This window comes from Methylomagnum ishizawai (assembly GCF_019670005.1).
In the GTDB taxonomy this organism is placed as follows: Bacteria; Pseudomonadota; Gammaproteobacteria; order Methylococcales; family Methylococcaceae; genus Methylomagnum; species Methylomagnum ishizawai.
Genome location: NZ_AP019783.1, coordinates 1,420,732 through 1,478,402, shown reverse-complemented (window position 1 = coordinate 1,478,402; position 57,671 = coordinate 1,420,732). Strand labels below are relative to the sequence as shown.

The following is a 57,671-nucleotide window of genomic DNA, read 5'->3' as shown; positions in this document are numbered from 1 at the left end:
ATCATTGCCTGTTTCTGGAGGATGTCGCCGACCGGATGAAGACAGCTTTGAAACCCGGCGGGCTGGTCTGGCTCAACGACTTCATCGGCGACTCGCAATTCCAGTATCCCGACAGGCTGATCGAACTGACCACCGCCCTGCTCAAAACCATCCCGCAGCAATATACCTATAACCGCCTGCAACAAAAGCAAATACAGCCCCCCAAACGCCCCAAACTGCCACTGAAATCGCCTTTCGAATCCATACGGTCACAAGAAATACCCAAGGTTTTCCTGGAGCGGTTCGAGGTCGTGGAAAAGAGCGAGACCCATAGCTTTATCCGTTATATCGCCCCGGTCGGCTGTTTGTGCAAATACCTAGAATCGAAAGCGGGGACGGCGCTGTACGACTTATTGATGACCCTGGATGAATTCTTCATAGAACAGGGTTCGATGGCACCGACCGCGGGGCATTACATCCTCAAGAAACCTTGAACCCCGCGAGTCCTTGGAATTTGAACGCCGCCCATGACCGCCAGCGGCGTGCCAGATAATTAATTTCTGGAGGCTGGCGGTGCCCACGAAAATCATGAACCGGCGCACCTAGCCACCCTGCCCGGCCATTTCATCGGCGAATAGGAACGCCGCCATTACCCAATGGCCGGAGCAGAACTTTAACGTTATTCCCGCAACCCATCATGGAGCCAACATGAGCAAAATCGTAGAAGTGAAAGCCCTCGAAGTCCTCGACTCCCGCGGCAACCCGACCGTGGCCGTGGATGTCGTCCTGGAATCCGGTGCCATCGGTACCTCCATGGTGCCGTCCGGCGCCTCCACCGGCTCCCGCGAAGCCATCGAACTGCGCGACGGCGACAAGGCCCGCTACCTGGGCAAGGGCGTCACCAAGGCGGTCGCCAACGTCAACGGCGAACTGCGTACAGCCGTGCTGGGCCTCGACGCCGCCGACCAGGCCGGCCTCGACGCCAAGATGATCGAAGCCGACGGCACCGACAACAAGGGCCGCTTGGGGGCCAACGCCCTGCTCGGCGTGTCCCTGGCCTCGGCCCGCGCCGCCGCCACCGAAGCCGGTAAGCCGCTGTACGCCCATTTGCACCAGGGCGGCGAGTTCGTCCTGCCGGTGCCGATGATGAACATCATCAACGGCGGTGCCCATGCCGATAACAGCGTGGACATGCAGGAATTCATGATCCTGCCCGTGGGCGCTCCCAACTTCCGCGAAGCCATCCGCTACGGCGCGGAAGTGTTCCACGCCCTCAAAAAGGTGCTGGGCCAGCGCGGCCTCGCCACCGGTGTGGGCGACGAGGGCGGTTTCGCCCCCGACCTGCCCTCCAACGAAGCCGCCATCGAAGTCATCCTGGAAGCCATCGGCAACGCGGGCTATACCGCGGGCAAGGATATCTTCCTAGGGCTAGACTGCGCCGCTTCCGAGTTCTACAAGGACGGCGTCTACGACCTCGAATCCGAAGGCAAGAAATACTCCTCCGGCGAATTCGCCGACTTCTTCGCCTCCTGGGTCGATAAGTACCCGATCATCAGCATCGAGGACGGCCTGGACGAAAGCGATTGGGCGGGCTGGAAAGTCCTCACCGAGAAACTGGGCTCGCGCATCCAGTTGGTGGGCGACGATTTGTTCGTGACCAACCCGAAAATCCTCAAGGAAGGCATCGACAAGGGCATCGCCAACTCCATCCTCATCAAGGTCAACCAGATCGGCACCTTGACCGAGACCCTGGAAGCCATCGCCATGGCGCAGGCGGCGGGCTACACCACCGTGATGTCGCACCGCTCCGGCGAAACCGAGGACAGCACCATCGCCGATTTGGCCGTCGCCGCCTCCACCGGCCAGATCAAGACCGGCTCCCTGAGCCGTTCCGACCGCATCGCCAAGTACAACCGCCTGCTGAAGATCGAGGCGGAACTGGGCGACAAGGCCGTCTACGCCGGCAAGAGCGCGTTCAAGCGGGCGTTCTAAGCTGAGCCAAGGCCGGCACCGGCATGAAAAAGCTCATCATTTTTCTGCTGGTGCTGGTCGCCTTGCTGCAATGGCGTTTGTGGTTCGGCGATGGCGGCATCTACGAATTGCATGAACTGCAAGCCCGTATCGAGCAGCTCAAGGAGGAAGGCGACAAGCTCCACGAGCGCAACGCCGCCCTCGAAGCCGATGTGAAGGATTTGAAGGAAGGCACCGACGCCATCGAGGAACGCGCCCGCCAGGAATTGGGCATGGTCAAGGAGGGCGAGACCTTCGTGCAGGTGTTCGAGAAGCCGCATCCCTTGCCGCCGCCGGAGAAAACCACCCCGGCCCATGGCCCGGCAAAACCGAAGCATTGACCGCCCCACCCACCGCCCCAATGATTTCAAATAACGCCCCCCGTTTCTGGGCCGTCGTCCCCGCCGCCGGTGTCGGCAAGCGCATGGGCGCGGATGTGCCCAAGCAATATCTCGAAGTCCTGGGCAAGCCCGTCCTGCAACACACCCTGGAACGGCTATTGAGCGTCGAGGCTTTTTCCGGCATCGCGGTCGCACTGGGCCACGACGACGGCTATTGGCCCGACCTCCCCTGCGCCACCCACCCCAAAATCCGCCGCGCCCCCGGCGGCAAGGAACGCGCCGACTCGGTGCTGTCGGGACTCCGTAGCTTGGAAAACGAGGCCGATCCCGATGATTGGGTCTTGGTCCACGACGCCGCCCGGCCCTGCCTCGCCCGAACCGATGTGGAAAAGCTGATGGCGACGCTCAAGGACGACCCCGTCGGCGGCATCCTAGGGCTGCCGGTCAGCGACACCCTGAAAAGCGTGGAGGCGGGCCATATCACCGGCACCGTGGACCGCGGCCGGGTCTGGCGGGCGCTGACCCCGCAGATGTTCCGCTACGGGCTGTTACGCGGGGCATTGGAAGCAGCGGCGCAAAACGGCTGGGTCGTCACCGACGAAGCCAGCGCCATCGAACTCAAGGGCTTGCGTCCCAAGCTGGTCGAGGGACGGCCCGACAACCTCAAAATCACCCGGCCCGAGGATTTGCCCCTGGCCGTTTTTTACATGGTTTCAATCCTCTCCCAGGAACCGGGAGACGCCCAGCTTATCAACCCATCCGAAAACCGGGAATAAAACAATGTTGCGCATAGGCCAGGGCTACGACGCCCACAAATTCAAGGCGGGCGACCATATCGTCATCGGCGGGGTCAAAATCCCCTTCATCCACGGCATGGCGGCGCATTCCGACGGCGACGTGGCCCTGCACGCGCTGTGCGACGCCCTGTTGGGCGCGGCGGCCCTGGGCGATATTGGCAAGCATTTCCCGGACACCGACGCCGCCTACAAGGGGATCGACAGCCGCATCCTGGTCCGCAACGTCATGGCCAAGCTCAAGGAATTGGGCTACGCGGTCGGCAATGTCGATGTCACCCTCGTGGCCCAAGCCCCCAAAATGGCCCCGCATATCCCCAAGATGCGCGAACACATCGCCGCCGACCTCGAAATCGGCGTGGACGCCGTGAACGTCAAGGCCACCACCACCGAAGGCATGGGTTTCGAGGGCCGGGGCGAAGGGATTTCGTCCTATGCCGTGGCCTTGCTGCACAAGGTGCCGGTTTGATGAACATGCCCGCCCCCCTGCCCTACGCCCACGGCGGTCCCGTCGGCACCGCCACCCTGAAAGCCGCGCCGGAAGATTTCATGGTCGAGGAAATCCTGGGCTTCGCGCCTTCCGGCGAAGGCGAACACGTGTTCCTCAAGGTCGAGAAGCGCGGCGAGAACACCGAATATGTCGCCCGCCAACTGGCGCGTTACGCCGGGGTCGGCTCCCGCGAGGTCGGCTACGCCGGGCTGAAGGACCGCCACGGCCTCACCGTGCAATGGTATAGCGTGCAACTGCCGGGCAAGGACGGACCCGATTGGAGCGCCCTAGCCTCGCCTTCGCTGCGCGTCCTCGAAGTCAACCGCAATAGCCGCAAGCTCAAGAAAGGCGCGGCCAGCGGCAACCGTTTCGTCATCACCCTGAAGCAGGTCGATGGCGACCCCGAAGCGCTTTCGGCCCGCTTGCGCCAAATCGCGGCGCTGGGCGTGCCCAATTATTTCGGGAAGCAACGCTTCGGCCACGAAGGCCAGAACCTCGCCCGCGCCGCCGAATTGTTCGCGGGCACCCTGGGCCGGGTCGATCCCCACAAACGCGGGATTTATCTGTCCGCCGCCCGCTCCGAAATCTTCAACCGGCTGCTGGCCCGGCGCGTCGCGGACGGCACATGGAACCAAGCCGTCGAGGGCGACGCCTTCATGTTCGGGGACTCGCGGAGCTTCTTCAAACCGGAAGCGCCGACGCCGGATATCCTGCAACGGCTGGCCGACCGGGACATCCACCCCAGCGGCGTGCTATGGGGCAAGGGCGCATCCGCCGCCACCGGCGCGGCGGCGGCGCTGGAACTCGCGGTGGCGGAGGAACTGGCGGATTTCTGCCATGGGCTGGAACGCTTCGACCTGGAAACGGCGCGGCGGCCCTTCCGGCTCTGCCCGCAAGACCTGCGCTGGGAATTCCCCGACCCGGCAAGCCTGCGCCTGGAATTCGCCCTGCCTTCCGGTGCCTATGCCACCACCCTGTTGCGCGAATTGGTCGGCACCGATTTCTCGGACGACTGAACCCGAGCGCGGACCCGCCCCCGGATGGAAGAGGCGGGCTCCCCGCGCCTTGTCCCGGATTCCGCCCCACCGCCACCGGGTTATCCCTCCCCCTAATCCCATACCCATACCTGGGTTTCCCCCAACCGCGCTAAACTATCCCCCGTTCAGCCATACATAGAATGGAGGCAGCCATGTCGATAGGACAGCTATGCAACCGCAATACCGTCATCGTCAGGAAGGAAGATTCCATCGCCGCGACGGCCAAGCTGATGCGGGAATCCCATGTCGGTAGCGTGGTCGTGGTCGAGGACACCGGAACCGGGGCGAAACCCATCGGCATCCTGACCGACCGCGACCTGGTCGTGGAAATCCTGGCCGCCGGGCTCGATCCCGCCGCGGTCGGCGTCGGCGATATCATGAGCTACGAACTGGCCGTGGCGCGGGAAGACGAAGGGCTGTGGGATATCATGCGGCGGATGCGGGCCAAGGGCGTGCGGCGCCTGCCGGTGGTCGATGGCCAAGGCCATCTGGTCGGCATCGTCGCCAGCGACGACCTGTTGGCGCTCCTGGCCGGGGAATTGGGCCAGCTGGCCAAGATCGCCCACCAGGAACGGGCGCGGGAACAGACCCAGCGGAGTGGCCCGCAACCATGAGCGTCACGATCTACCACAATCCGCGCTGCGGCAAATCGCGCGGCGCGTTGGAGTTGCTCCGGGCGCGGGGCCTCGAACCCCGCGTGGTGGACTATCTGAAAACCCCGCCCAGCGCCGCCGAACTGGAACACATCCTCTCGCTGCTGGGCCTGGAGCCCCGCGCCCTGATCCGCAAGGGCGAAGCCGCCTATAAAGAAGCCGGGTTGGACAACCCCGACCTGGACCGCGCCGCCCTGCTCGCCGCCATGGCGGCGCACCCGATCCTGATCGAACGGCCCATCGTCCTGGCGAACGGCAAGGCCGCCCTGGGCCGCCCCCCCGAAAACATCCTCGGGATACTTTGAGGCGGCGGCGACGGAACCGCCAGCCTCGGCCCGCCCCGCCCGGCGGGCCATTCATTTCCATAGCCTTAGCTTATAACTCCCATGATTGAAATCCTGATCCTCTACTACAGCCGTTGGGGCGCCACCTCGGAAATGGCCAACCTCATCGCCCGCGGCGTCGAAGAAGTCGAAGGCGCGGTCGCCAAGCTGCGCACCGTGCCGGAAGTTTCCCCGGTCTGCGCCGCGACCGCGGACGGCATCCCGGATTCCGGTGCCCCCTACGCCAGCCTCGAAGACCTCCGCGACTGCGACGGCCTCGCCCTCGGCAGCCCCACCCATTTCGGCAACATGGCCGCCCCGCTCAAACACTTCATCGACAGCACCAGCAGCCTGTGGTTTTCCGGGGCGCTGTCGGGCAAACCGGCCGGCGTGTTCACCTCGACCTCGTCCCTGCACGGCGGCCAGGAAGCCACCCTCATCACCATGCTCCTGCCCCTGCTGCACCATGGCATGATCCTGGTCGGCATCCCCAGCAGCGAAACCGCCCTCAGCAAGACCCAGAGCGGCGGCACCCCCTACGGCCCCAGCCGCCACAGCGGCAAGGACGGCGTCAGCGAGGAGGAACGCCAACTCTGCCGGGCCTTCGGCGCGCGGCTGGCCCGCACCGCCCGGGCGCTCAAGCAAGATAGGGCCGGATAAGCCCACGCGCCATGCCCGAGCAACTGCCCCTGCCGTTCACCTTCAATCCGGAACTCGGGTTCGAGCAATTCCATGCCGGGGTGAACGCCGAGCAGGTCCGGCATCTGCAACGCACCGCCACCGGGGCGGGCGAATCTTTGATCTTCCTGTGGGGCGAACCGGGCAGCGGCAAGACCCACCTCCTCAACGCCTGCTGCCGCACCGCCTGCCAACTCCAGCGCACGGTATCCTACCTGCCCCTGGGTGTGGTGCGGGATTATGGCCCGGAGATGCTGGAAGGCTTGGAACACATGGATTTGGTCTGCCTCGACGACCTGGAACAAGTCGCCGGCGACGCGGCCTGGGAAGAGGCGCTGTTCGAGTTGTTCAACCGGCTGCGCGACCTGGGCCGCGACCTCATCGCCACCGCCAGCGCCCCCCCGGCCCGTTCGCCGATCCGCCTGCCCGACCTCAAGACCCGCTTCGGCTGGGGCTTGACGCTGAGGCTGCAAGCCCTGCGCGACGAGGACAAGCTGGCGGTCCTGGCCCTCTACGCCCGCTCGCTGGGGCTGGACCTACCGCCCCAGGTCGGGCGCTTCCTGCTGACCCACCACCGCCGCGACCCCCAAACGCTGCGGGCCTTGCTGGAACGCCTGGACCAAGCCAGCCTGGCGGCGCAACATAAGCTCACCATCCCCTTCGTGAAGCGCTTCCTGGGGATCGACCCGCCACCGGCCTCCAGGGCTTCCTCGAATAGACCGTAATCCCGCGCCCGGTGGTCATAATCCAGCCAACAGGGGCTGCCCAGCCCGCCCGGATTCGGCTACGCTCATCCAAACCGCATCGCAAGCACCACGCTTTCCTTCCCAATCGACCAGGTGAGACGCAATGAAAATACTGATCATAGGCACCGGAGCCGTCGGCGGCTTCTATGGTTCGCTACTCGCCAAGCAAGGCGCGGAAGTTTCGGTGCTGGCCCGTTCCGATTATGCGCAAGTGCGGGCGCATGGACTCCGCATCCGCAGCGCCGTCCCGGCGGTCGGCGACCACCATTTCCGGCCAGCCCGCGTGGTCCGCAGCGCCCTGGAACTGGAGGAAAAACCCGACTACGTCCTGCTGTGCGTGAAGGTGGTGGCGGGCGCGGACCGCGCCGCCCTGCTCAAGGACGCGCTCGGCCCCGCGACCCGCATCGTGCTGGTCTCCAACGGCGTCGAGATCGAGGACGAGATCGCCGCGGCCTACCCGGACCATGCCCTCATCAGCGGCCTCGCCTTCATCTGCGTGACCCGCACCGCGCCCGGCGAGATTTGGCACCAGGCCTATGGCCGCTTGGCCCTCGGCGATTATCCACGGGGCACCTCCCCGGCCACCCTCGCCCTGTGCCAAGCCTTCGAAGGCTCGGGCATCCAATGCGTGGCCAGCGAGGACGTGGTCGGGGCGCGGTGGCAGAAATGCGTGTGGAACGCGGCGTTCAGCCCCTTGTCGGTCCTGTCGGGCGGGCTGGACACCCACGCCATCCTGGACACGGCGGAACCCCTGGCGCGGGCGATCATGGCGGAAACGATCCTGATCTCGAACGCCCTGGGCCATCCCCTGCCCGCCGACATGGTGGAGAAACAGGTCGCCAGCACCCGCAAGATGCCGCCCTACAAAACCAGCATGTTGCTGGACCACGAGGCCGGCCGCCCCATGGAAACCGAAGCCATCCTCGGCAACGCGGTGCGGGCCGGACAGCGCCTCGGGCTCGAAGTGCCGCGCCTCGCGACGCTGTACGGCCTGATGCGGCTGGTGGAGGCCCGCGCCGCCTCCCGTTGACCATCCCGCCCCCGTCCGTTCCAAAGCCATGGAAACGCCCACCATGAACGAAAACAGAGGATTCTTCCGCAAAAAAACCCGGTCCGGCGGCATCGTCCTGATGGAATTGGGCGAACTCCAGTTCGGACTCAAGGACTTGTCGGTCGAGGGCTTCAAGGCCCATTTCGAGCGCGTCCCGCCCTTCGGCGTCGGCGATGTGGTGAAGATACGCCTGCCCGATCTGTATCTGGAAGGCTGCGCCCGCGCCATGCGGATCGACAAGGAAGGACCGGGCAAGGGCTTCCTGGTGGGCTTCATGTTCACCGAGCGCCATGCCTGGGACCCCGGCTCGGTCTTCATCACCCGGCCACCGGAAGACTAAACCGGCGGATAACACCCGGTGTCCCCGCCCTGCGCGCCGGAGGGAGGGAGGTATCCGTGTCCGCCTGACGGCAAACAACCCACACCGCCACGAGGAAACCAACCGATGCGACCCACCCCGATCCCGCCCGCCCTCGATCCCGCCGCGCTACCGGCCCGGACCGGCTCCACCTATCCCACCGAAGCATTCCGCAGCGCCGCCCAAGGCCGCGCCAAACACGCCCTGGGCGACGCGCTGGGCCTACAGAACTTCGGCGTCAACCTGGTGCGGCTGGAGCCGGGCGCGATGTCGGCCCTACGCCATTGGCATACCCGCCAGGACGAATTCATCTACGTGCTGGAAGGCGAAGTGACCCTGATCACCGAGTCCGGCGAGCAATGCCTCCACCCCGGCCACTGCGCGGGCTTCCCGGCCGGCCAGCCCGACGGCCACCACCTCGTCAACCGGGGCGGAGCGGTCGCGGTCTATCTCGAAGTCGGCGACCGCCTGCCCGGAGACCGGGCGCACTATCCCGACGCCGACCTCGAAGCCCGCGCCGTGCGTGGCGGCTATGGTTTTTTCCACAAGGACGGCACGGCCTATTGAACCGGGACATCCGTAGAAACACGGAACCACACACACCCCCCCCCGGCCTATACTGCGCGCCGGGTCCGGTCGTCGCGGCGACCCCAAGGCTGTCCCCCGGTGGATAACTTTCCCCCGATGCGATCCAAGGATATATTTAACTTCCCTATATCACACGCTGTGCAGAGGTCGTCCGATGTTCAACAGTACCCGTATTTTTGAACGAACCAACGCGAACACCGGGATGCAAGAATGGTTCTTCACCGCCAGGGAAGGCATCAAAGGCCCGCACCACTCCAGGGAGCAAGCCCTCTACGAGCTGAATGTCTTCAAGATCGCCGCGCAGCGGCTGAACCTGACCGGGGGCCGGTCCGACGAACCCGCCGCCCCCGCCAAATTCAGCACCCACCGGGTTTTCATGCAAACCAACACGGTCACGGGGTTGCCGGAATGGTTCTTCAACGCCAGGGAAGGCATCAAAGGCCCATACGAATCCAAGGAACGGGCCTTGTACGAACTCAACCTGTTCAAGAACATCTCCAACAAGCTGAACCTCACCGGTGGCAGGGAATCCCCGCCCCCGGCCCAACCCGGCCCCAAGAATATCCAGCGCACCTGGCACCTCTATTCCCCGGACCGGCTGTTGCAGCAATGGAACCCCGGCAAGGGCAATATCGAATGGTTTTTCATCGCCCGCGAAGGGCTCAAGGGACCGCACGCCTCCAAGGCCGAGGCCCAGCACGAACTCGAAGCCTTCAAGGAAAACGCCCGCCGCCTGGGACTGGGTAGCCGTAGCCGTCCGCCCGCCCCGCCGCCGCCGTGATCCCCGCCCGACCGGCCCGGTGTTTTGCAACGGCGGGCCTTGAGATAGGCGCGGAAATGGTCTAGGATTGCGCCTCGTTTTCGGGGAAGTAGCTCAGCTGGGAGAGCGTCGCGTTCGCAATGCGAAGGTCGAGGGTTCGATCCCCTTCTTCTCCACCAATTCGGGGTTCCACGGAATCCCACAACACACCGAAACCCGCGTAGTTCAAGGACTTGCGGGTTTTTTGTTGTTCCAAGCCACTCCATCCCAGGTTCTGTTGACATCCCCCAGGAAACCGGATGGGTGCGGAGACGAAGCGGAGACAACCCATAGAGTCCCAGGCGAGTTTCTCGAAGCGGGAGCAAATCCGCCATCGGGCACCGCCGCGTAGAACCCATGGCACCGCCACCAGGAACGCCCGGCACTAGCGGGCACGGGGTTGGGCGTTCCCCGTCGCCGGGATTGCCCGCGCGGGCCAGGCACCGGGGAGGCGATCCCACGCGCCTCGCGGCATGCTTTGGATGCGGGCCCCGCGCGGCCCGCCGATACTGAACCCGTTTTAGAACACCAAGAAATAGGAGCGGAACGTGAAGTTGCTGAAAACCCTGAAACATGAATTCCTGGCGGTGATTCCACCCACGGTCTTCTTTTTCCTGACGTTCTGCCTGCTGGTCATCACCCAAAGGTTGATCGACCAGGAATACGGCATACCCCTCGTGAACTTCGGCGGCGCCCTGATCGGCGCCCTGATCGTCGGCAAGGTCGTGCTGTTGGTCGATAACCTCCCCTTCGTCAACCGCTTCCCCGACAAGCCCCTGATCTACAACGTGCTGTGGAAAACCGGCATCTACCTGACCGCCACCTTCTTGGTCCGGTACGCGGAACACCTGCTGCCCTTTTTCAAGCAATACGGTCACTTGGCGGAAGCCCACCGGCATTTGCTCGAGGAAGTCGTCTGGCCGCGTTTCTGGCTGATCCAGATGTGGCTGATCGTGCTGTTCTTCGTGTATTGCGCCCTCAGGGAACTCATCCGGGTCATCGGCAAACGGGAATTCGTCGCCTTGTTCCTGGGCCAGGGAAAACGGGCGCAGCCCTGAGGCAATCCAGCCGCGGCCTTCCCGCGCGATGCGTATACATGCGAATGGGTGCGTATAATCGCGCGGGGTTTCCGCCCGCCCGATGGGCGGTTTCAAGACCTTCGCCAAAGAGGATCGAATGAAGAAAAAGAACGTCAACGCACAGACCACCCTCATGCTGTTGGCCGCCATCGCCCCTACGGCGTGCGGCTGGAAGGCGGTCACGCCGACGGCCCCCCTGGCAAAGGCCGACGCGCAGGGCCAATCCGCCACGGACGCGGCCAAGGAACAGGAAGGCCTCCAAGCCGGCATCGAAGCGGTCGTCTATGGTTTTCCGCTGGTCATCATGGACGCCACCCGCAAGAAGATGTCGAACGTGGCGATGGCCGGGCCCACGGCGGCTCCCGTCAACCAGTTTTCGCACATGCCGCAATTCCCGGATGCTTCGTTCAAGGACGTGGTGCGCGCCAATGTCGATACCCTTTATTCGACGGCGTGGCTAGACCTGTCCAAGGAGCCCATCGTGCTATCGGTGCCCGACACCCATGGCCGCTACTACCTGATGCCGATGCTCGACGCCTGGACCAATATCTTCGCCTCCCCCGGCAAGCGCACCACCGGAACCCGGCCGGGACATTACGCGATCACCGGGCCGGGCTGGACCGGCAGCCTGCCTGCCGGCATGAAGCCACTGCGGTCGCCGACCAACCTGGTCTGGATCATCGGGCGCACGCAGACCAATGGCCCGAAAGACTACGCCGCCGTGCATGCGGTCCAGCGGCAATACCAACTCACGCCCCTGTCGGCGTTCGGGAAACCCTACACCCCGCCCCCGGCGGCGGTGGACCCGACGGTCGATATGCGGTTGGCACCGGCCGAAGCCGTCGCCAAGATGGGCAGCGCGGCCTTCTTCGATACGCTGGCCGCCCTGATGAAGGACAACCCCCCGCCCCCGGCGGATGCGCCGGTGCTGGCGAAGCTCGCCAAGATCGGCATCGTGCCGGGACAGCCCTTCGATCCGGCCAAGCTCGATCCGGCCTTGGCGAAGGGATTGGAGCAATCGCTGCCGGCCGCGCTGGAAAAGCTGACGGCCGCCTCCAAACAGGCCGGCGCCCCCATCAACGGTTGGCGGATCCCGTCGATGAAACTGGCCGACTTCGGCACGGACTACGGGACGCGGGCGGTGGTCGCGCTGATCGGGCTCGGGGCGAACCTGGCCGCGGACGCCGTGTATCCGTCCGCCTTCGTCGATGGCGAAGGCCAACCGCTCAACGGGGCCAACCGCTACGTCCTGCATTTCGCCAAGGGCGAGGAGCCGCCGGTCCGCGCCTTCTGGTCGGTGACGATGTACGACCCCGGCTCGTTCTTCGTCCCCAATCCGGCCAACCGCTACGCCGTAAGCAGTTGGATGCCGTTCAAGCGCAATGCCGACGGTTCGCTCGACCTCTTCATCCAGGCCGACCCGCCCGGCCAGGCGAAGACGGCGAACTGGCTACCCGCCCCCAAAGGCGAATTCAATCTGACGATGCGCATGTACTGGCCCAACGACCAGGCCCCCTCGGTGCTGGACGGGACCTGGAAGCCGCCCGCGCTCAAGCAAGTCCCATGAAGGATCGACCACACGCTTTCGGCGCGGCCCAGGGCGAAGCCGGCAACACCCGCCGAGGGACCACCGGGCCAACTCCATTCCAACCGCATTTAGCAACCCTAGGGAGAGACAAGACATGAGCTTTTTGGAGTTATCGCAGCCATCGGCCCAGCAAACGCCGCGAACCCGATTCCGCCCCGGTCCGCGCTGGGCAGGACTGGCGGCCCTGGCATTCACCTCCTGGGTCCAGGCCGGACCGGCGGCGGCTCCGGCCCTGCCCGCGCCGGAAGACCCCTGGGCCTTCAACCTCACCGCCTACATCTGGACGTCCGGGGTGAAGGGCAATTTCAGCGCGGGGCCGACCAGCCAGTCGGTGGATGCCAGTTTCATCGACATCAACAACAAGTCGCGGCAATTCCCGCTAGGCTTCATGGGCCGCTTCGGTGCCCATTACGGGCGCTTCGGTTTCTATCTCGATGGCAACTACATGAGCCTGCGGTTCAAGCCCAAGTTCGGCGATATCAGCAATGGTATCGACAGCGACCTGGGCGTGATGGATTACGGCTTGGCCTATCGCGTACTCGGTCCCTCGGCGGCGGAGTTGCCCGCCACCCTGGCGAACAAGGGCAACGCCAACTGGCTGGAAGCCTACGCCGGGGCGCGCACGCTCTGGCTCGACAACAGCGTCGATTTCAAGACCCCGTTCGGCAATCCATTGAACGGCCCGCGCAGTTTCTCGGCCAGCAAATCGTTCACCAGCCCGGTGCTGGGGGCGCGGTTCATGGTCGGCTTTTCCCCGGAATGGTTCGTCTTGGTGGATGGGAATTTCGGCGGCTTCGGCGCGGGCGGGGTGCAGTTCACCGGCTCCCTGTTGGGCACCGTGGGCTACCGCACCACGATCCTGGACATGCCCACCTCCATCGAACTGGGCTACAAGGCGTTGCGCTACAACATCGACAAGGGCGGCCCGATCCAGACCAACGCCACCCTCAACGGCCCCTTCGTGGGCTTGACGGGCTATTGGTGATCCCGGTCCGCGGCATCCCCCATCGCGCTGAAAAGCCCTTTCTTTCCAGGTCCAGGAGCCTATGCCACCTACCCCGGCGCTGGCCGTTGACTTCCTGGGACCGCGCCGGCGGGACGCGGCCCGCAAAGCTTCAAAAGCGGGCCGCCCCGTAGGACATGCCCTAGCCCACCACTTCCGTCCGATACCGCCAAACCTTCACCGTATCCGACCAATGATGCTCGGACAAACCGGCCTTGCGCTTCAAATGCATGAGGAATTGCCAAGGTTCGGGCAGGGATTCCCACACCGCGGGTAAAAAGGTCCCGCGCCGCCCCGCGTCCTCCAGGATCAAACCATCCACCCCCGGCACGATCTGTCCCAGCAAATCCTCTTCCGACCCGAAGTTCATCGGCTCGGCGGGCGTCAGCAGCGAAACATGGATGGCCAGCCGTTCCCGTTCGGCCTCCGTCACCGGCGGAAACCGCGGATCGCGGAACGCGGCGGCGAAGGCGTTCTCCACCACGTCTTCCGCCAAGGGACGGCCCGCGCTCAAGGAACCGATACACCCCCGCAAATGCCCATCCAATTCCAAGGTCACGAACGTGGCCCGTGGCTCCCGCAGTTCGGCCGGGAACGCCTGCACATCGACCGTGGGAGCCGCCCGGTTGGCCAGCCCGACCTTGATCGAGGTTTGGGCGAGATTCAGCACCACTTTTTGCAGATTCTCGGGCAGCGAACATTTATTCGAAGACATAGGCACCATACCCCACAACACGGTCTTTGCCACCGGCGGTATCGCCGGAATTGCGTAAATCGACGGTCCGCGCCCGCATACCCCGGCACCGGGCCGAGTATAACAAACCGCTGACCGGCACCCGGCCACAGGCCGATTCATGATCCAAAGCTGCCCAATCCAGGTTTTCGATGGCCTGGGAAGCGGCTTGGTCCAACCTTTGGGCGGTGGCGTAATCATGGTAATGGCTGAGGTCGGAACTGATGACCAATAAGGTTTCCGGCCCACCCCATAATAAATCCAATACCGCCGCCACCTGTTCGGGCGTGGCATTCCCCGCCACCAAGGGCACCAATTGGAATTCCCCCAGTATCTCTTGCAGGAACGGCAAATGCACTTCCAGGCTATGCTCCTGGGCATGGGCCTGGTCGAGATAACCCACGAAGGGCAAAGGCAGGATTTTCTCGATAGCCGCCCGGTCTATCGGAATATCCCCCAACGGCGTGGTGTAGGCATCGGCCTGGGTGGCGGCGATGCCCTTGAAACCCACCCGGTGCGACGGCCCCATCAAGACCACCCGCCGGATCGTGCCCCGGTTCGGCGCGACCAAGGCATAGGCGTTGGCGGCGATGGGACCGGAATAGACATAACCGGCATGAGGGGCGATGATGGCCTTGGGCGGATTCCCCGCCGCCGTGGCCCCCGACAGGAAGCCTTGGATCATGTCGTGGAGCGGGCGGGCATCGGCGGGATAGAAGGCTCCGGCGACGGCGGGTCTACGGAAAATAGTCATGGTGGCTGGCCTCGTGGTGGCACCGGACTCGGTGGACGCCCCTATTACAAACCTGTTCGCAAACCCATATCAATAGGTGTGCCATGGACCTGGATTTCGATTCATCCCCGGGATTCCCCACCCGTTACTGGCGGCCTTTGGAAGATGGCCGCGTCGAATGCACGTTATGCCCCAGGTTTTGCAAGCCGCACCCAGGCCAACGCGGCCTGTGTTTTGTGCGCGGCAACCTGGACGGGAAAATCGCCCTGCTCTCCTATGGCCGGTCCAGCGGATTCTGTATCGACCCCATCGAGAAAAAACCCCTCAACCATTTTTTGCCGGGCACGCCGGTGTTTTCCTTCGGCACGGCGGGCTGCAATCTGGCTTGTAAATTCTGCCAGAACTGGGATATCAGCAAATCCCGCGAACAGGACGCGCTGCTCGACCACGCCAGCCCGGCCTTGATCGCCGAAGCCGCCCGGCAATTGGGTTGCCGCAGCGTGGCCTATACCTATAACGACCCGGTGATTTTCCATGAATACGCCATCGACGTGGCCGAAGAATGCCGGAAACTGGGGATAAAATCGGTGGCGGTTTCGGCGGGGTATATGTGCGCCGAACCGCGGGCCGAGTTCTACAGGCATATGGACGCGGCCAATATCGATTTGAAAGCCTTCACCGACCGCTTTTACCACAGGATTTGCGGCGGGCATCTGGCCCCGGTGCTGGAAACCCTGGAATATATCCATCATGAAACCCCGGCGTGGTTGGAAATCACCACCTTGCTGATTTCAGGCGAGAACGATTCCGACCAGGAATTGGAAAACCTGAGCGCCTGGATAGCGGATAAGCTGGGGCCGGCCGTGCCCTTGCATTTCTCGGCCTTCCATCCCGACTGGAAGATGCGGGAAATTCCCCCAACCCCGCCGGAAACCTTGATCCGGGCGCGGGACATCGCATTGAAGAATGGACTGAGGTATGTCTATGTCGGCAATGTGCACCACAAAGCCGGGGCTAGCACCTATTGCCACCAGTGCGGGGATATATTGATCGGGCGCGATTGGTACCGGCTTTCGGATTGGAACTTGACGGCGGAAGGGAAATGCAAGCGCTGCGGCACGGCCTGCGCGGGGGTATTCGAGGCCAAGCCGGGGGAATGGGGGGCGAAGCGGGTGCCGGTGGGCTTGAATCGGCGGGCGACAGCTTAGATACGCTGAAAGAACCAAAATACCGAAAGCGAGCCGATTGAATAGGCCGGGATTAGCCGTATATATTCTGGCCAGCGATAGGGCATCCTCCTCAAGCCGCCCCATAATAGCAATACCACGGTGATAAACGCCACTTGCCCACATTCTATGCCGATATTGAACGCGAACAAGGCCAATGGGATTTCCCCATCCGGCAAACCCACCTGCGACAAGGCCCCGGCGAATCCAAGCCCATGCAATAACCCGAACACCCCGGCCATTCCCCAAGGATAGCGGCATAAGAAGCCGCGCCTATCGCGACCGGCAAGTTCCACCGCCAGCATATAAATACTCAAGGCGATCCCGGCTTCTATCGCCGTGGTCGATACATGGATCCAACCCAGCGCCGCCAAAGCCAAGGTAATGCTATGCCCCACGGTGAACGCCGTGACCGTTGCCAATAACCGTTTGCCGGGCACCAATAGGGTCAAACCCAATACAAACAGCAAATGGTCGGTTCCGGTCATAATATGCTCGATGCCTAGCTTGGCATAATTCCAGAATACCGCCCATCGATCCTCAATATCTGGAATAGTGATGCCCGGCTCCGCCGGACTTAATATTTGGCGCAAAACATGGCCATCCAAAAATCTGACCCTTAATAATACATTGGCACCGCTGCTGGCGATATTCGCCACCTCCAGTTTTTTGCCGACCAAGCCGCCGGGGCAATACAGGGTCCATTTCGATACCCGCCCGGTATTTTCCTCGCTGACCGCAGGCGTATCCAGCGCTTCGCAATCCACGGGCAATACCGGCTGCAATTGGCTACCCAATACCCGGATGAGCGGCTCTTTCCAGCGTACCCCCACCTGGTCGCCATTCGATTCTTGCAATTCCAATAGGGCCGGGGCGAATTGATGGGCGTATCCAGGAATGCTGAACAGATTCAGCAAGGCGAGCCATAATAATAAACGCATCATTGCACCCTCACCTGGAATTCCTGCTTCAATTGCTGTAATCGCAAAGCCAACCATTCATCCGCCAATTTTTGCAATAAGCGTTGTTTGACTTCCTTGCGTATCTCGTCCAAAGCGGGAACATAAGGGCTGGTACGCTCTTGGATCAAAACCAAATGTTGCCCATAACGCGATTTCACCGGGCCGGACCAGAGATTCAGCGGGATGGCCTTGATAGCCATGACAAAACCTTGGTCGAAATCCCGCATCAATTCCTGGTCCGTGGCCAAGGGTATGGAAGAATCGATCCAAAAATCATCGCCCAGTCGCACCGCCTGCTCGGGCGACAAAGCGTTTTTCCTAATCTTCGACAAAACCTCGTTGGCTTTGGCCTCGGCATCCTTACCATGCACGAAAGCGTTGAAAGTGAGTTGAATCAAGCGGGTTTTTCCAGGCCGCTGGAACTGGCCTGGATTCTCCTTCAAATACGCCTGTAATAACTCATCATCCGGCAACCGTGCCAAAATCCCGGCGCGGATGAGACGGCGGGCACCGTCGATCATCATCCTGCGGACCACCAAATCCCCTTCCTGCAAGCCGATCCGCTGCGCCTGCGAGGCCAAGGTCTCCATGGACTTGGCCTCGTCCGGGTTTTCCTCGACAAACGCCGCGATCTGGGCCAGCCGTCTTTGTACGACAGGCTGGCTATTCAACCCCAGATACAAGGCATATTGATAAAGCACCTCGTTATCCACCAAGGCGCTATTCATCGCCTCTTGTTCCCGCGCATCAGGCAGGCGGTTATTGACCGCGAAAAACTCTTGTCGCGCTTTTTCTATCTCATAATGGGGAATAACGACTTGTTTCGGCGATCCAGGGCTTGGATAAGCCCGTGTTTTATAATAAGCCTCCCCGCCATAAAGGAATGTACCTAGTATTAAAAAGTGCAGGGCGGGTTTACGCAGCGCCTCCACGATTATTGCGCGGGTTCGTACCATATCGGGGAAGTCCATGCTCGTTCCTGAATAACCGGCTGCACAATATTGAATTTGCTGGTTTCGTTATTACAGCAAGCCGCGCCATTGACTGCTTTCTGCCGATCTTCCGGGTTATCGGATGCGCGTAGTTGATTCAAGGTGTTTTTACATTGGGCCGGTTTCAACGGGTTCAAACCATAATTGGCTTGGCACATATCCGTACTCCAGCGGCAAACCGGGGTTTCCAAAACCCGCGCATAATAAAATGCGCGTTGCTTGGGGTTGAAATTCTTATCCGTCCAGACCTTGCAGAGTTGATCATACCCGGTCGCGAGCTTATGGCATTGGGTATCGACCCCACCGGGGGCATCGCCTGCGGCCGCGTCGTCGCCCGCGACATGGACGACTTCCTCGTAGGTTTGCTGGGTGGCGGGATCCACCCAACCCTTGATGATCTGGATTTGCTGCAAAGGGGTATTAATCATATCGTCCTTCCAGGCCGCGACGATAAACCTGGGCTTCTTGGCGTTGGTGGGTTTCGGCAAAGCGTCCAATTCCCCGCCCATGGGCACGCCATTTTGATAGGCGTATGGCACGAAATTCTTCGCGCACAGGTCGCTAGGCATATTGGCATCCCAGCCCGCGAAAAACCGCACGATGGGCCGCGTGCCACTGGTGCCATAGGTTTCCTTTCTTTTCATGGCGGCAAAAATAGCATCGCGGGAGTTTTCCTCTGCCCAGGCGACGGTATAGCCGCCGGTATTATTTTCCGTCGCCGAACCGGAGCGGGTCGGAATGGCATCGTCATAACCCGCGTGTCCCGGCCAAGTCCTATTTTCTGGGTGCCAACCCAATACGCCGGTATGGGCGTCCGAACCGGAAACCACCCCCATTTTGAACGGATTGATGCCTTTGGGATGGGCGGCATCCTTATAATTATCGGCGAGGCTCAAGCCATCCTTCCAGACATTGCGCACGAAGGCATTGGGGCTGAAATCGCTGGGCGATGGCGCGGTATTCCCGTTCACGCCGGCGCTGGGCGCCCCCAGCCCATCCAATAATTCAAAATTACAAAACTCATCGGTCGTCAGCACACCCGCTTGGGCGCGGGGATCGAAGCGGCATTCGCTGCTGCCCTTGACCTGGAATATTTCCACCAAGGGTTCCCAATTCGCGCGTTGCTCGGCCAGCGCCGCATTACCCGGCGGATAAAACGAGGGCGGAATCAGGAACGATCCATTCGGGGCTTTCACGCCACCCCCGATATTGGTGTTGTGGGGGATGGTCAATACATCGCAACGGGTCGCCGTACCGGGCGTGGTATCGTGGCCTTGCAGGCAAGACCAATCCAAACCATTCCAAAGGTTTTCCGGTTTGGGAGGTACGGAATTACCATTACTATCGAACGTCCAGAAAATGGCGGGCGCTTTTTGCACATCGGGGTTGGGTTCGACCGCCATATCGATGGCGGTGATGGGTTTCGCGACCACCCTATCATTGCGGAAAATCACATTGCGATGCCAAGTGGTACCCGAAGGGGTCGAGGTCACTTCGTAGGCATTGAAGGAAGTAAAGGTGCAATTGGGCGTGCGGTCATAGGCATCTTCGGCGGCTTGGCGTATTTCCCCCCACACCGCCGCCTCGGCGGCATCGCATTGTTCCCGGTTATCGGCGCTGCTGGTACAAACCGGCAAATGCTTGTTGAAGGAAGCCGGTCCCAAGCCTTGGGATACCAGCATCTGGAAACCCAAGCCGGAAAACTCATACTGGGTATCGTTGTTGGGTATCGCCGCGTAGGTCCAGTTATCGCCGTTGAGCAACTGGCATTCGAGCGAATATCTGGCCTCGGGTTTGCTATTGATATAGTCCTTGCAGACGCCCATTTCGCCGAAAAACTCGGAATGATCGGTGACCGCCCCCCAATCCAAAGCCCGGTCGATGACCACGTTCACGGTTTGGGCGCCGTTGGCATCGGGCAAGGTCAAGGACCCTTTGGCCTTGGCGAAATCATAGGCTTGGTTGGGCCGGGTATTGACGAAACGGGTGCTGGCATCGAAGGATAATCCGGTATGCAAATGGGTTTCGCCGAAATAGGGTTTCCGGTTGACATCGTAATTGGCGCACCGTGGGCGGGTGGCTTCGGGCTCGGTCACTTCGAATGGCGGCTTGGGTTTCGCCATGGCGTAGTCGGCGATCAGCAACCCCGTCAACAAGATATACGTTTTTTTCATGGTCGTGCCTCTATGTTTAAAAACCTCCCGCCGGGCCTACTTTTCCCTGTTTACCCGCGGCCCCCGGCCCGGTTATTTCCTGGGCGTTTATACCTAAGCATCGGCGATTACCGTACAACGTAAACTTATCAGAGGCAAGCGATATATCATCCGGGCCAGGGTTGTACATGGCGGCGCGGCTCGGCCCCAGGGGGGTATCGGCGGGATAGGATAGGGGCCGGAATCCGGCGGGACCCTCGGTTGGCAACGCGCCGAAGCTTGCCATAACGCCCCACGCGGGATGGCAGCGCGACTTTTTCGTAAGCCGCAGCAGGCTGGGTTCGGTGCCGCAAAAGATGCAAAAGCCCGCCGCAGCCCTGGCCGAGCATCACGCCGCCCTCGCCCTCATCGAACCCCTGGTCGCCAAAGCCCCGGATTACGCCGAATGGCGGCAAGATTTGGCCTGGGTCCGGCAACAAATCGCCGCCCTGGAATCCCCATCGCCGCAAGGCCGGGGTCGGCTGCGGCGGATCTGGCGCGGGCTGTGGGGACGGGGCTAGTGCAGCCGGTTCCGAACCCCGCTTGGGGACAGCCCAGCGCGGCCCGCACGCGGCGCAAGGAGGTGGGTGGATTCGCCGCCGCACGATACCGGCCCGGACCCGTCCCAAGGCCGGTCGATGCTGTCCCTCGAAATTAGGGCCACCCGTCCCCGGCTGATACACTTCCCAGCCATGTCCGCCCCGGCCCCCCCGGCGCTGGAAAAGCCTCCCGCCCCACCCTCCACCCCAGGAGTCCACAATGTCCCCAACCTCCCGACTGCCCGGCGTCCCGCTGTCCCGGTCCGCCTCCCTGCTCGGCTTGTGCCTCGCCCTCGCCGCCCCGGCCCAGGCCGAACCGCGCTTCACCGGGATCGCCTTCCCGAACCCCACGGGTCTGGGTCCCTACGGCTCCGTCGCCGCCGACCTCAACGGCGACGGCACCCTGGACCTCGCCACCACCAACCAATACGGCCATAGCGTCTCGGTGCTACTGGGCAAACCCGGCGGCGGCTTCAAGGCCAAACGGGATTACGCCACCGGCAAAGGCCCGACCGGGTTGCGGGCGGTCGATTGCAACGGCGACAAAATCCAGGATTTGATCAGCGTCAACTACGACGACAACACCGTCTCGGTCCTGCTCGGCCAGGGCGACGGCAGCTTCCTGCCCGCGAAAACCCAGGCCGGCGGCGAACGCGCCTTCGCCCTGGCGGTCGCCGACCTCAACGGCGATGGCCGCCCGGACCTCGCCCTGCCCACCAACCCCACGACCGGCGCGAGCGTGGCGATTTTGCTGGGCCAGGGCGACGGCAGCTTCAAGTTCAAGCGCAGCCTCTTCCAAGGCGGGCAGGTCGGTTCGGTGGTCGCCGCCGACTTGAACAAGGACGGCTCCGTGGATTTGGCCCTGGCCGACTGGAGCCAGGACCGGGTTTCGGTGCTGCTGGGCCGGGGCGATAGCCGCTTCCAAGCGGTGAAACACTACCCGGCCGCGCTCCCCTGGTCGGTCGCGGCGGCGGATTTCGACGGCGATGGCAACATCGACCTCGCCACGGTCGGCAATACCGACAACGGGCTGTCGATCCTGCCGGGCAAGGGGGATGGCGGCTTCCAGGCCAAGACGGGCTATCCGCTGCGCGGCGACGTTTTGGCCGCCGACGACCTCAACGGCGATGGCCGCCCGGACCTCGCCGTCGCGGGCAATGGCAACACCCTGGCGGTCCTGCTCAACCAAGACGGCCACTTCCAAAGCCAGCCGACCCGCTACAACGTGGACGACGGCTACAACAACGACTACAACGGCCATTATTCGATACTGGCCGCCGACCTGGACGGCGACGGCAAAACCGACCTCGCCACCCCCAACTGGATCTACGACAACCTGTCGATCCTGGTCGGCCGGGGCGACGGCGGTTTCAAGCCCCAGCTCGCCAAGGGCGTCTACCCCGTCAGCAGCGGACCCAGCGCCAATAACTTTGGCGTGAGCAGCGAACTCCTGGCCGACATCGATGGCGACGGCCACCTGGACGTGGTCACCGCCAACCTGGGCAGCGACAGCATCTCGGTACTGCTCGGCAAGGGCGATGGCAAGCTGCGGGGGAAAATGGATTCCGCCACCGGCCCCACCCCGGTCGGGATCGCGGCGGGGGATTTCAACGGCGACGGCAAGACCGACCTCGCCACCGCCAACCAAGGGGGGAACGGCAGCGTGTCCGTGCTGTTGGGCAAGGGCAATGGGAATTTCAAACCCCGCAAGGACTACGCGCCGGGCGGCGAAGCCTTGCGCAGCGCTTTGTCCCTCGCGGCGGCGGACCTCAATGGCGACGGCAAGATCGACCTCGCCGTCAACGGTTACTACAGCTTGGCGCTGCTACTGGGCCAGGGCGATGGCAGCTTCCAAGCGTTGCCGGATATCGCCGCGCCCGGCAACGACGGCAGGATCACCGTGGCCGACCTGAATCTCGATGGCAAACCCGATATCGTCGGTCCCGGTTGGATGATGACCGGCCTGGGCAGCGGAGCCTTCGGTAAGATCAAGGAGTTCTACCCCTATTGCGGCGCTTGCACCTCGGTCGCGGTGGCCGACCTGAACGGCGATGGCAAGCCCGATATCGCCATGGATTATTCGGAAAGCCTCGCCCCCACCACCAGCTTCGTCCTGGTCATGCTCGGCGACGGCACCGGCAATTTCCAGCCCCCGGTGCAATACCACACGGGCTGGTGCCCGACCGGGGTCAAGGTCGCCGACCTCGATGCCGACGGCAAACCCGACCTCGCCACCGCCAACTTCTGCGACCGCACCGTCTCGGTCCTGGCCGGCAACGGCGACGGCGGCTTCCAGCCCAAGCGGGATTTCAAGACCGGCTATGTGCCGGGCGACCTGGCGCTGGGCGACCTCGACGGCGACGGCAAGCCCGAGGCCATCACGGCCAATCCCTTCGCCGACACGGTGTCGGTGCTGCTCAACCAGTCCCGGCCCTGAACCGCGCTCCGACGCGCCCCAAGGACGGGGCGCTCATCGATAAAGCAGTTTCACCCGTTCCACCCCGATCCGCTTTTCCAGCCGGGCCAGCAATGCCGCCCCCGGCACCACCCGCCACGCCTGCCCCAGTTGGATCACGCCCTGCGCCGAGCGGCTGCGGTATTCGACCAGGACCGGGCAGGCCCCGCCGCGGTGGGGCGCGAGCAATTCGCGCAACTCGTCCACCGCCAGCGCCGCTTCCGGTCCCGGCCAGGCGATGGTCAGACGCTTGGCGAACTCGGCCCGCGCTTCCTCGATAGTCAACAGCCGCTCGGCGCTCAGCCGCAATTGCCCGGCGAAATCGTCGAACCCCAGGTTGCCCACCGCCACCAACAAGCTGTCCTTCTCCAGATAATTGCGGTATTTCTCGAACGCCTCCGAGAACACCGCGACCTCCAGCCGCCCGGTGCGGTCGTCCAGGGTGGCGAAGCCCATGCGCTTGCCGGATTTGTTCTGCTTGGTGCGGAGTTCCACCACCAGCCCGGCCACCACGACCTTGTTTTCCTGGCGTTGCCAACTGGGGGTGCCGGGACTCCTGTCGTGCTTCTCGGCCAAAGGCCCCAGGCGGTCGGTGACGAACTGGACGATATCCGCCTCGTAGGGGCCGATGGGATGGCCGGTGAGGTAAAGGCCCAGGGTGTTCTTTTCGTGTTCGAGCCGCTCGGCCTCGCCCCAAGGTTCGACCTGGACCACGGGCCGGGCCGGCTTCGCCGCCGCCTCGGCCACGCCGCCGCCCAGGAGCCCGAACAAATCGTCCTGGCCGGAATCGGCCATGGCCCCGTGTTGCTCGGCGGCCTTGAGGGCGTCGGGCAATTCGGCCAGATGGCGGGCGCGGTTCGGATCGAACGAATCCAGCGCCCCGCCCCGGATCAAGGCTTCCAGCACCCGGCGGTTGGCCTTCCTGAGATCGATGCGCTGGCAGAAGTCGTAGAGGTCTTGATAAGGACCGTGGCGGCGGCGCTCTTCCAGGATATCGCCGATGGCGTTCTCGCCCACGCCCTTGATGGCCCCGAGCCCGTATTGGATCGCGCCGCCGGGCAGCACGGTGAAGCGGAATTCGGAGCGGTTGATATCGGGCGGCAACAGGGTCAGCCGCATTTGGCGGCATTCCTCGATGAAGACGACGACCTTGTCGGTCTTGTCCATATCGGAGGACAGGACCGCGGCCATGAAGGCGGCGGGATAATGGGCTTTGAGCCAGGCGGTTTGGTAGGAAACTAAAGCATATGCGGCGGAATGGGAGTTCGAGCAGCACAAGCCGGAGGCCAGCAGGAAATGATGTTCCGGGTGGGCTACCTCAAGATCGTAACCTTGATCCCATCCCAGGAAAGTGACTCGTACAGGCTGCCGTAGCACCGTATTCCCGTCCAATCGCCAGCGGCGACGACCGCTAATAAGTGGTCGAGGCTGGGAGAGATAAGCTCGCCAGAGTTGGATTTGAAACGTTCCATCGAGAGCCGGATTAAGCGCCAAGAGCGCGTCAATATTTCCCTGTCCAAAATTCGGTCCCGGCGTTGCACTGTCATAAGCGATTTCTGCGAGCGAACCGGCAGGAAGTGCCACGGGCCATCGACCTCGATGGCGATTTTTAAGGTGTGATTTATAAAATCCACCTGCTTGAGTATCCCGCCACAATCCAAGCGGGTATTCCTGATAAACCCATGGGGCATCAACCGCGGTGCCAGCCAATTCTCCATTTTGGAAAGCTTGGGCGAGGCGTGGGCCTTGGCCCGGATTGCATCGAACTGTTCGGGATGATCCTCCCGCCATTGTTTGAGCCGGGATGCCCGTTCTTCTTGTATCTCCGGGCGCGACGCGGTTTTCTTGGCATTCTCCGAATATTTTTTCCGCATCGCTTCGGTATGCTTTAGATTCTTGCAGGTATTCACCCGGATTTCCCGGCGCAATTCCTGGCATCTCGGACAACTCTGGAAATGCTCTCTGAATTTGGCCCAAGTCCGCACGATGATTCCGCAATACATCGTCCTGTCCTTGCCGGCGGTCGGCCCGGTATGGATCATGCTCAAACATTGTGGACAATGTTTCTGATGGGCGTGGATAGCCCGCTTTGTAGGCTGGGTTTCCCCACACTTGCTCACCCATTTGGAGGATGGCCCAGAGCGGGAGCTGTCCGTGTCGGGTAAGCCATTTATGGTCGAGGGTACAACATTCGCGGGTGCCGTCATCGAAAACCACCTCCCAAAGTGGAACAAAACCATGGTCGTGCCTAGCTAAAACCTGGGTCCGGCTGAAGCTGCCATCGGGATTCGGCGCGATGACTTCGTCCCCTGGTTGGCAGTCTTCTATTCTCTTTATTCCTGCCGTGGTAAATATTTTAGTATCCGAAGATACCGTTTTGTTAAAACCATACCCCGAAAATTTGTCCACCAAATCAAATATAAAATTGGCGACATCCTTATCTACACCATTCTTTTCAGCGCCTTCCACAAAAATATCGCGCTGTTTCGCCATTTCTTCTGGCTTTTTCTTACCCATTGCACGGCGTAGCAAATCCGCCCCGCCCAGCGTATACCCCGACATATCCTGGGCAATCCGCATCACCTGTTCCTGGTACAGGATAACCCCGTTGGTCGGCTGCAAAATGGGTTCCAAGATGGGATGGGGATACTCGGCCTTCTGCTTGCCGTGCTTGACGTTGATATAATCGTCCACCATGCCCGATTGCAAAGGACCGGGCCGGAACAAGGCCACCAAGGCCACGATGTCATCGAAATTATCGGGCAGCAAGCGCCGGATCAAATCCTTCATGCCGCGGGATTCGAGTTGGAATACCGCCGTGGTCTGGCAGCTTTTCAGGAGCTTGTAGGTGTCGGGGTCGTCGAGCGGGATTTGGGCGATATCGACCGGCGGCAGTTTTTGCGCGGCCCGCTGCTGGTTGATGGTTTCCAGCGCCCAATCGATGATGGTCAGGGTACGCAGCCCCAGGAAGTCGAACTTGACCAAGCCGACCGCTTCCACGTCGTCCTTGTCGAACTGGGTCACGAGGTTGTCGCCGCCCTGTTCGCAATAGAGCGGGCTGAAGTCGATCAACTGCGAAGGCGCGATCACCACGCCCCCGGCATGCTTGCCGGCGTTGCGGGTCAAGCCTTCCAGCGACTTCGCCAGATCGATCAGCGCCTTGACCTCCTCGTCGGCGTCGTAGAGCTTTTTCAAGTCCTCGCTGTCCTGCAAGGCTTTTTCCAGGGTCATCCCCAGCTCGAACGGGATCAGCTTGGCGATGCGGTCCACGAAGCCGTAGGGATGGCCCAACACCCGGCCCACGTCGCGCACCACCGCCTTGGCCGCCATGGAACCATAGGTGATGATCTGCGATACCCGGTCGCGGCCATATTTCTCGGCGACATAGGCGATCACCTCGTCGCGCCGGTCCATGCAGAAATCCACGTCGAAGTCGGGCATGGACACGCGCTCGGGATTGAGGAAGCGCTCGAACAGCAACTCGAATTCGATGGGGTCGAGGTCGGTGATCTTGAGCGAATACGCCACCAAGGAACCCGCGCCCGAGCCGCGTCCCGGCCCGACCGGAATCCCGTTTTGCTTGGCCCATTGGATGAAGTCGGCCACGATCAGGAAGTAGCCGGGGAAATCCATCTGGTTGATGACGCCGATTTCGAGTTCCAGCCGCTCCTCATAGGCTTGGGTGCGCTGCGCCAAGGTGCCCTTGCCGGTGGGCGGGCGCACGGCGAGGCGCTCCCTCAAACCTTTGCGCGATTCCTCGGCGAAGAATTCGGCGGGGGTCATGCCTTCCGGCACCGGGAATTGCGGCAGGAAGTTCTTGCCCAGCGTCATGCGGATATTGCAGCGCTTGGCGATTTCCACCGTGTTTTCCAACGCCTCGGGCAGGTCGGCGAACAGCGCCGCCATTTCCTCCGGGCTTTTCAAATATTGCTGGTCGGTGTAGTCGCGGGGACGGCGCGGATCGTCCAACACCCGGCCCTGGTTGATGCAGACCCGCGCCTCGTGGGCCTCGAAATCGCTGGCGTCGAGGAAGCGCACATCGTTGGTGGCGACCACGGGCGCATCGCATTCGATGGCGAGGGCGAGGGTGCCCTCGATATAGTCCTCCTCGCCGGGTCGGCCCGTGCGCTGCACTTCCAGATAGAAGCGGTCGCCGAACACGGCCTGCCAATGTTCCAGGATACGCTTGGCCTCGTCGCGGTTGCCCGACAGCAGCGCCCGGCCAATCTGGCCTTGGCGGGCACCGGAAAGGGCGATCAGCCCTGTGTTCTTGTCCGCCAGCCACGCGGCCATGACCTGGGGCACGCCTTGGTGCTGGTTCTCGCGGTAGCCACGGGAAATGAGTTCGGTGAGGGTGCGGTAGCCCTGTTCGTTCTGCACGAACAAGGGCATCAGGTAGGGCGTGGCCGGGTCGGATTCGTTGTGGATCAGGAGGTCGGCCCCGGCGATGGGTTTCAAGCCCCCGCCCTGCGCGGCCTTGTAGAACTTGACCAGGGCGAACAGGTTCATCTGGTCGGTCACGGCCACCGCCGGCATCCCCAGCTTGGCGCAGCGCTTGACCAGGGGTTTCACATCGACGAGACCATCGACCAGGGAGTATTCGGTGTGGAGGCGGAGGTGGATGAAGCGGGGTTCGGGGAGTTGGTCGGCCATGGGGTTTCGTTATGGAGAAATCGGGCGGTGGAGCGATCGAAAAATTATCGGCGGGGTGGGTGGGCGCGGCAAGGCGGAATCCGGGGCTTGGATTCCCCACCCAACTTTATTGCGTACGGCGGGTTGCTTGACTATGCAACAAATGGATTAATCAAATGGAGACCACTGGCCACAAAATCATCGGTATTCCGGGTGGCAAGGATCAATCCCTTGGATTTTGCGATAGCGGCGATCTGCCCATCGGGAATGCTCATCGGACGGCCCAATTCCTTGCGATAGCCCATGATTTCACCGTAGCCATGAGCCGCCGAATCGTCGTATACGAGAATACGGCCATCAAACCCCCGGCTCATGAATTCGCGATACCGTTCGATAAGCGCATCGCGGCGCTTGCCAGCGGGCAAAATCCGCAAACCATATTCAATTTCGCCTACCGTGATGGCGGACACGAACAGCGAATCCACAGGTTGCCGATTCAGCCATTCCAATACTATGGGGGAAGGCATTGGCCGCATCGTTTCGGAAATGATATTGGTATCCAGCAGAATCATTCCGGGAAACCCATGGGTTGATGCGGCCCGCGTTGGGGCAACTCCAAATCGATGCCATGTTCGGCACCGAACAGACCGAGCGCGACATCCCCCAACCCCGACGGCGCGGTATCCGCAACCGCCGCCTTGAGGATGGTTCGGACTTCTTCTTCCAGCGTCACCCCATGCCGCGCGGCCTGTGCGTTCAACCGGGAATAAGTTTCTTCGTCCAGTGTGCTTATGCTCACAACGGCCATGGCCAACCCTCCTGACAAAGTGATTGCGTACTTCCCGGAAACCCCGCGTTCCCCGAGAATAGCCAAGGGCGGAGGTCGATTCAGCAACGGCGTGGCTCCAAAAACGACGTAGGGGCGAATAAATTCGCCCCCACAGGTTCGCCCGTCGGTCCAAGTGAAGGATCAGCCGCGCATTTCCTCCAGGCACAAGGCCAAACCATCCTCCCAATCCGGCAAGGCCAGTTCGAACTCGTCCAGCAGCTTTTGGTTGGACAGCACCGAGAACGCGGGCCGGTGCGCCGGGGTGGGATAGCCGGAAGTCGGGATGGCCTCCAGCTTGGCGCAGGTCTCGGGGAGCAAGCCCTGGGCGAGGCCCATCTCGCGGATTTTGGCGGCGAAACCATACCATGTGGTGCGGCCACCGCAAGTGAGATGGTAGGTGCCGCCGCTCTCAGCGGGCTCGAACCGGCCCTCGTAGGTGGTGCGGGCGACCAGCAAGGCCGTGGCCTCGGCGATCATGCGGCTCCAGGTCGGCGCGCCGTGCTGGTCGGCGACCACCCGCAGCGACTCCCGTTCCCGCATCAGACGCAGCATGGTCAGCAGGAAATTCTGGCCGCGCCGCCCGTAGACCCAGGCCGTCCGCAAGATCAGATGCGGCACGCCCACCTGCCGGATAGCTTCCTCGCCCGCCAGCTTGCTCTTGCCATAGGCGCTCAAGGGACCGATGGCGTCGGTTTCCACATAGGCCGTGTCGGCATCGCCGGGGAACACATAGTCGGTGGAATAATGGATCAAGCCCGCATCCACCGCCCGCGCCGCCTCGGCCAACACGCCCGGCGCTTCGCCGTTGACCCGGAACGCCAGCTCGGTGTCCTGTTCGGCCTTGTCCACGGCGGTATAGGCCCCGGCGTTGACGATCAATTCGGGCTGGATTTGGTTCACCGCATCCCGCAGCGATTGCAAATCGGCCAAGTCGGCCCGGATCGAAGTCTGGCGGTCCAGGGCCACCACCTCGCCCAAACAGGCCAGGGTGCGGCGCAGTTCGTAGGCGACCTGGCCCTGCCGTCCAATCAACAGGATTTTCATGGCTGGTACACCGGCAAGGCTTCTTGGGGGAATTCCTTGAGGAGCTTCCCGGCTTGGTCCTTGGCCGAGAGTTGCGGGTTGTCGATGGGCCATTGGATGCCGACATCGGGATCGTCCCAGCGCAGGGAGAACTCGGCGGAGGGGTTATAGGAATCGGTGCATTTGTAGGCGAACAAGGCGGTTTCGCTCAGCACGCAGAAGCCGTGGGCGAAATTCTCCGGCACGTACAGCTGCCAGTGGTTTTCCTCCGACAGGGTGACGCCATACCACTGGCCGAAGGTCGGGGAACCCACCCGGATATCCACCGCCACATCGAACACGACGCCTTTGAGCGCCTGCACCAATTTCCCTTGGGGCCTCGGGTTCTGGAAATGCAGCCCGCGCAAAATGCCCTGGCGCGATTGGGACACATTGTCCTGCACGAAGTCCTTGTCCAAACCCGCCTCGGCATAGCGTTGGCGGTTCCAGGTTTCCAGGAAGAAGCCGCGGGCATCGCCGAACACGTCCGGCTTGACCAACAGCACGCCCGGCAGCGGGGTGGTTTCGATAATCATGGGGTGATGTCCCTTTGCAGCAGTCTCAACAGGTATTCGCCATAGCTGTTCTTGCTCAGCAAACCGGCTTGGCGCTCCAGTTCGTCCACGCCGATCCAGCCGTGATTCCAGGCGATTTCCTCGGGGCAGCAAATCTTGAGTCCCTGGCGTTCCTCGATGGTCTGGATGAAATTCGAGGCTTGCAGCAAGGAATCATGGGTGCCGGTATCGAGCCAAGCGGTGCCACGACCGAGCTTCTCGACATTGATCTGGTTCTTCTCCAGATAAATCTTGTTGATATCGGTGATTTCCAATTCGCCGCGATGGGAAGGCTTCAGCTCGGCGGCCATGTCCACGACTTGGTTGTCGTAGAAATACAGCCCGGTGACGGCGTAATTGGATTTGGGATGTTTGGGTTTTTCCACCAAGTTGATGACCCGGCCTTCGGGGTCGAATTCGGCCACGCCGTAGCGCTCGGGGTCTTTCACCCAGTAGCCGAACACCGTGGCCCCGGTCTCGCGCTCGGCGGCGTTGCGCAGCACCTGTTGCAGGCCGTGGCCGTAGAAGATGTTATCGCCCAGGATCAGGCTGGAACGGTCGTTGCCGACGAAGTCCTTGCCGATGATGAACGCCTGGGCCAGACCTTCGGGGCGCGGCTGCTCGGCGTATTGGAGATTGATACCCCATTGCTGGCCGTCGCCCAAGAGGTGGCGGAACATCGGCGCGTCGTGCGGGGTGGTGATGATGAGGATATCCCTGATCTCGGCCAGCATCAGCACGGACAGGGGGTAATAGATCATCGGTTTGTCGTAGACCGGCAGCAATTGCTTGCTGACCACATGGGTCAAGGGATGCAGCCGGGTGCCGGAACCCCCGGCCAGGATAATACCTTTAATCGGTTTGCTCATCGGGAGTATCTATCAGGTTCGTTGGGGAGTACGGACGGGGCTTATCGCTCCAGTCCCAGGCGTTCGCCGCGATAGCTGCCATCCATCACCCGTCCACACCAGGTCTGGTTATCCAGATACCAGCGGACGGTTTTGCGCAGGCCGGTCTCGAAGGTTTCCAGGGGTTCCCAGCCCAATTCGCGGCGCATCTTGCCGGCGTCGATGGCGTAGCGCTGGTCGTGGCCGGGACGGTCGGCGACGAAGGTGATGAGCTGGCGGTGTGGGCGATGGGGCGAATCCGGCAGCATCTCGTCCAACAGGTCGCAGATGGTGTGGACCACGTCCAGGTTGGTCTTTTCGTTGTTGCCGCCGATGTTGTAGACCTGCCCTGGGGTGCCCGCTTCCAGCACCCGCTCGATGGCCCGGCAATGATCCTCGACATAAAGCCAGTCGCGGATATTGGACCCGGTGCCGTAGACCGGCAGGGGCTTCCCGTGCATGGCGTTCTGGGTGATCAAGGGGATGAGCTTCTCGGGGAACTGGTAGGGACCGTAATTGTTGGAGCAATTGGTGGTCAGCACCGGCATCCCGTAGGTGTGGAAATAGGCCCGCACCAGATGGTCGGAACCGGCCTTCGAGGCGGAATACGGCGAATTGGGCTGGTAGGGGCTGTCCTCGGTGAAGAAGCCGGTCTCGCCCAGGGTGCCGTAGACCTCGTCGGTGGAGACATGCAGGAACCGGAATTGGTCGTGGGCTGCGCCCGACAAGCGCCGCCAATATTTGCGGGCCGCTTCCAGCAGTTGGAAGGTGCCGAGGAGATTGGTTTGGATGAAAGCTTCGGGCGAATCGATGGAGCGGTCCACATGGCTTTCCGCCGCGAAATTGACGATGGCCGCGGGCTGGTGGCGGTCCAGGAGGTAATCCACCAAATTCCTATCGCCGATGGAACCCAGGGCGAAGGTATGGCGGGGATCGTCCTTGACGCTTTCCAGGGTGTCGAGGTTGCCCGCATAGGTCAGGGCGTCGAGGTTGACGACGTGGATGCCGCCGCGCGCGATCTGCCGCAGTACGAAATTGCCGCCGATGAAACCGGCGCCGCCCGTGACCAGGATAGTTTTCAGTTCGCTCATGCTGTGGGTCTACCTTTGTGTTGCATCATGCCGCGCGAGGGATTGTAGCCGATGATGGCGAACAGCAGGAAAGCCAGCAAGGACACCCCCGTATAAATACAGGCGGGTAGGTTGAACTGCCCGTAGAGGGCGAAGCGGATCAATTCCACCGCCTGGGAAAACGGGTTGTAGCTGGACAAGGTATAGAGGAATTCGCTGGATTCCTGGATTTTCCACAGGGGATAGAGCGCGGTGGACAGGAAGAACATGGGGAAGATCACGAAATTCATCACCCCGGCGAAGTTCTCCAATTGCTTGACGAAGGACGACAGCAGCAGCCCCAAGGCCCCCAGCATCAACCCCGACAACACCAAGGCGGGCAAGACGTAAAGATAGCCGATGGGCGGGGCTTCGATGCCATAGGCGTAGGCGATGGCGAGGAAGGTATAGGCTTGCAGCACCGACACCAACACCCCGGCCAGGAGCTTCGAGACCAGCAGATACCAGCGCGGCAAGGGGCTGACCAACAGCGTCTTCATGCTGCCCATCTCGCGGTCGTAGACCATGGACAAGGAGCTTTGCATCCCGTTGAACAATTGCACCATGCCCAACAGGCCGGGCGTGATGTAGACCTCGTAGAGGATATAGGTCTCGTAGGGTGGGATGATGGCGACCCCTAACGTGGAGCGGAACCCGGCGGCGAAGATGAACAGCCACATCAAGGGCCGGACCAGGGCCGACACGAAGCGCTCGCGCTGATGCACGAAGCGGAACAGTTCGCGGGCCATGATGCCGATGAGGGCGCGGAGATAGCGCATCATGGCTTGCCTCCCTGGGTCAATTGGGCGAAGGCCGCGCCGATATCGGGGGTAGCGGTCGCCGCCAGCACTTCGGGCACGGCCCCGAGCGCCCGCACCCGGCCTTGATGCAGCACCACCAGCCGGTCGCCGGGGTGGATTTCGTCGATCAAATGGGTGGCCCACAGCACCGCCACCCGGCCCGAGGCCGCCAGTTCGTGGACATAATCGACGATGGCGCGGCGGCTGGGCACATCCAACCCGACCGTGGGTTCGTCCAGCAGCAGGAGGCTGGGTTCGTGCAGCAAGGCGCGGGCGATTTCAACCCGGCGGCGATGGCCGCCGTTGAGGTTGCGGGCTTTTTCCTGGCGGCGGTCGTACATGCCTTGGCGTTCCAATTCGGCTTGGATGCGGGTTTCGGCGTGGCGGCGGCTGAGGCCGTGCAGGGCGGCATGGTAGCGGAGGTTCTGCATGACGCTGAGGTCGAGGTCGAGGGTGGGCTGTTGGAACACCACGCCGAGCCGGGCCAGGGCGCGGGTGGATTCGGCGCGGACATCGAAACCGGCGATGCGGATGGAGCCTTCGCGGCTGTCGTAAAGCCGGGTGATGAGGGAAAACAAGGTGGTCTTACCCGCGCCGTTCGGTCCCAACAGGATGGCGCATTGGCCGGGTTCGACCTTGAAGCCGACTTGGTCCAGGGCTTGTTTCTTGCCGTAGGCGTAGGACAGATCGGCGATGGACAGGGCGGCGGGGTTTTGGGATTTCATACTGTGGGGCAGGTTGCGGGAACGGTGGGGCGATTTTAGCAAAGGCGCAGGGTGGGGGAATGTTCAAGCCCACCCACCCTATACAGCCACACCCCCGGAAACCGCCCCCCGCCCCTGCCTTGGCACCCACAAAGTCACCGTCGTCCCCCGATTCTTCTCCGAACGCACCTCCATACGCCCGCCCTGCATTTTCATCGCCTCCATGACGATGGCGATGCCCAAACCCGTGCCGGGGATTTGCCCCGAGGGATCGGCCCGCCAAAACCGCTCGCCCAAATGTTCAAGTTCCTCCGGTGTCATGCCGACCCCATGATCGGTCACCGCCACGCCCAGCCTATCGCCTTCCTCCAACAAGGCGATATGGATCGCCGCATCCGGCTCCGAAAACTTGCGGGCATTGCTGAGGACGTTCACCAAGGCCTGGCGCAGCATGAAAACATCGGCGCGGGCCGGCTTTTCACCATCGGGCAAATCCAACAACCAGGGCCGCTGTTGCGCATCCGCCGCGCTATCGGCGACCGTGGCGCGCACCAGGGCGGCCAGATCGAAGACTTCGATCTGCACATCCTTGCCGCGCCCGGCGTCGATTTTCGAAAGGTCCAGCAACTCGTTGACGATATCGATCAGCCATTGGGTCTGGCGGTGGATGATTTGCAGCAATTCCCGGCGCGTCGCCTCGTCCACCTCCATGTTCAACAACACCTCGGTGAAGCCGAAGATGCTGGTCATGGGCGTGCGCAACTCGTGGGCCGCATGGGAAAGGAACTCGCTCTTCATGCGGTCCACTTCGGTTTCGCGGGTGATATCGCGCAGATAGAGGATGCGCGGGACGCTGAGCGACCCGCTGGCCACGCCCAGGAGGTAGAGGACGGCGGGGCGCGGCGCTTTCAGCGTCAAAATCTTGTGTCCGGCCTCGCCCTCGAAGAAATCGGCGATCCCGCACGGCCCGGCCCCCTCGCACCTGGCCCACAACAGCCGGTCCAGCCCGGCCATGTCCGCCGGGCCTTCGTCCCCGAGGCCGAGCATTTTCCGAAACGCGGGATTGGCGAATTTGATCCGGTCATCCGGGCCGAAGGCCACGAAACCATCCGGGCTGAGCCGGAACAAGGCGTCCAATTCGGCATGGCGGTCCTGGAGCGCCTCGCTTTTGGCGTGGAGTTCCATGGTGCGCTCCCAGACGATGCCCTCCACCACGGCGGTCCGCCCTGTGGTGACCAGCAGCAGGATTTGCAGCAACACCGCCAGCGCCAGCCCGCCCGAACCCACCGCCAAGGCCATCCAATGGCTTTGGCTATTCAGGAAGGCGGGGGTCGGGACCAAGCTGAAATTCCAGGTCCGGTCCGCCATGGCGACGGATTTGCGCCAAGCCTGGGCATCGGCCAACGCCTCGCCGGAACGGTACAGCAGGGACCGGCCCGCCGGTGCCTGGGCATCCTCGATCCGCAGCGCCAGCCCCTCCGGCAACGCCTCCCCCAGGGCGATCCTGACCATCTCGTCCATCTTGACGACCCCGACCACGAAGCCCGCCCAGCCCGGATCGGAAACGGAGGGCGGACGCAACGGCCGGACGGGATGCAGCAGCAGGATACCGATCCGCTCCTGGTTCTCCTGCACCAAATGGATGGGCGCGGTCACAACGGGCGTCCCCAGCGCCCTGGCGCGTTCGATGGCCTCGTGGCGGACCGGTTCCGAATCGATATCGTAGCCCAGGGCCGGCAGGTTCTTCTCCAAGGGCGCGATATAGGCCACGGCGACATAGTCCGGGCGGTCCGCCGCCCGCACCAAGCGGCCCTGGCCATCGCGCTCCTTGATTTCAAAACCGGCGGCCCCGGTCTTCAGGGCCATCGTCCGCTCGAACGCCGCCCGCCGCGCCAAGGGCACGGCGGGATCGATGCTGAAGGCGAAAATATCGGGGTTGTCTTCGAGGGTGATGCGGGTGAAATAATCGAATTGCTCGTAGCCCATGTCGGGCATGATTTCCTGCAACCGGCGCAGGGCCGACAAGGCTTCCTGGTGGGCGATGAAGCGCTGGCTCAGGAGTTGGGCCAGTTTTTCCCCGTAGCCCTGGACGACCTGTTTTTGCTGCCGCACCTCCCATTCCGACACCGTGAAAAAGGCGCTGCCCACCAAACCCAGCGCGATCAGCATCGGCAAGACCAAGGTCGCCAGCCGGCCGCGCCAGAGCGGGCGATGGTGGTAGAACACGGCGAGGCTGAGCGGCAGCAACACCAAAACCCCCAGGGTGTCGCCCGACCACCAGTTCCACCAGCCATAGGGCAGCTCGGCCCAGGACAAGACGCCCGCCCCGAACAAAACCGCCATGCCCACGCTGGCGGAAACCAGGCAGGCCACCGGGCCGCCCAGCACCATGCAGCGGATGATATCGCGCTCCACCACCAAGGTTTGCCAGCCGTTGCGCACGCCACGCGCCAGCAGCCATCCGGCGGCGACGCTTTGCAAGGTGGACCCGCAGGCGATGCCCAAAGCGCTCAGCACCGCCCGCCCGCCGAGGTCCTGGTGTAGCCAGGCCACGCCGAGGTTGAGGGCGCAAGAACCCAGCCATATCCCAGGCCAGGCCCGGCCTTTCGACCACAGCACGACCGCCACCGCGAAGCCCGAAGCCGGAAAGATGGGGCTGGCGTAGCCCGGTGGGATCGCGAACCAAAGTCCCAGCGCCCCGAGGCCCAGGTAAATGGCCGCGGCCATGGCGATGATGAAAATACGGAACCCCAGGCCAACCTGCCTACTGCCCATTGTCGATAAACCCGCTCGGAGACCACTGGCCTAAGCTTAGGGCCTGTCCTCGATTAGGGAAGCCCTCCCATCCCGGCGTTTCCTGGCCACGAAGCCGCCCCAGGCCGCCAAGCCCGCAAGACCGCGAACCACGGCCCCCACCCTCCAATTACGCGGATTCGCGTATTTATCCGTATTGACACCCCTACTAACATCCGCGCCGCCGCCCACAGCCGTCGGTGGCGTTTCCCGGATAAAAATTAGAACGAGGTCGTCCATGCGCTCCGATTCCCGGTTTTTCCCGTCCCGCGGGAGCCACCCCCGCTTTTCTTCCTGCGCCCTGTTGGCGCTCCTGGCCCTGGCGGACGCGGCGGAATCCGCCCCCATCGTGCACACCAGTATCACCGGCACCGCCTACGCCGACGGCGTTTCCTACAGCGGCGGCTTCACCCAGGACGATGAATACCAAGTCATCGCGTTCAGCCTGGGCGGTCCCAGCGCGGTGGACTTCACCAGCTTCGGCGCCGATGGCGGCGGCAACGGCGCGGGCGCCAGCATCGCGGCGGGCGGCTTCATCCCGGTGGTGTCGGTGTTCGCGGGGGGCAATGGCCGGGCCGACGATTTCCAGACCCTCGCCAGCCATGCGGGCGGCTCCGGCGGCGGCAACGATGTCGCTTTCCGCTTGATCCTCGAAGCCGGTCTCTATTACGCGGTGGTCGCCGTCTACGACAACGCCGACCCCGGCACCCTGCCCCAACACCTGGTCGCCGCCAGCCCCTACACCGACGATTATCTCCAATACAACAGCGTCCTGGAGATCGGCATCGACAACTTCACCTATTGGAACTGGGGCGATGGCTCCGGCGACAGCCCGTTCTGGACCCCGGACTCCACCGAACGCGGTGGCGGCTGGGCGCTGGATATCGCCAGCGGCCCGGTGCCGGTGCCGGAACCGGGCACGGCGGCCCTCGCCGCCTTGGGCCTCGCCGCCCTGTGGCGGGCCCGGCCCGGCCACAAGGCTTGAACGCCGGGTGGGTCCCTCTTCCATGAGACACTCCCCACTGGCCGTGACCGGACTCCGCGCCCTATCCACCGGCGGCACCGCCCGCCTGCTGCGCTTCGACCTCTCCTGCCTGCCGGACCAACTCGGCGGCGGTTTGGTCAGCAAGGCCACGCTGTCGCTGTGGGTCGCGGCGGCGCGGCAATGGATGACGGTGGACGTGACCCACATCGTCAAGGCTTGGCTGGACCATCCCGCCGACACGCCTGGGCTATTCCTGCGAACCGACGCCACCGACGGCGGGGACAGCACCGCCATCCGCCCTCCCCCGGTCTTGGAGATCGATACCGACGGCCCGGCGGCGGACGGCTATATCTATTTCGGCAGCCCCTGGGAAACCGGCCATTCCGGCACCGGGACCGCCGCCCCGGACGGGGCCGGACCCCCGCGGCAAGCCGCCGGCGCGGCCCTGGAGCCGCCCTATATCGGCCCACGCCGGTTCAAAGCCCTGGGCCGCAGGGTCCGTACCGCATAGCCGCCGTTCACCGGGGAAACGGCACCACCACCCCGAACACGCTGCCCCGGCCCGGCTTCGCCGCGATATGGAGGCGATAGCCGGACTGGGCACAGAGGGCGTGGACGATATGCAATCCCAGGCCATGGCCCAGGCGCTCGGCCACCAAGGTTCCGCTTTGGGCGAAAGGCATCAGCAATTGTTCGCGGCGGACGGTATCGAAACCGGGGCCGGTGTCGCAGACCTGGATTTCGAGGCCGTCGGCGCGGCGGCGCACCCCGACCAGGACGCGGCCCCGCGCGGTATAGCGGATGGCGTTGCCTATCAGGTTGTCGAGGATGCGCCCCAGCACCAGCGCCGAGCCTTCGACGCGCTGGCCGGTGGGGCAATAACGCAATTCCAAGCCCTTGCGCCGGGCGGCGGGCAGATGGCGCTGGTGGGCCTCGGCCAGGATATCCTCCAGGTCCAGCGCCCGCCGCCGCGCCGCATAGCCGCGCTTGGCCTCGTCGATCAAGGCCCGCAGCAAGCCCTCGGTGTAATCCAGGGCCTGGTCGATATGGCGGGTGGCGGCCTCGCTCCCGGCCTGGGCGCGGAGCACCGCCAAGCCGAACCGGATCGAGGCCAAGGGCTGGGCCAGGTCGTGGCCGGCCGCCGCCCATTGCAATTGCTGGGCCTGGGCGGCCAACAGGGCGCGGTTCTTCTCGGCCTCGACCCGCGCCAGTTGCTCGGCCTCGGCCAGATGGCGGCGCAGGCCGTCCTCCAAGCGCCGCCGCAACACCTGGACCTGCCGTGCCAGGGCCGTGGCGAAACACACCGCCTCCCAGACATAGCCGAGCTTGGGCAACACGAAGGGATTCAAGCCTTCGGGGGCGAAGCCACACACGGCCAGCCCGAACAAAAAATTGACGAACAGGACATAACCGGTGGTACCGGCCAGGAACCACGCCGCCGCCGGGAAACCGCGGCGCAGGCACAGGACGCCCGTGACGCACACCAAGCCGCCGTAAGCCAGCATCGCCAGCAAGGTGTGCCAGGTCCAATAGCCCAGGCGGTAGGCCAGGAAGCACAGCGGCAGCACGGGAATATAGGCGAGATAGGCGCGGAACAAGCGGGGCGATTCACGGCGCAGATCGAACAACAACACCGCGAACAGGGCATGGCCGACCTGGATGCCCATGGTCAGGTAGAACGGCACGTCCTGGTTCCAGGCCCCCCGGCGCGGCCACAGGTATTGGAAACCGTAGCCCTCGAATTCCAACACGAAGACCGCCATCAACAAGGCCAGGACCATATAGGCCAGGAACGCCGCCCGGCCCAGCGCCAGATATTGCAGCAGCGCGAACACGGTCAGGGCCAACAACAGGCCGACCACGAGGCCGTTGACGAAATCGCCCTCGGCCAAATCGCGCTGGAAACGTTCCGGGGACGATAATTCCAGGCTCAGGGGGGTGTTGGCGTGGGTGCGGTAGCGCAGGTACAGTTCGGCCCGCTCCCCCGCCGCCAACTCCACCGGCACCGCCAACATCCGGGACGGCACGGGCCGCGCGGCGAAATCCGCGTCCGGCCCGAGCCGGGCCAGGGTGGCCGTGTGGCCGTCCGCCACCCGGTAGACCTCCAAGACCTCGGCGTCGGGCACGCCCAGGGCCAGCAACCAATGGCCGGCCACGGCCCCGGTGTTGAGCAGCGGCAGCCGCGCCCAGCGCATCGCCACGCCGCCCAACCCGGATCGATAGCGCCCGGCGGGCACGAAGCGCCCTGGGTCGGCCAGGACTTCGGCCAAGGCCAGGGTTTGGCGAGGATCGTCGAGGAACCCCGTATAAGACCGCGCCGCGACCCGCTCGACGGCGGACGTCACGGCCAGGACGCCGCCCCCCCAGGCGGCGGGCGCGAACAGCGCCCATAGCAACCACACGCACCAGGCGCGGCAAGGCCGGGGAACCGGGTGCATCCATCCACAGCGGGTAACAACAATGCGCATCATCATCGCGGACGACCATATGATCTTTCGGGCGGGACTCAAGCTACTGCTCGGCCAGTGCCCGGACTACCGGATCGTGGCCGAGACCGGCACAGCGGAAACGTTGAAAGCCCTGGTCCGCGAACACGGACCCGAGCTTTTGATCCTGGATTACAACATGCCGGGTGGGAATGTGGGGGAAACGCTGGCCTATCTCAAGCAGCGCCACCCGGAACTGCGGGTGCTGATGCTCACCGCCGAGCGTTCCGGGGCTTTGCTCAAGCATCTGGCGGGACTCGGAGCCGATGGCATCTTCCTCAAGGAAGGCACGGCGGAAGCCCTGCTCGCCGCCGTCCGCACCGTGGGCGGGGGCGGCAGGCTGATCCCCGACAACGTGCGGGAACGCATCGACCAAGCCGATTTGAACCTGACGGCGCGGGAATTCCAGGTCTTGCACCTGATCTGCGCGGGCTGGGCCAACCCGGCCATCGCCGAGCGTTTTTCCCTATCGACCCGCACCGTGGACAAGCACCGCGAGAACATCCTACGCAAGCTGGGCGTGAACAACGTGGTGCAGTTGATCCGCAAGGTGGAAGCCTTGGGTTTGTTCGAGTCCTTGCCGGACGGTTGAGGGGGTTGGCCCTGTGATGGGACACTGGCAACAAAAAAGCCCTTGGCTTGCGCGCAAGGGCTTGATTTGACTGGTAGCAACGGCGGGACTCGAACCTGCGACACCCGCATTATGAAAACACGTCCAATCCATAAACCTTTGATTCAAAAGGCATAGCCCCGCACGGCGACAGGTTGCTTTGTCTATCCGTGCGTATCCATGCAGACGGTATTTACCCAACTTTTACCCAACGGAAAACCCCACCGGCCTCCACCAACGCCATATCGTGGCCCACATCGCATGCAGCCATAGATCGCCCTGGACGCCGATTCACCCCACCCACTCCATCCCCAACAACTCCGCCTGCTCCAACACCGTCTTTACAGCGTCGTCCTGCTTTTTAGGCGGGTAGCCATATTTCCGCAGTATCCGCTTCACGATTACCCGCAGCTTGGCCCGGACACCTTCTTTGACGGTCCAGTCGATGCTGACGTTGCGCTTGACGGTTTCAACCAGTTCGCGGGCGATGGCCTTCAAGGTCTCGTCGCCCAGTTCCATGACGGCGCTGTCGCTGGTTTCCAGGGCATCGTAAAAGGCCGTTTCATCCTCGTTCAGCCCCAGGCTTTCGCCCCGCGCCCCGGCGGCTTTCAAGTCCTTCGCCAGTTGGATCAACTGCTCAATAACCTGGGCGGTGGTCACGGCGCGGTTCTGGTAGGCGCGGATGGCGCGTTCCAGCATTTCGGTGAACGACCGGGATTGCACCAGGTGCTTGCGGGAGCGCTGTTTAATTTCCCCATCCAGGAGCTTGCGCAGCAGTTCCACCGCAAGGTTCTTATGGGGCAAGCCCCGGACTTCGGCGAGGAATTCATCGGACAGGATGGAAATATCCGGCTGTTTCAGCCCGACCGCCGCAAACAGGTCGATGACGCCCTCCGGGGCAATGGCGTTGGCGACGATTTGGCGGATGGCGTGGTCGAGTTGATAGTCGGTCTGGGGTCCGCTACCGCCGCCCTCGCCCTTGCTCAGCGCCACCCGCACCGCCTGGAAGAACGCCACCTCGTCGCGGATGCTAAGGGCGGCTTCGTGGGGCACGGCCAGGGCGAAAGCTTTGCCGAGGTCGCCAACCGCTTGCTGGAGCCGGTGTTTGCCGTCGTCCTGGGCCAGGATATGTTCCTGGGCGGCGGGCAGCAGGGCCAGCTTCTCGCCTGGGCTGCCGCCGTGCCAGGGGCTCATATCGAAGCCATGGAACAAGCCCTGGCAGATTTCATAGTGCTTGCGCAGGGCGGCGACGGCCTCGTCCTGGTCGATGGCGGTCGCGCCCTGGCCGCCGCTGTCGGTGTAGTCGGCCATGGCCCGCTTGAGCGAGTCGGCCAGCCCCAGGTAATCCACCACCAACCCGCCCGGCTTGTCCTTGAACACCCGGTTGACGCGGGCGATGGCCTGCATCAGCCCATGGCCGCGCATGGGCTTGTCCAGGTACATCGTGTGCAGGCAGGGCGCGTCGAAGCCGGTCAGCCACATATCGCGGACGATGACCAGCTTGAAGGGGTCGGCGGGATTCTTGAAGCGCTGGGCCAGGGCTTCCCGGCGGGCTTTGCTGCGGATGTGGGGTTGCCAGGTCTCGTCATCGGCGGCGGAGCCGGTCATCACGATCTTGATCGCGCCCTGGTCGTCGTCGGGGCTGTGCCAGTCCGGGCGGCGCTGGACGATGGCCTCGTACAGGGCGACGGCGATGCGGCGCGACATGCAGACCACCATGGCCTTGCCGTCCATGGCGGCGAGGCGCTGCTCGAAGTGGTTCACCAGATCGTCGGCGATCAGGGCAAGGCGCTTGGGCGTGCCGGCCAGGGCTTCTTGCTGCGCCCATTTGGACTTGAGCTTTTCCTTGCGCTCGATTTCCTCGCCTTCGGTGACTTCCTCGAAGTCGTCGTCGATCTTGGGTTTCTCGGCGGCGGACAAGGCCAGCTTGGCGTGGCGCGGCTCGTAGTAGATGGGCACGGTGGCCCGGTCCCGCACCGCCCTTTGGATGTCGTAGATGCTGATGTAGTCGCCGAACACCGCCCGCGTGTTCTTGTCGGTGGCTTCGATGGGCGTGCCGGTGAAGCCGATAAAGGTGGCGTTGGGCAGGGCGTCGCGCAAATGCCGGGCGTAGCCGTCGATGAAGTCGTATTGGCTGCGGTGGGCCTCGTCGGCGATGACCACGATATTGCGGCGCCCGGACAGCAGCGGGTGGTGGTCGCCCTGGGTCTCCGGGAAAAACTTCTGCACCGTGGTGAAGACCACGCCCCCGGCGGCGACTTGCAGTTTGTCGCGGAGGTCGGCGCGGCTTTGGGCTTGCGCCGGGGTTTGGCGGAGCAAGGCGGCGCAGCGGGCGAAGGTGCCGAACAGTTGGTCGTCCAGGTCGTTGCGGTCGGTGAGGATAACCAGGGTGGGGTTGGCCAGGGCCGGGTGCTGGATCAGCTTGCCCGCGTAGAAGGCCATGGTGAGGCTCTTGCCCGAGCCTTGGGTGTGCCAGACCACCCCGGCGCGGCGGTCACCGTCCTGGGCGGTGGCCTGCACGGTGGCCGCGACCGCCGCGTTGACCGCGTGGAATTGATGGTAGGCGGCGATCTTCTTGTCCAAGCGGCCCGCGCCGTCGTCCTCGAACACGATGAAGTAGCGGATCAGGTCCAGGCAGCGGCGCGGCTCGAACACCCCGCGCACCATCACTTCCAGTTCGGGCAGGGTGGACGGGGCCAGGGTGTCGCCGTCGAGGCTGCGCCAGGGAACGAAGCGTTCGCGGTCGGCGGTGAGGGAGCCGAGCCGGGCGGTCAGGCCATCGGAAATCAGCAGCAGGGCGTTGTAGACGAACAGGGCGGGGATTTGCGCCTTATAGGTTTGGAGTTGCTGGAAAGCGGCCCACACCGTGGCGGCTGCTTGAGCCGGGTTCTTGAGTTCGATGACGGCGAGCGGTAGGCCGTTGATGAACACGACGAGATCGGGGCGGCGGGTGTGCTGGCCGTCCTTGACGGTGTATTGGTTGACCACCCGCCAGTCGTTGTTCTCGGGGGCGTCGAAGTCGAACAGCCGCGCCAGGGCACCGACGATGCGGCCTTCGCCGGGGTATTCGACCGGGACGCCTTCGACGAGGTAGCGCTGGAACGTGCGGTTGTTGGCGATGAGGCCGGGGGCTTCGGGGTGCTTGAGCTTGCGGAGGGCTTCGTCACGGGCCGTGGGTGGCAGGTTTGGATTGAGGCGGGCCAGGGCTTCGCGGGTGCGGCTTTCGAGGATCGCGTCGGTGTAGCTGGCACGTTCGGCGGCGGGTTCGCCGGGGGCGATGTCGGGGCCGTGGACAATACGGTAGCCAAGGCTTTCAAACCAAGCGAGGGTGGTTTGTTCGAGGGTGGATTCGGTCAGTGATCCGCTCATGGGTGATCCACCTTTTCCATGGAAACATCATCCCGGTAACGGCGATTGCCAATGCGGAGCGCTGATTCCCAAATCGAAAAATCTACGCTTGGCGTCATCAGTCGTTTGGGGAGATTTTTAAGCACCTTTCCGCTAATCAAAAACGGTTGCTCCCATCGGTTGCCCTCGGCAGGCATTGCGATCACTTTTTCGCCGCAACCTATGCGCAAAACGCTACCGTCGAAGTCGAACATCACGAGGCTATCGGCGCTGATGATTTCCAACTGTTCAGCCAGGGTATTTAATGCGAGTCGAGCCCAAGCCCGTTCTACTGTGCAGCGTGGTCGGGCAGCAAACCTAGCCTGCTGCTCGGCATATTCGGCTCGCTTCCTTTCCCAAGGCAGAAGGTGGAAATTCTGGCGACCTTCGACCAGCCAAGGTATTGGCGAAGCGGGTTCAAATATTCCTTTCGGCGAATGATCATCCAGGCACCAAGCGACCCAGGCCGCACCCTGCTCCCAAGATTCAACCTCGATTGGCATCTCGCATTCGATTGAAGTAAGCCTTCTGGGCGTGGCGATGATCCCGCCCAGCCAAACGGAAGGCTGGAGCCAACGGTTAGCTCCGAAACCCGCTGTAAGCTTGAATTCCCCGAAGTCGAGACTGAGCCCACCGGGCGAATCCGATATGACCGTCGAGTCCTCAATGAATCCGAGAGACTTTAATAATTCCCTAGTTAAAAGGGACATTTTTGTAACTATAAATGGGTGTTATTGATGTTTTTAGTGATTGGACACATAGACTACATAGTCCACTTAAGCTCTCTCAATAACATACCTATTGCTGCCAAAGCAAATTCTGCGTCCGCTTCCATAGGTGCCTCGATAGAATAACGTTCTTGCTCGTTTGGTTTACCTCTAGAATGAAGGCGAGCGATTATGCTTGCGGCTGACGACATGATTTGTTTTCCATGATCGAGCCTTTTAATAAGCCTTCCCAAGTCATCACAAAGAAGCGAAGGGTCGCCGTGTTGATTAGCAAGCCAAGTGCCCAAACACCACTGAGCCGCATCTCGTGCCCTGTCAATAATGGATCCAGGGGTTTCTCGGTATGCTGAATCAATCAATTTTTCATAGGTTTCTATGGCTTTCTGTCTCCCGTCCTTTGGGATGGCATCAGCATTTAATTCTGGCAATATACCTAAGGCATGCCGTGCCTTGAGTGTGACCATATATTCACCAGTAACAATTCTTTCGGCACCAATAACTCGCCACAGCGACTCACTGGAACCTATCATCACAATCTTTTTCGATGGGGGATGTTGTTCTTGATCAAATATGAATAGGCGTCGCTCAACTTTTCCATCCAAAAGAGTATGCGCGCCATTATTTAGAACACTAGTCTTGCCCCCAATAGCCCCGTACACTGGGTGTAGCAAAACGTATTTCTGAGATGGGCGAGGATCATTCGAGGACCTGTAAAAACGTCCACGTCTGATCCTCGTTACTGCATCGAAGGTATCTTCTCGAAATGCATGCTGAGCACGGGAAAGGTCGTTTTCCAGAGCAGAGAATGGACCATTTGAGTCCACGAAAGCCGCAATTGAGAGCATGGGGGAAGGCCACACCGCGCACCAAGGACCATTCGATGCTTCATATACATGGTGCGTATTGTCATCAATGCCAATTTGCTTCATGCGGCTACCTCGTTTAATAGCTTGCTGCCTACTGCTAATACGCGCAGTTCCCCGGAAAGCAACTTCGGTAATAGGGCATCACGGAGGGTGGCAAGGGCGCGGGATTCCGAATCGTTCTGTTCTTGTTTTGCCCAAAGTGGGGCTAACTTTCTTGCGAAAGCTGCCTGAATTTTAAATGGTGGATACAGCACGGGCAGGCTATAGAAATCTTCTCGACTAGTTGATGGAATCGCAGATCCGCTATCCATACTGTTAATGTCTTGACCAAGCAGCACATAATAGGCCCAACGAAGCTCAACAGCTTTCTTTGGCTCAACGTAAAAAGCCGTATCGATAACAAAAAAAGGTGTGCTGCAATAGTGAACACCGCGATAAGCCCCCTTTCTTCCGATAATAATTCCAGAATGGTTACACAACGGCCTTGAATGAGTTCCAATTTTTCCATTTGTCCCGTATACCGGATAATCATTATTCCCTTCCGAATAACCTTTGAGGCTTTTCCCATATTCCAAGCTAACTAAATTGCCCCAGTTTTTTGCTTCCCACCCCGCCGGAATCTCCCCCAACTCCGAATCCTCGAACCCATCGGGAAACAGCGCCGCAATCTCCGGGGCCAATCCTTCCGGCTCGCGCCCTTCGGCCTTGGCCCGGACGGGATCAAAATCGACAAACCAGGATTTGAAAAGTGCCCGCGCCATGGCTTCCAGCGTGGCGTTCATGCGGCGATTGAGTTCGATTTTGTCGTCAAGGTTGCCGAGGACTTGGGCGATGGCGCGTTGTTCTTGGAACGGAGCTAACGGTAATTTAATTTTGCGCAACTCGCTTTGCTTAATACCAATAACCGTGGTTCCTGTCGCACGCCCAAAAAGCTGTTCACGAACAAAATCTGATTGCAAAATAAACTTAAGGTAGGTGTTATCAAGAATCCCTGGCTTCCCACGCAAAGTTATTAACCGTTGAGCTAACGCAACCTTTTTACCATCAAGTTGTGCAACTTCACCTAAAGGAGCTTCAGTAGTCATAACGACATCACCTGCTTGGGGAAGCCCTCTCGTCATCCATGAATCATACTCATCTGGATCAATAAATTCCTCTGGGGTATTTATTCGACCACCTTTGACTATTTTAGCGGTTATTAAAGGTATACCATTTGCGGTTTTCCGAGGTGTTTTGCCTCGATAGTCAATAATTGCTTCCATGCAGTCTTCAAGCGGTGTTTCGTGCCACTCACTCGCCATAACCCAACCCCCCCAAACTCTCCCGAATCGCCACCTCTAACCGCGCCCCCTCCGCGAACTGCCCCTCAAGCTCCGCCGTCAGCCGCGCCATCTTCTCCGCGAACGGCTCCCCGTCGTCCTCCACCTCCGCCGCGCCCACATAGCGCCCCGGCGTCAGCACATAGCCATGCCCCTGGATCGCTTCCAGCGTGGTGCTTTTGCAGAACCCCGCCTCGTCCAAATACCCGCCCGCGCTATCGCCGCGCCAGCGGTGGTAGGTGTCGGCGATCCGGCCAATCTCGTCCCCGCTCAACTTGCGGTGGACCCGATCCTCCAGATAGCCCAGCTTGCGGGCGTCGATGAACAACACCTGCCCCGAGCGGTCGCGTAGCGCCCTGCCCTCCACCCCGCGCCCGTTCTTCTTGTTGCGGGCCAGGAACCACAGGCATACCGGAATCTGGGTCGAATAGAACAACTGCCCCGGCAGCGCCACCATGCAATCCACCAAGTCGGCGTCGATGATGTTCTTGCGGATTTCGCCCTCCCCGGTTTGGTTGGACGACATCGAGCCATTCGCCAGCACGAACCCGGCAATCCCGTTCGGGGCCAAATGGTGGATGAAATGCTGAATCCAGGCATAGTTGGCATTCCCGGCGGGCGGTGCGCCATAAGTCCAGCGCTTGTCCTCCCGCCGCCGCTCCCCGCCCCAATCGCTCATGTTGAACGGCGGATTGGCCAGGATGTAATCGGCCTTCAGGTCCGGGTGCAGGTCGCGGTGGAAGCTGTCGGCGTTCTCGCCGCCCAGGTTGGCCTCGATCCCCCGGATGGCGAGGTTCATCATCGCCAAGCGCCAAGTGGTCGGGTTGGACTCCTGCCCGAAGATCGACACGTCGCCGATCCGCCCGCCGTGGACCTCCACGAACTTCTCCGACTGCACGAACATCCCGCCCGACCCGCAGCAGGGGTCGTACACCCGGCCCTTGTACGGGGCCAGCATCTCGGTAAGCACCTGCACCACGCATTGCGGGGTGTAGAACTGCCCGCCCTTCTTGCCCTCGGCGCTGGCGAACTGCGCCAGGAAGTATTCGTACACCCGCCCCAGGATATCCTTGGACCGGCTGGCCTTATCGCCCAGGCCGAGGGTGCCCACCAAGTTGATGAGTTCGCCCAGGCGGGTCTTGTCGAGCTGGGGCCGGGCGTAGTCCTTGGGCAACACGCCTTTCAAACGCGGGTTGTCGTGTTCGATGGCGGTCATGGCCTCGTCGATCAGCGTGCCGATGTGGGTCTGTACCGCGTTGGCTTGCAGATACGACCAGCGGGCTTGGCCCGGAACCCAGAAGATGTTCTCGGCGAGGTATTCGTCCTTGTCCTCCGGGTCCGCGCCCTGGTCGGCCTCGGCCAGGAGTTGCGCGTGTTTCTCCTCGAAGGCGTCGGAGATGTACTTGAGGAAGATGAGTCCTAAGACGACGTGCTTGTATTCCGCGGCGTCCATGTGGCCGCGCAGTTTGTCGGCGGCGGCCCAAAGGGTGGATTCAAAGCCGAGTTTGGCGGTGGGTTCGTGGGTGATGGCCATGCGGGGGAATAAGGGCGGTTGGGTGGGGTTCTTATAGAAATTGTGGAAGGCGGTCATGGAGTGGCGGCTTCGGGCTTCTCCCTGTAGAGATGGATATGGGAAGGGTCTAGCAATACGTTTTCGGTTACATCCCGCAGCAACCTATACTTTTCGAGCAGCAATTTGAGCTTAGGAAGCTTTAACCCATTTTTCCCATCGGGGCCATACAAAAGGGCATTATAGAAGATAATGGCAAGCTCATCTTTAGTTAATTGAAATCGCACAACAGCTATATATCGTTCCTTATCAAGGCATTCCAGTTGAGCCACATCAACAAAATCAACAACACTTTCTAACAATTGACAATAAGACAATAAAAACTCATTTTTATAGTACAAAGTGCTTCTTTGCGATAAAGCCAAGTCTTCAATACAATCTTTAATATTTATTTCAAAATAACCTCCATTACTGCTCATAGTATTTGGTATTTCAATTCTGAAAAAATCAATTTTCATAGCAGTATATATAAATCTAAATGACTCTTTTAAACTGGTCGAAATACTTATATTTTGCACATCAGAACCCGGATATGTGGTGCGATTACATTTCTCAACCCATCCTCGCAAGCATTGGTTAAGCGCATCCCATTTTTTATACATTGATGGTTGATAAATCGTTAAATCATAGCTAATAATTGTATTTTGCATATCTATCAAAAGTCTGAGAAATTGAAAAAAAGTATTCTCAAACCTCTGTAGCTCTTGGGTCTTGCTCTGCTCCGCAAGCGCGGTGCTCGATTTGGCAAGCTCCTCCCTAGTCAAGGCAAGTTCTTCCTTAGAATTATCAAGCTGTTGCTGGGTAAGCTTGAGTGCTTCGCCCTGTATTTTATTAGAGTGTTCAGACTGCTGCTGAGAATCCTTAAGTTGCTTTTGCGTCAGCCTAAGCGTTTCAGCCTGCATTTTGTAGGTAAACAACAAAACAATCAGGGCCGCGAAACTAAAAGCAGGATTAAGCAATCCGCCGACGAAATCACCAATAGTGCCCCATTGGTCGATCCTTGGCATTTGGAAGTGGTAAAAACCATAAGTGGAGAAATACACACCCACCACGGCCACCAAAAACAAGACCGCAAACGCAAACGCGAACAGAATTATTAATCCCCAATTATAACCTTTATCTTTATTCTTGCCGCCATCTTCCATATATTCCCCAATTTCTGTGGGCGTGGCGGAGAACAAATCACCCCGCCGCCCTTAGCTATTTCATACAACTGCACATACCCTGCCTTATCCACCGTAGGCGGCGGGTCGCGCCAAACGCGAAGATTCCATCCATGCGGCAAAATACGCCGGAATACCGGCTATTCCGCTACAGGCTACGAATAGCCCGCATAGTTCAATTATGCATAACGGCAATCGGAAGAATTGAAACCGTGCGATTACGCTACGCTAATCGCACCTACGGCCCTACGGCCCTGGCCCACCCGGCTGTTAGGCGATCCACGCAGCCGATAACTCGTTAGCCAATCTGGATAGTGAGTTCGCCGTTCGTGGGCAGACATATTTATATGCAGCAACCGGATACTTATTTCCTGGTGCAACGATACCCTGGATTGCGTCTGCAAGAGAGAGAAGAGCGGGCTGTTCCCCTTTCTTGATATGGAAGACCAATTGTCCTCCCGGGGACGTTTCAAGCTTTGCTCCATTAGCTTTTGCCCAAGTCTCAACACTGGGCGAGATTGGAACGCCACCACATAGGCTGACCTTAACTTCAGCGTCCGAGATAACCTCTACAAAGATTGAGCAGAACCAAAGAAACAGGTTTTTATCGGCACCGTAGTCTCCAGAGGAGCGATCATCGACAACGAAAGTCGAACCCTTGTCGAGATTTTTAATTCGTTTGTCTCCGAAGCCGCCGTAAGCATCGAAGAGAGCTTTCTTCAACTTCAGCATAGCATTCTCCTAAGTCGCCCAACTTGTGGTTAAGCGGCATTTCCGCCGCCTAACCCCGCAAAAACCGAGAAACACATCATTATGCCTCTACCCTAAAACACCACCACCGTAACTGAATCCAGCCCGCACAGTTCCAATTAGCATAGCGCAATCGGAGGAATTAAAACCGTGCGATTACGCCACGCTAATCGCCCCTACGGCCCTAAAACGTCAACTGGAGCGTCTTGTTATCCCCTCTCTTAACCCAGATTGGAAAACGGCCATCAACAAACCAATGAATCCAGCCACTATGCTGATTATCGAAAGAATTTCGTTAAAAACACCAAGTATTGGCCACCAATGGGACACGCCAGCAAGAATAGCAATAACACCAACCAGAAGCACCAAAAATAGAAGCAAAAAAGACTGTGATCGGTACGAATGACTTAGCAATCTTGCTTCACCAAGTTTAGTCAAATCTTCATAGACATAAGGATCAGCTCCGATGCGATTCCTTTTGTTTGCTTCAAATTTTGTTAGCCATTTAACATAAAAAATAGATGGCCCTCCATATCGCAGAGCATTCGATATTATATTTATAGCTAAATCCTTTGGTGCCGCAGAAACATCCACAGCCGATACGCCTATCAAAATGGCATTAACCTCATCTCTCCGTACATTATCAACAGTTAGCGGTATATTTTTACATGGAGCATATGCAGGGTAATGCTCAGATAATTCTGATATCATTTCATGCAATCTATTCAGAAAAGCAGACTGCTTGATGCCTTTGGCTGGCTGCTCTGGATTCTGTTCACTTGCAACAAATACGATTTCTATTTTATCCGGCTGTAAATGACTTTGAAGTGCGGCAATAATATCTACATATGTTGCCTCATTCTCAGAAAAGCCAAGCACACGAGCAATCCGCTTCATTTATCTGAACCCTTTAAGCTATGAGTGCAACTCTTAGCAATGCCTTCCGATTTGGCTTTTTTTAGTGCCAGCATTGCTTCCAAAGGCGTTTCTCCCATCCCAAGTGAAAATGTTATTTCACCATAACATCTTGGTATCTCATCCGCATCAAACTTATCACTCATTTTTGCTAGCACACTATCCCCACTTGCAAATATTATTTTGCATTTGCGCTCACTCAATGACTTCTCTAAATATATTAAAGCATCAGATACTTTATTTGCAAACCTCTCTATTTCGTACTCACTATTATCTATAAGTAGACTTTCTAGCTTTCTGCCAATCTTGTCGCCATCATAAGCTAAAAACATACTGCATTTCCTTTTTTGTGGATTAATTTCTTTTGGTATAATACATATTGAGCGGCACCCGACCGCATAAAACAACCATGTATATATTATCCTTACCATTTAATATTGAATCTACTGCCGCATAATAAAGCCTGCCAATCTGATTCTTTAGCACTAAAGCGCGAGCCTGCCTTAGCCCACAACGGCTTGCAACGTAAATATTCACCATTGACAACCACCCAAAAACGCGCTTAGGCTATTTGTGCCATGGTCAATCCCGTGGTCGGGCGTGGAAACCCGGACTTGACAGACGCACAGCCCCACTTTTCGCGTCTCGGGCTTTTTTTGCGCCCGAGCCACGCGCATTGAGCCATGGCGGGCGGTGCATGGGCACGCGCAAGCGTGGCCGGGTCTCTGTCTCCCGGTTTTCCACCCCACGCATCGTTCGCCGCCTATCCGTGGAAAGAGAAGCGGCCTCAACTTAAGACAGAGGTTCGTTATGTCAACTGAAAACAACGCCCAAGGTGCGCCCGCACCGCTCTCCCCAGACTCGCTCCCGGCCATTTTATACATGGGCAGTCCCGTTGTAACCACAGAAATACTAGCCCAACTATACGGCACCGATACCCACAACATCACCAAAAACCACCGTGAAAACACCGGGCGGTTTATCGAGGGCAAGCACTATTTCAAGCTGCAAGGCGAAGAATTGCGCGAGTTCAAGCACAGAGTCACCATGGGTGACTCCGTAAAAATCGCCAAGAACGTCAATGCCCTCCTCCTCTGGATCGAACGCGGCGCGGCCCGCCACGCCAAGATGCTGGACACGGAGAAGGCGTGGGAAGTGTTCGAGCAATTGGAAGATTGCTATTTCGGCGGGCGGGGCCGGGAAGCGCCCCACGGCCCCGAGGCACTACCCGCCCCGGCCATCGGCCCGGCCCAACAGGACGCCCTGCAACAACTCGTGGCCCGCCGCGCCGAAGGCGACCCCAAGCGGATCAAATACCTTTGGAGCCGCTTCAACCACCACTTCAAGCTCGGGAGCTACCAACAACTGCCCGCGTCCGAGTTCGGGGCGGCGGCGGACTACCTGGAAAGCCTGCCCCTCCCAGGCGGTCGCCAACTCGCCCTCCCCCTCGACCCGCTGACGCCCGACCTCCTCAACGCCATCGTCCGCAAGGCCCACGCCCTCGCCCTCGACGGCATGGCCACCCTCAGCGCCGGACTGGAACGCGAACTCCGCGCCCGCGCCGCCCACAGCACCCCGCAACAACTCGCCGAATGGCTCGCCCGAGTGGACGGGCGCGGCGCGGGGCTGGTCCTCGTCACCGCCGACGAACTCGCCACCCTCTGCGCCCAGGTCCGCACGGCGGAAATCGGCGTCGCGGCGGCGATGGGCGCGATCCACGCCCTCGAAGCCCGCACGGGCCGCGCCTGGTACGGCAGGCCCGCCGACCGTTAGCCACGAAAAAAGGCCGGGAAGGTTCCCCCTCCCGGCCTTTGCTTTCAGGCCCGCCCTATTCCGTCGCCCCGAACCGGAACTTGTCCCGCAACTCCCGCTCCTTGGGCGGCACATACAGCCCATCCGCCGTCAACGCCCGCCGCCGCAACCGCGCCCTCACCGACTGCGCCAAATCCCGCCCCGAGATGGCCATGTCGGGATGCTTCGCCGTGAAGGCCCGCGCCTCCGCCACGCCCCGGTCCAGCGCCTCCCCGTCATCCTTCATCCGGCCTTGGGCCACCTGATCCATAATCTCCTGCCGCCGCTCGTGTAATGCTTTGCTGGCGTTGACGAACCCCTGGTTCTCCGCGTAGCGCTCCGAAATCCGCATCGGCGGGAAACCCAGCGCCGTGGCGAACACTTCCGCGGCGTTCACCTCCTCGACCAACTCATCCCCGTTCAGGGTGGTCGCCCCCTCGCCCGCGTAGCGGTACGCCTTCATCAGGTCCGCCACCGCCTTCAAGGGCATGATCTTCTCCACCGCCCGCCAGGGATGGCCATCCCCCCACAGCTTGGCCGTGGCGAAGGCATTCACGAACAGTTGCGCGGTCGGCCCCATGAACTGCGTCCCCCAGAACACCGCCGCGTCGTTGCCCTCAAGCCCCCGGCGTCAGAATAGTTGTCGCCTCTAATTTTCCGAATGAAAGAGGAAAGAAGAGGACAATTGCCCATGATTACGACGTATTCCGCAGAGTTCAAAGAGCAAGCGCTTCGGAAGGTGTTTGCGCGTGGCCGCCGGTCGATAAAAGAGGTGGCCGAGGAACTGAACATGAACCACTTGACCTTGAAGGGCTGGATGAAAAAGAAATTACCCGAGGCGGTACGCGGCGCGGTGAAGCGGGAGAGGCGTCCCGGGGACTGGCGCCCGGAGGAACGGTTGGCGGCGTTGCAGGAGAGCCATGGCTTGGAAGGGGAAGCCCTGAACGCCTGGTGCCGGGAGCGCGGCCTGTTCGCCCACCAGCTGGACGGTTGGAAGCGGGACTTTTGCCGGGATCCAGGGGGCACGGGAGAGGCATCGACGAACGCCCGGGAACTGCGGGTCCTCAAGGAGCGCAACCAGAGCCTCGAACGGGAATTGGCGCGTAAGGACAAGGCGCTGGCGGAGGCGGCGGCGTTGCTGGTCCTTCAAAAAAAGTACCGGGCGCTCTTGGGGGGAGGGGAAGAATGACCCCGCCGCAAGAGCGCGAAACCGTGACCGCCCTGATCGACGAGGCCACCGCCGCCGGCGCGCGCCTGGAGCGGGCCTGCGGGGTGCTGGGGTTGTCCGCCCGCACCGTCCAGCGCTGGCGATCCGGGGACGGCGTCCAGGCCGACCGGCGGCCCGCGCGGGTGTACGTTCCACCCCACAAGCTGAGCGAGGCCGAGCGGGCCAAGGTGCTGGCGGTGGCCAACTCCCCCGAGTTCGGCCATTTGCCGCCGTGCCAGATCGTGCCCCGGCTGGCGGACCGGGGGGAATACCTGGCCTCGGAATCGACCTTCCACCGCATCCTCAAGGCCGAAAACCAGTTGGCGCACCGCCGGGCCGAACGGCCGGGACAGCCGCGCGGCAAGCCCAGGGCCCTGTGCGCCACGGCTCCCAATCAAGTCTACTGCTGGGACATCACCTATTTGCCCGCCGCGATCCGGGGCCAGTTCTTCTACCTCTATCTGTTCCTCGACCTGTTCAGCCGCAAGGTCGTGGGCTGGCAGGTCTACGGCGAGGAAAGCAGCGCCCTGGCCGGCGAACTCCTGCGCGACGTATGTCGGCGCGAGGGCGTGGCCCCGGGCCAGGTCGTCCTACATTCGGACAACGGCGGGCCCATGAAAGGCTCGACCATGCTCGCGACCTTGCAATCCCTCGGCGTCGCGGCGTCCTTCAGCCGGCCCGCCGTCAGCAACGACAACCCCTATGCCGAGGCGGTGTTCAAGACCCTGAAATACCGGCCCGACCATCCGGTCCGGCCGTTCGACGACCTGGCGGCGGCGCGCCGTTGGGCCGAAGGCCTGGTCCGGTGGTACAACCACGAGCACCGCCACGGCGCGATCCGCTTCGTCACCCCCGCCGAGCGGCATGCCGGCCAGGACGCCGACCTCCTGAAGCGGCGCCGAGCCGTCTATGAGGCCGCCCGCGCACGGCATCCGCAACGATGGACCGGTGGCCTCCGCAATTGGCGGCCGATCCCGGCCGTACACCTGAACCCGGAACGATCAGCCGCGCCAGCCAAGACCCAATCCGAGGTTCACGCCACGCCTCCAAAAGCGGCCTGAACCCACAACGGCGAGGCGACAACTACATTGAAATCTTCCGCAAGCTCCCGGTCCGGCTCCCGCCACCATAGATCGGCCATGGAAAGCTTGCCTTGCAGATCGACCGCCGGAACCCCCGGAATCTGCCCCACCGCCCAAGGGAACAATCCCTTGCCGAGGGCGTTCCCGGCCTCCACCCCGAAGGTCTCCGCCGCCCAGCGCCGGAACCACACCTCGAACTCGAACGGCTCGTCGTCGTCGTCGGTGAATCCCTTTGCCGCCAGATTCACCGCCACCGCGATCCCGCCCACGAACGGCAGCCCCAGCGCCCCCGCGAACACCATCTGCATCCCCATGATGCCCGCCAGCGTCTTATAGGCTTCCGACCGGAACGCATCCTTGACCGACTGCTCGCCCTTCGCCGCCTTCAAAAACTCCCGCACCGTCCACAGGAAATTCCGCGTCAGCAGCCAGGTCGTGCCCAGGGCATACTGCTTGAACTGGAACACCACCCGCGCCACATCGCCGCGCATCAGCCGCGCCCGGTTCCACTGGCTGTAGTCGTAATGGGTATCGTGCAACACCTTCTCCGCATAGGCATAGGCGGTGTCGAAATCGTCCCCCGCCGCCCGCGCCAACCGGAACGCCGCCACGAACGACACCTCCCGGTTGAACCGCTCGGCATGGTGGAACATCCCCGCCATCACCCGCCGCAGCGCCCGGCGCGGGGCCATCAACAAGGCCGGATCGTTGGACAGCTCGGAGGTATCGTGCGCCAGCGTCTTATCCAACGTCCCGCGCCGCCGCACCCGGTACAGCGCCCGCTGCTCGATGGCGTCCAGGCCGGTTTCAATCGAAATATCCCCCTCCCGGTTCCGCGCCCCCTGGAAGAAATCCCCCAGCGCCTTCCCGAACGCCGCGTTCGTGGGACCGGCCCCGAACCGCGCCGCCACCACCGGCATCGACATGATGGGCACCTGCAAGGTGTTCACCAGCGCCGCCGCCGGACTGATGCCCATGTGCATGGCGAAGCCCAGCCCGTTCAGTTTCAAGGCCAGGGGATGGATCGTCGGATTGGCCGCGTCGGCATAGGCCCGCTTCATCTCGCCCACCACCAGCGCCGCCGCCCGCTCCTTCCCCCGCGCCCGGATCGCCCCGGCCTGCGCCACCACGCGCCCTTGCCGGGCGATGGCCCGCGCCAAGCCCACCGAATCCGTCCCATACAGCCGCCGGGCCTCCTGGATGCGCTTCCGCTCGGTCACATCCTCCACCCGGTCCATGCCCACCTCGAAATCCAGCTGGGACGCCCCCAACCAATCCCGCTGATAGGTCTCCAACGCCGCCAGCTTCCCCACCGCCGCCTGGAAGCCGTTCACGGTGCCCGCCGCCCGCAACGCCTGTTCCGCCTCGTCCAGGGCGTCGAAGGCTGGGTAGCCGTGCTTGATCCGGGCGATATTGTGGGCGTCGTGGACCGCCTTGCTGGCCAAGGCCCGCAGCACGTCCTGGGAAAACCCCGGCGTCTTCTTCCGGTGCAACCAATGCTTCTGCGCCGACACCTCCGGCAAGCGCCGCAGATACCCTTGGTACAGCGCATCCCGCACCGCCTCCACCTCCGGCGTCGCCCCCAACCCCGCCAGCAAGGTATCCACCTCCGCCACATAGGCCGGGTCGATCAAGCGCATGGCCGATGCGTCCGGCAGGTCCAGGCCATGCCCCAACCATTCCAACTTGGTGTCGGCCTCGATCTCCGCCCGGCGCTCGTCCGCCCGCCGCGCGGTCTCGAACCGCTCGTAATGCACCGCCCCCGCGATGACATACGCCTTCCTGTCCAGCAGGCCCTCCCGCCGGATGCGCTGGGCGATGTCCCCGGCCCGCTTCCGCCCGAACAGCATCCCGCCCCGCGCCCGGCTGTAACGGCCTCCCATCGACCTCAACCATTCCTCGTGGTCGCGCAATTCCCGGCCCGACACCAACAGCCCACCATTCCCCAGGGTTTGCAAGGTCAGCGGCACATCGGTTTCCGTGCCGTCCCGTTCCTTGCTCGCCACCCAGAACCGCCCGAACCGCGACAGCGGCACATACGGCCCCCGCACCCGCAAGGCCTGCCGGTTCCGCCTGAGCGTCGCCATCACCTT

The 57,671-nt window shown here is 61.7% G+C and carries 50 protein-coding genes, 1 tRNA gene and 3 pseudogenes (2 of these 54 only partly in view); 26 read left to right on the top strand and 28 right to left on the bottom strand.

Going from position 1 to position 57,671, the window contains the following annotated elements; translation table 11 throughout:
- The 18 genes from K5658_RS06815 to K5658_RS06730 all read left to right on the top strand — a co-directional run.
- A protein-coding gene (locus K5658_RS06815; RefSeq protein ID WP_221066201.1) for a class I SAM-dependent methyltransferase crosses the window boundary here: on the top strand, positions 1-473 show its end. 727 nt of this gene lie to the left of the window's left edge; 473 of the gene's 1,200 nt are visible here — the last part of the coding sequence; the start codon falls outside the window, past its left edge; its stop codon occupies positions 471-473.
- A 214-nt stretch (positions 474-687) separates the two neighbouring features.
- A complete protein-coding gene (eno, locus tag K5658_RS06810; protein ID WP_221066200.1) occupies positions 688-1,971 on the top strand; it encodes a phosphopyruvate hydratase in 1,284 nt (427 codons plus the stop codon).
- A gap of 23 nt (positions 1,972-1,994) precedes the next feature.
- Entirely contained in the window at positions 1,995-2,330 is a 336-nt protein-coding gene (ftsB, locus tag K5658_RS06805; RefSeq protein WP_221066199.1) for a cell division protein FtsB, read from the top strand.
- 20 nt (positions 2,331-2,350) lie between these two features.
- Positions 2,351-3,106 carry a 2-C-methyl-D-erythritol 4-phosphate cytidylyltransferase gene (gene ispD / locus K5658_RS06800; protein WP_221066198.1) on the top strand — a complete coding sequence of 252 codons (756 nt, stop codon included), beginning with the start codon at positions 2,351-2,353 and terminating at the stop codon, positions 3,104-3,106.
- A gap of 4 nt (positions 3,107-3,110) precedes the next feature.
- On the top strand, positions 3,111-3,593 hold the full coding sequence (gene ispF / locus K5658_RS06795) for a 2-C-methyl-D-erythritol 2,4-cyclodiphosphate synthase (protein WP_085212243.1): 483 nt from the start codon (positions 3,111-3,113) through the stop codon (positions 3,591-3,593).
- The gene (truD, locus tag K5658_RS06790) at positions 3,593-4,630 is read left to right on the top strand and encodes a tRNA pseudouridine(13) synthase TruD (protein ID WP_221066197.1); all 1,038 of its coding nucleotides are present in this window, start codon (positions 3,593-3,595) and stop codon (positions 4,628-4,630) included. Before ispF ends, truD begins: the two co-directional genes overlap by 1 nt.
- Before the next feature lie 173 nt (positions 4,631-4,803).
- On the top strand, positions 4,804-5,265 hold the full coding sequence (locus K5658_RS06785; protein WP_221066196.1) for a CBS domain-containing protein: 462 nt from the start codon (positions 4,804-4,806) through the stop codon (positions 5,263-5,265).
- On the top strand, positions 5,262-5,609 hold the full coding sequence (gene arsC, locus K5658_RS06780; RefSeq protein WP_221066195.1) for an arsenate reductase (glutaredoxin): 348 nt from the start codon (positions 5,262-5,264) through the stop codon (positions 5,607-5,609). Before K5658_RS06785 ends, arsC begins: the two co-directional genes overlap by 4 nt.
- Before the next feature lie 81 nt (positions 5,610-5,690).
- Positions 5,691-6,287, top strand: coding sequence for an NAD(P)H:quinone oxidoreductase (gene wrbA, locus K5658_RS06775; RefSeq protein WP_221066194.1), 597 nt, complete (start codon positions 5,691-5,693; stop codon positions 6,285-6,287).
- Positions 6,288-6,298: 11 nt separating this feature from the next.
- Positions 6,299-7,030, top strand: coding sequence for a DnaA regulatory inactivator Hda (gene hda, locus K5658_RS06770; RefSeq protein ID WP_221066193.1), 732 nt, complete (start codon positions 6,299-6,301; stop codon positions 7,028-7,030).
- 124 nt (positions 7,031-7,154) lie between these two features.
- Positions 7,155-8,081 carry a ketopantoate reductase family protein gene (locus K5658_RS06765; protein WP_221066192.1) on the top strand — a complete coding sequence of 309 codons (927 nt, stop codon included), beginning with the start codon at positions 7,155-7,157 and terminating at the stop codon, positions 8,079-8,081.
- 43 nt (positions 8,082-8,124) lie between these two features.
- Complete coding sequence (locus tag K5658_RS06760; protein ID WP_221066191.1) at positions 8,125-8,442, top strand: PilZ domain-containing protein; 318 nt, start codon at positions 8,125-8,127, stop codon at positions 8,440-8,442.
- A gap of 105 nt (positions 8,443-8,547) precedes the next feature.
- A complete protein-coding gene (locus tag K5658_RS06755; RefSeq protein ID WP_221066190.1) occupies positions 8,548-9,027 on the top strand; it encodes a cupin domain-containing protein in 480 nt (159 codons plus the stop codon).
- 223 nt (positions 9,028-9,250) lie between these two features.
- Complete coding sequence (locus K5658_RS06750) at positions 9,251-9,829, top strand: hypothetical protein (protein WP_221066189.1); 579 nt, start codon at positions 9,251-9,253, stop codon at positions 9,827-9,829.
- Between the two features lie 82 nt (positions 9,830-9,911).
- Positions 9,912-9,987 (top strand) — tRNA-Ala (locus K5658_RS06745).
- Between the two features lie 408 nt (positions 9,988-10,395).
- Positions 10,396-10,905, top strand: coding sequence for a hypothetical protein (locus K5658_RS06740; protein WP_221066188.1), 510 nt, complete (start codon positions 10,396-10,398; stop codon positions 10,903-10,905).
- Positions 10,906-11,023: 118 nt separating this feature from the next.
- Positions 11,024-12,493, top strand: a complete 1,470-nt coding sequence (locus tag K5658_RS06735) for a DUF1254 domain-containing protein (RefSeq protein WP_221066187.1) — start codon at positions 11,024-11,026, stop codon at positions 12,491-12,493.
- Positions 12,494-12,608: 115 nt separating this feature from the next.
- Positions 12,609-13,499, top strand: a complete 891-nt coding sequence (locus K5658_RS06730) for a hypothetical protein (RefSeq protein WP_221066186.1) — start codon at positions 12,609-12,611, stop codon at positions 13,497-13,499.
- A gap of 160 nt (positions 13,500-13,659) precedes the next feature.
- On the opposite strand, the gene amrA is transcribed toward K5658_RS06730, so the two are convergent.
- Positions 13,660-14,232, bottom strand: coding sequence for an AmmeMemoRadiSam system protein A (amrA, locus tag K5658_RS06725; RefSeq protein WP_221066185.1), 573 nt, complete (start codon positions 14,230-14,232; stop codon positions 13,660-13,662).
- Entirely contained in the window at positions 14,219-14,998 is a 780-nt protein-coding gene (gene amrB / locus K5658_RS06720; RefSeq protein WP_221066922.1) for an AmmeMemoRadiSam system protein B, read from the bottom strand. The genes amrA and amrB overlap by 14 nt, the downstream gene beginning before the upstream one ends.
- A gap of 89 nt (positions 14,999-15,087) precedes the next feature.
- Here amrB and amrS point away from each other — a divergent pair, with 89 nt between their 5' ends.
- On the top strand, positions 15,088-16,191 hold the full coding sequence (gene amrS, locus K5658_RS06715; RefSeq protein WP_221066184.1) for an AmmeMemoRadiSam system radical SAM enzyme: 1,104 nt from the start codon (positions 15,088-15,090) through the stop codon (positions 16,189-16,191).
- Here amrS and K5658_RS06710 read toward each other — a convergent pair.
- Genes K5658_RS06710 through K5658_RS06700 form a run of 3 tightly spaced genes read right to left on the bottom strand, consistent with a single transcriptional unit; the run spans position 16,188 to position 20,337 of the window.
- Positions 16,188-17,207, bottom strand: a complete 1,020-nt coding sequence (locus K5658_RS06710; protein WP_221066183.1) for a HupE/UreJ family protein — start codon at positions 17,205-17,207, stop codon at positions 16,188-16,190. The two genes, amrS and K5658_RS06710, sit on opposite strands and share 4 nt — an antisense overlap.
- On the bottom strand, positions 17,150-18,142 hold the full coding sequence (locus tag K5658_RS06705) for a peptidylprolyl isomerase (RefSeq protein WP_221066182.1): 993 nt from the start codon (positions 18,140-18,142) through the stop codon (positions 17,150-17,152). Before K5658_RS06705 ends, K5658_RS06710 begins: the two co-directional genes overlap by 58 nt.
- Positions 18,106-20,337: a DUF3604 domain-containing protein gene (locus tag K5658_RS06700; RefSeq protein WP_221066181.1), complete on the bottom strand. Its 2,232-nt coding sequence runs from the start codon at positions 20,335-20,337 to the stop codon at positions 18,106-18,108. Before K5658_RS06700 ends, K5658_RS06705 begins: the two co-directional genes overlap by 37 nt.
- 335 nt (positions 20,338-20,672) lie before the next feature.
- Here K5658_RS06700 and K5658_RS06695 point away from each other — a divergent pair, with 335 nt between their 5' ends.
- Together K5658_RS06695 and K5658_RS06690 are read left to right on the top strand one after the other, a co-directional pair.
- A complete protein-coding gene (locus tag K5658_RS06695; RefSeq protein ID WP_221066180.1) occupies positions 20,673-20,876 on the top strand; it encodes a hypothetical protein in 204 nt (67 codons plus the stop codon).
- A 238-nt stretch (positions 20,877-21,114) separates the two neighbouring features.
- Positions 21,115-23,331, top strand: a complete 2,217-nt coding sequence (locus K5658_RS06690; RefSeq protein WP_221066179.1) for an FG-GAP repeat domain-containing protein — start codon at positions 21,115-21,117, stop codon at positions 23,329-23,331.
- A gap of 33 nt (positions 23,332-23,364) precedes the next feature.
- On the opposite strand, the gene K5658_RS23480 is transcribed toward K5658_RS06690, so the two are convergent.
- The 11 genes and pseudogenes from K5658_RS23480 to K5658_RS06635 form a co-directional block, all read right to left on the bottom strand.
- On the bottom strand, positions 23,365-24,468 hold the full coding sequence (locus K5658_RS23480; protein WP_246628630.1) for a helix-hairpin-helix domain-containing protein: 1,104 nt from the start codon (positions 24,466-24,468) through the stop codon (positions 23,365-23,367).
- A gap of 1,245 nt (positions 24,469-25,713) precedes the next feature.
- Positions 25,714-28,002, bottom strand: a pseudogene (gene dnaE, locus K5658_RS06680) (DNA polymerase III subunit alpha); the annotation flags it as partial.
- A 131-nt stretch (positions 28,003-28,133) separates the two neighbouring features.
- Entirely contained in the window at positions 28,134-28,553 is a 420-nt protein-coding gene (locus K5658_RS06675) for a type II toxin-antitoxin system VapC family toxin (protein WP_221066178.1), read from the bottom strand.
- Entirely contained in the window at positions 28,550-28,789 is a 240-nt protein-coding gene (locus K5658_RS06670; protein ID WP_221066177.1) for a FitA-like ribbon-helix-helix domain-containing protein, read from the bottom strand. The genes K5658_RS06675 and K5658_RS06670 overlap by 4 nt, the downstream gene beginning before the upstream one ends.
- Positions 28,790-28,951: 162 nt before the next feature.
- Positions 28,952-29,854: a dTDP-4-dehydrorhamnose reductase gene (gene rfbD, locus K5658_RS06665; protein WP_221066176.1), complete on the bottom strand. Its 903-nt coding sequence runs from the start codon at positions 29,852-29,854 to the stop codon at positions 28,952-28,954.
- Entirely contained in the window at positions 29,851-30,408 is a 558-nt protein-coding gene (gene rfbC, locus K5658_RS06660; protein ID WP_221066175.1) for a dTDP-4-dehydrorhamnose 3,5-epimerase, read from the bottom strand. The genes rfbD and rfbC overlap by 4 nt, the downstream gene beginning before the upstream one ends.
- Positions 30,405-31,295, bottom strand: coding sequence for a glucose-1-phosphate thymidylyltransferase RfbA (gene rfbA, locus K5658_RS06655; RefSeq protein ID WP_221066174.1), 891 nt, complete (start codon positions 31,293-31,295; stop codon positions 30,405-30,407). The genes rfbC and rfbA overlap by 4 nt, the downstream gene beginning before the upstream one ends.
- Before the next feature lie 41 nt (positions 31,296-31,336).
- Complete coding sequence (gene rfbB / locus K5658_RS06650; RefSeq protein ID WP_343223304.1) at positions 31,337-32,404, bottom strand: dTDP-glucose 4,6-dehydratase; 1,068 nt, start codon at positions 32,402-32,404, stop codon at positions 31,337-31,339.
- Positions 32,401-33,204 carry an ABC transporter permease gene (locus tag K5658_RS06645; protein ID WP_221066173.1) on the bottom strand — a complete coding sequence of 268 codons (804 nt, stop codon included), beginning with the start codon at positions 33,202-33,204 and terminating at the stop codon, positions 32,401-32,403. Before K5658_RS06645 ends, rfbB begins: the two co-directional genes overlap by 4 nt.
- Positions 33,201-33,947, bottom strand: a complete 747-nt coding sequence (locus K5658_RS06640; RefSeq protein WP_221066172.1) for an ABC transporter ATP-binding protein — start codon at positions 33,945-33,947, stop codon at positions 33,201-33,203. The genes K5658_RS06645 and K5658_RS06640 overlap by 4 nt, the downstream gene beginning before the upstream one ends.
- 78 nt (positions 33,948-34,025) lie before the next feature.
- Positions 34,026-36,701, bottom strand: a complete 2,676-nt coding sequence (locus K5658_RS06635; protein ID WP_221066171.1) for a CHASE domain-containing protein — start codon at positions 36,699-36,701, stop codon at positions 34,026-34,028.
- 256 nt (positions 36,702-36,957) lie between these two features.
- Here K5658_RS06635 and K5658_RS06630 point away from each other — a divergent pair, with 256 nt between their 5' ends.
- Positions 36,958-37,704, top strand: a complete 747-nt coding sequence (locus K5658_RS06630; protein ID WP_221066170.1) for a DVUA0089 family protein — start codon at positions 36,958-36,960, stop codon at positions 37,702-37,704.
- A gap of 22 nt (positions 37,705-37,726) precedes the next feature.
- Positions 37,727-38,215: a hypothetical protein gene (locus K5658_RS06625; protein WP_221066169.1), complete on the top strand. Its 489-nt coding sequence runs from the start codon at positions 37,727-37,729 to the stop codon at positions 38,213-38,215.
- 7 nt (positions 38,216-38,222) lie between these two features.
- Here the strand turns inward: K5658_RS06625 and K5658_RS06620 are convergent, their stop codons facing one another.
- Complete coding sequence (locus tag K5658_RS06620; RefSeq protein ID WP_221066168.1) at positions 38,223-40,142, bottom strand: sensor histidine kinase; 1,920 nt, start codon at positions 40,140-40,142, stop codon at positions 38,223-38,225.
- A 22-nt stretch (positions 40,143-40,164) separates the two neighbouring features.
- Here K5658_RS06620 and K5658_RS06615 point away from each other — a divergent pair, with 22 nt between their 5' ends.
- A complete protein-coding gene (locus K5658_RS06615; protein ID WP_221066167.1) occupies positions 40,165-40,782 on the top strand; it encodes a response regulator in 618 nt (205 codons plus the stop codon).
- Positions 40,783-41,091: 309 nt separating this feature from the next.
- On the opposite strand, the gene K5658_RS06610 is transcribed toward K5658_RS06615, so the two are convergent.
- The 9 genes from K5658_RS06610 to K5658_RS06570 form a co-directional block, all read right to left on the bottom strand.
- Positions 41,092-44,169, bottom strand: coding sequence for a type I restriction endonuclease subunit R (locus K5658_RS06610; RefSeq protein WP_221066166.1), 3,078 nt, complete (start codon positions 44,167-44,169; stop codon positions 41,092-41,094).
- Positions 44,166-44,690 carry a hypothetical protein gene (locus K5658_RS06605; RefSeq protein WP_221066165.1) on the bottom strand — a complete coding sequence of 175 codons (525 nt, stop codon included), beginning with the start codon at positions 44,688-44,690 and terminating at the stop codon, positions 44,166-44,168. The genes K5658_RS06610 and K5658_RS06605 overlap by 4 nt, the downstream gene beginning before the upstream one ends.
- 260 nt (positions 44,691-44,950) lie before the next feature.
- Entirely contained in the window at positions 44,951-45,844 is an 894-nt protein-coding gene (locus K5658_RS06600) for a hypothetical protein (protein WP_221066164.1), read from the bottom strand.
- Positions 45,841-47,082: a restriction endonuclease subunit S gene (locus tag K5658_RS06595; protein WP_281425955.1), complete on the bottom strand. Its 1,242-nt coding sequence runs from the start codon at positions 47,080-47,082 to the stop codon at positions 45,841-45,843. Before K5658_RS06595 ends, K5658_RS06600 begins: the two co-directional genes overlap by 4 nt.
- Complete coding sequence (locus tag K5658_RS06590; RefSeq protein ID WP_221066919.1) at positions 47,072-48,634, bottom strand: class I SAM-dependent DNA methyltransferase; 1,563 nt, start codon at positions 48,632-48,634, stop codon at positions 47,072-47,074. The genes K5658_RS06595 and K5658_RS06590 overlap by 11 nt, the downstream gene beginning before the upstream one ends.
- Before the next feature lie 53 nt (positions 48,635-48,687).
- Positions 48,688-49,851, bottom strand: coding sequence for a putative phage abortive infection protein (locus K5658_RS06585; protein ID WP_221066162.1), 1,164 nt, complete (start codon positions 49,849-49,851; stop codon positions 48,688-48,690).
- Positions 49,852-50,103: 252 nt separating this feature from the next.
- Complete coding sequence (locus K5658_RS06580) at positions 50,104-50,565, bottom strand: hypothetical protein (protein WP_221066161.1); 462 nt, start codon at positions 50,563-50,565, stop codon at positions 50,104-50,106.
- A 210-nt stretch (positions 50,566-50,775) separates the two neighbouring features.
- Entirely contained in the window at positions 50,776-51,480 is a 705-nt protein-coding gene (locus tag K5658_RS06575; protein ID WP_221066160.1) for a hypothetical protein, read from the bottom strand.
- Positions 51,477-51,830 (bottom strand): mCpol domain-containing protein, encoded by a 354-nt coding sequence (locus K5658_RS06570; RefSeq protein ID WP_221066159.1) that lies wholly within the window; start codon positions 51,828-51,830, stop codon positions 51,477-51,479. Before K5658_RS06570 ends, K5658_RS06575 begins: the two co-directional genes overlap by 4 nt.
- A gap of 478 nt (positions 51,831-52,308) precedes the next feature.
- On the opposite strand from K5658_RS06570, the gene K5658_RS06565 reads away from it, so the two are divergent.
- Complete coding sequence (locus K5658_RS06565) at positions 52,309-53,271, top strand: ORF6N domain-containing protein (protein ID WP_221066158.1); 963 nt, start codon at positions 52,309-52,311, stop codon at positions 53,269-53,271.
- Positions 53,272-53,326: 55 nt separating this feature from the next.
- Here K5658_RS06565 and K5658_RS06560 read toward each other — a convergent pair.
- Positions 53,327-53,905, bottom strand: a pseudogene (locus tag K5658_RS06560) (PLxRFG domain-containing protein); the annotation flags it as partial.
- Between the two features lie 75 nt (positions 53,906-53,980).
- On the opposite strand from K5658_RS06560, the pseudogene K5658_RS06555 reads away from it, so the two are divergent.
- Positions 53,981-55,557 (top strand): annotated as a pseudogene (locus K5658_RS06555) (IS3 family transposase).
- Here the strand turns inward: K5658_RS06555 and K5658_RS23920 are convergent.
- On the bottom strand, positions 55,530-57,671 hold the 3' end of the coding sequence (locus K5658_RS23920) for a PLxRFG domain-containing protein (RefSeq protein ID WP_221066156.1). 3,903 nt of this gene lie beyond the right edge of the window; only the last 2,142 of its 6,045 coding nucleotides appear in the window; its start codon lies beyond the right edge, outside the window; it ends in the stop codon at positions 55,530-55,532. The pseudogene K5658_RS06555 and the gene K5658_RS23920 overlap by 28 nt on opposite strands.

Excerpts from the sequence above, each read along its gene's own strand:
- K5658_RS06695 (WP_221066180.1), top strand. The coding sequence starts at position 20,673 with ATGCAAAAGCCCGCCGCAGCCCTGGCCGAGCATCACGCCGCCCTCGCC.
- K5658_RS06750 (WP_221066189.1), top strand. The coding sequence starts at position 9,251 with ATGCAAGAATGGTTCTTCACCGCCAGGGAAGGCATCAAAGGCCCGCAC.
- wrbA (WP_221066194.1), top strand. The coding sequence starts at position 5,691 with ATGATTGAAATCCTGATCCTCTACTACAGCCGTTGGGGCGCCACCTCG.
- eno (WP_221066200.1), top strand. The coding sequence starts at position 688 with ATGAGCAAAATCGTAGAAGTGAAAGCCCTCGAAGTCCTCGACTCCCGC.
- K5658_RS06610 (WP_221066166.1), bottom strand. The coding sequence starts at position 44,169 with ATGAGCGGATCACTGACCGAATCCACCCTCGAACAAACCACCCTCGCT.
- K5658_RS23480 (WP_246628630.1), bottom strand. The coding sequence starts at position 24,468 with ATGCGGCTGACCCTGTTGCCGCCCGATATCAACCGCTCCGAATTCCGC.
- truD (WP_221066197.1), top strand. The coding sequence starts at position 3,593 with ATGAACATGCCCGCCCCCCTGCCCTACGCCCACGGCGGTCCCGTCGGC.
- K5658_RS06760 (WP_221066191.1), top strand. The coding sequence starts at position 8,125 with ATGAACGAAAACAGAGGATTCTTCCGCAAAAAAACCCGGTCCGGCGGC.
- rfbB (WP_343223304.1), bottom strand. The coding sequence starts at position 32,404 with ATGAGCGAACTGAAAACTATCCTGGTCACGGGCGGCGCCGGTTTCATC.
- arsC (WP_221066195.1), top strand. The coding sequence starts at position 5,262 with ATGAGCGTCACGATCTACCACAATCCGCGCTGCGGCAAATCGCGCGGC.
- K5658_RS06615 (WP_221066167.1), top strand. The coding sequence starts at position 40,165 with ATGCGCATCATCATCGCGGACGACCATATGATCTTTCGGGCGGGACTC.
- K5658_RS06580 (WP_221066161.1), bottom strand. The coding sequence starts at position 50,565 with ATGCTGAAGTTGAAGAAAGCTCTCTTCGATGCTTACGGCGGCTTCGGA.
- ispD (WP_221066198.1), top strand. The coding sequence starts at position 2,351 with ATGATTTCAAATAACGCCCCCCGTTTCTGGGCCGTCGTCCCCGCCGCC.
- K5658_RS06625 (WP_221066169.1), top strand. The coding sequence starts at position 37,727 with ATGAGACACTCCCCACTGGCCGTGACCGGACTCCGCGCCCTATCCACC.
- K5658_RS06755 (WP_221066190.1), top strand. The coding sequence starts at position 8,548 with ATGCGACCCACCCCGATCCCGCCCGCCCTCGATCCCGCCGCGCTACCG.
- K5658_RS06700 (WP_221066181.1), bottom strand. The coding sequence starts at position 20,337 with ATGAAAAAAACGTATATCTTGTTGACGGGGTTGCTGATCGCCGACTAC.
- K5658_RS06635 (WP_221066171.1), bottom strand. The coding sequence starts at position 36,701 with ATGGGCAGTAGGCAGGTTGGCCTGGGGTTCCGTATTTTCATCATCGCC.
- ftsB (WP_221066199.1), top strand. The coding sequence starts at position 1,995 with ATGAAAAAGCTCATCATTTTTCTGCTGGTGCTGGTCGCCTTGCTGCAA.
- K5658_RS06705 (WP_221066182.1), bottom strand. The coding sequence starts at position 18,142 with ATGGACTTCCCCGATATGGTACGAACCCGCGCAATAATCGTGGAGGCG.
- K5658_RS06565 (WP_221066158.1), top strand. The coding sequence starts at position 52,309 with ATGTCAACTGAAAACAACGCCCAAGGTGCGCCCGCACCGCTCTCCCCA.
- K5658_RS06600 (WP_221066164.1), bottom strand. The coding sequence starts at position 45,844 with ATGAAGCAAATTGGCATTGATGACAATACGCACCATGTATATGAAGCA.
- K5658_RS06710 (WP_221066183.1), bottom strand. The coding sequence starts at position 17,207 with ATGGTTGGCTTTGCGATTACAGCAATTGAAGCAGGAATTCCAGGTGAG.
- K5658_RS06690 (WP_221066179.1), top strand. The coding sequence starts at position 21,115 with ATGTCCCCAACCTCCCGACTGCCCGGCGTCCCGCTGTCCCGGTCCGCC.
- K5658_RS06605 (WP_221066165.1), bottom strand. The coding sequence starts at position 44,690 with ATGCCAATCGAGGTTGAATCTTGGGAGCAGGGTGCGGCCTGGGTCGCT.
- K5658_RS06645 (WP_221066173.1), bottom strand. The coding sequence starts at position 33,204 with ATGATGCGCTATCTCCGCGCCCTCATCGGCATCATGGCCCGCGAACTG.
- amrA (WP_221066185.1), bottom strand. The coding sequence starts at position 14,232 with ATGTCTTCGAATAAATGTTCGCTGCCCGAGAATCTGCAAAAAGTGGTG.
- K5658_RS06590 (WP_221066919.1), bottom strand. The coding sequence starts at position 48,634 with ATGGCCATCACCCACGAACCCACCGCCAAACTCGGCTTTGAATCCACC.
- K5658_RS06620 (WP_221066168.1), bottom strand. The coding sequence starts at position 40,142 with ATGCACCCGGTTCCCCGGCCTTGCCGCGCCTGGTGCGTGTGGTTGCTA.
- K5658_RS06765 (WP_221066192.1), top strand. The coding sequence starts at position 7,155 with ATGAAAATACTGATCATAGGCACCGGAGCCGTCGGCGGCTTCTATGGT.
- K5658_RS06630 (WP_221066170.1), top strand. The coding sequence starts at position 36,958 with ATGCGCTCCGATTCCCGGTTTTTCCCGTCCCGCGGGAGCCACCCCCGC.
- K5658_RS06670 (WP_221066177.1), bottom strand. The coding sequence starts at position 28,789 with ATGGCCGTTGTGAGCATAAGCACACTGGACGAAGAAACTTATTCCCGG.
- K5658_RS06730 (WP_221066186.1), top strand. The coding sequence starts at position 12,609 with ATGAGCTTTTTGGAGTTATCGCAGCCATCGGCCCAGCAAACGCCGCGA.
- amrS (WP_221066184.1), top strand. The coding sequence starts at position 15,088 with ATGGACCTGGATTTCGATTCATCCCCGGGATTCCCCACCCGTTACTGG.
- ispF (WP_085212243.1), top strand. The coding sequence starts at position 3,111 with ATGTTGCGCATAGGCCAGGGCTACGACGCCCACAAATTCAAGGCGGGC.
- rfbD (WP_221066176.1), bottom strand. The coding sequence starts at position 29,854 with ATGAAAATCCTGTTGATTGGACGGCAGGGCCAGGTCGCCTACGAACTG.
- rfbC (WP_221066175.1), bottom strand. The coding sequence starts at position 30,408 with ATGATTATCGAAACCACCCCGCTGCCGGGCGTGCTGTTGGTCAAGCCG.
- K5658_RS06575 (WP_221066160.1), bottom strand. The coding sequence starts at position 51,480 with ATGAAGCGGATTGCTCGTGTGCTTGGCTTTTCTGAGAATGAGGCAACA.
- K5658_RS06640 (WP_221066172.1), bottom strand. The coding sequence starts at position 33,947 with ATGAAATCCCAAAACCCCGCCGCCCTGTCCATCGCCGATCTGTCCTAC.
- K5658_RS06785 (WP_221066196.1), top strand. The coding sequence starts at position 4,804 with ATGTCGATAGGACAGCTATGCAACCGCAATACCGTCATCGTCAGGAAG.
- K5658_RS06570 (WP_221066159.1), bottom strand. The coding sequence starts at position 51,830 with ATGTTTTTAGCTTATGATGGCGACAAGATTGGCAGAAAGCTAGAAAGT.
- rfbA (WP_221066174.1), bottom strand. The coding sequence starts at position 31,295 with ATGAGCAAACCGATTAAAGGTATTATCCTGGCCGGGGGTTCCGGCACC.
- K5658_RS06595 (WP_281425955.1), bottom strand. The coding sequence starts at position 47,082 with ATGGCGAGTGAGTGGCACGAAACACCGCTTGAAGACTGCATGGAAGCA.
- K5658_RS06735 (WP_221066187.1), top strand. The coding sequence starts at position 11,024 with ATGAAGAAAAAGAACGTCAACGCACAGACCACCCTCATGCTGTTGGCC.
- K5658_RS06675 (WP_221066178.1), bottom strand. The coding sequence starts at position 28,553 with ATGATTCTGCTGGATACCAATATCATTTCCGAAACGATGCGGCCAATG.
- hda (WP_221066193.1), top strand. The coding sequence starts at position 6,299 with ATGCCCGAGCAACTGCCCCTGCCGTTCACCTTCAATCCGGAACTCGGG.